Origin of the sequence: Paenibacillus phytorum, assembly GCF_013141715.1 — a bacterium.
GTDB lineage: Bacteria > Bacillota > Bacilli > Paenibacillales > NBRC-103111 > Paenibacillus_E > Paenibacillus_E phytorum.
Window position 1 is genome coordinate 57,672 of record NZ_WHOA01000037.1, and the last position, 51,650, is coordinate 109,321.

Here is a 51,650-nt window from a genome sequence, read left to right on the forward strand (position 1 = left end):
ACCTTGATCCCCACACAACTTCTAATGATTGGCAGAGTAATTGACAGATGCTATCAAGTTTGTTAGCATGTCTACACAATCAATCAAGCAGGACGGAGAAGTGAAATATTGAACGCAAAGATCAGATATGAGCAGGAACGCCGCAGCATCAAATCGATGCGCGAGGAAAGCATTATGGCGGCAGCCAAAAAGCTGTTTGTCCGCAAAGGCTTTGATAAAACAACGATGCAGGAGATTGCGGATGAAGTGCCGCTCGGCATCGCCACCGTTTTCCGGTACTACTCTAAAAAAGAGAAGCTGATCGTGGCGATTGCGAGCGCCATCATCGCTTCCCAATGGGAAGCCTTCCGCTCCGTGAGCGAAATGAGCGGTTCCTGCATGGACAAGCTCGGCTATCTATTTGATCTGTTCATATCCTTCCATAAGGAAGAGCATCGCGAGAACATACAGCTTATTGAAGCTTTTGAAAGCTGGGCTTCCCTGGCTTATGAGCAGGAAGATTTACTGGAGGAATACTATGCGGTATTCGAGAGTAATAAACAACTGTTTAGAGCGATTATTGAACAGGGCCGCACCGACGGCTCCATCCGCAACGATATTTCCGTCGACGATACCTTGATGACCCTGATCAACGTTTTCGGAAGCTTCGCCAAAAAAGTATCCACGTCCTACAATCTAGTTGTTTTCAAAGAAAATACTGGAACGACTGTCCAACTGCAAGTGTTGAAGAATGTTTTTTTGGACTATTTACAGCCGTCGAGCAACGCTTGATATAACGAGAAGTGGCGATAACCTTCGGGTCATCGCCACTTCTTATTAACTCACTTTTGAATAGTATATCTTGCAGATGTTTTTGCTTGACTACGGTGTGAAAATTTGCTTCTCGCCACTTTCCAACCAGTGAATCCATACGCTTTGTGTTGGAATGGTCGCATTCGTATAAGCAAAGGCCTGAGATGAATAATTCGCAACGATTTCCAGTTTATTCCCAAAAGTAGTTTTTTGCACGAGACGATCTGGAGAAAGCCAATCAAATTGCGTCATTTCTAATAGTGCAGCTTGCTTATGCAGCGGCGAAAAGAAATTGTAATATTTCTCGATGGTTTCTTTTTGCTGATCCCATGCTTTAAGATTCAAGTGATATAAAGGAGGTACCGTATACAACAATTCGGTTAGCGAACGTGATTTGATCTTGTCACTAACTTTTAAACTTCCCATTCCCCAATGGTGTGTAGTAATCACTGAATCGTGATAGACGAGCTCATACAATGGAAATTGGAACTGAGGATCGATATAAATTTTATCAAAGATTGGCTTTAGTGGTACAGGTTTGATAAAGACATCTGGGCCCTCAGGAGGCCAGTAAGAACCGAGATAATACTTGGAGGATTTATCTCCTAGGTCTTTATCCATCCAGGCGCCGAGCGCCGGAGTTGTCATGCCGTGAGCAAATGCCACTGATGAAGCCGTATACCATTCACCCTTTTCCGTGCCCACTACCATCTGCTGATTAGCAAACCAATTTAATCGTTTGATTTTGGCATTCATATCGTCTTGCTCAGTTGCAGGATGATCGGATGAATAATCCTCGTGCAATTGGCCGTCGCCATCCGCGTCAACGAACCATGAGTTCAATTTCGTATTATTCATAATGGTCGAATACCGTTTTTCTATATAAGTCATCGTGACAAGCGGACTTGCCGTATAGCCTTTCTTCTGGAAGCCGGGGACTTTCTTTCCATTGGCACTGACGATAGCCCCATGATCATACAACCACTGATCAAAAATGGCTGTCGTAAAAGAGGGATCTGCCGGGTTAACTGGATCCAGAACCGTGTTGTAGGAATCATAGGTGCCTGCTAAATATCCCATCGATTCCGCTTGTTTCACAAACTCAGGGTGTTTGTAGGCCATCTGCCAATCGGATAAGCCCAACCAAAGGCGGTCCAAACCAGCAGTTTGAAATTGTTTTAACATTTTTGTAGATATCCCATCCCCCCAGGAGTCCACTGGTGTAAATATTCCTGGAAACGCATCGAAAAGCAACAAGTTATTTCGCTGGTAGAGTTCCGTTTCATTTAAGGTGGAAACAGACTTGTTCAACAATATCTGCACGTTCGGATCCAGATGGATGTCCTTCCATGCTTCCTCCTGATAGAACTCTCTCTTGCTCAGTACATCATTCAAGCTTCGTGTGACGGACATATTTTGAACTTGATCGGCATAATTTTGTGAAGCAATGGCTGAGAGCGTAATCTGACCATCTTTATCAAGCAGCTGCCAAACTCGTTTTCCAGGAGAAAGGCTGCTCGATTTGGCTTGGTCGGCAATTATTTTGGCAAGTTTACCCCAATCCGTAATATCCTCGGGAGATAAGTTTCCGCTCCCCCACATATACACATGAGCAGCTCCGAGCAGCTTCTGGACAGCAGGATTTTGCTTGATTTTATCCTGCAGTGTTACGAATTGTTTCCTGTCCATGAGGGTTTGACGAAAGATTTTTGCAGGTTCACTCAAATTCTCCATTCCCAAGTAAATGGCTACTCCATATGGCTGGCGAACAGATTTGGCAGTGAAATCATGCTTCACACCTAGCCCTAATTGATCATGATCGTTCGTAAAATAAACCGAATCATTGAACGGGTTGTCAACTCGATAAGTCAGCGTATAGTCATCACCTTGCACTCCCCAAAAAGGCATGGAAAACGCTTCGTTTAGTGAAGATTCACCGCTATCCGTTAGGAATTGAATCCATTCCTTGTCCTTTGTTGGCACGTAACGACCTTCTGCGAGCGGAAGCAGCATGGCTTTGCTGTTCAACTCTTTTCCGAGAACTGGCCACGTGACGGATGTTTCTTTGTTTGACTCCACCTTAACTTTTACCGATTGATTAATAACTTGAATAAGTACCTTTAAACCCTCCGAAGGAACTTCCCAACTAGCGCTTCGACTGCCCAGCTTCAAGTTTTGAATCTTGATTGCTTGTTGAGCTTGAGAAATCGTTATCAAAGACTTACCAGACTTTCCTACCTTAAACTCCCAGGTACTTGGGACAATTCGAACAGTCATGTCATTCGTTAGTAAATCTATTTGCGATCCTGTTATCTGTTTTTCGTCCGGTAAAGGTTCTATTTGAGAGGCATCGGCGGTATCCAAACCCCCAATTTTAGTAGTATCCATCATTTTTGGGGCTAATTGTGGTGAAGAAGAGGGCTGAACGGATACCGGATCCAGTTTTATTCGATCTGCGGTGGTGTACACATAGAAACCTACAGCCACCGTAATAACAACGATTAAACTTAAAATACGAAACTTATTTCGCATAACTATATTCATCTCCTGACTATTTCAAAGATTGTCGCTTTAACGTCATTACTGTGAATTCTGGCCGGCAATTAAAACGTAAAGGAATTCGAGTCATTCCAATACCACGTGTTGTATAAACCTGTAATCGACTATTTGGAATTTGATACAAACCGTTTGTATATTTGCTCCCATGAGGAGGCGTGTATAGTGCCCCAATCAAAGGGATACAGATTTGTCCTCCATGACTGTGTCCTGACAATTGAAGATCTACTGGAAATCGGCCATATTGTTCGGCAAAGTCTGGTTCATGTGCGAGGAGAATGGTGCAAGAGTTCTCAGGTATGTGAAGTAACGCTGCATCGATATCTGGTGTTCCGACCCAAGGATCATCTACGCCGGCTACATAAAGTTTATCCTTACCCTTTCTAACTGCAGCATGCTTGTTATGCAGTACTTGGAATCCTGCTTGTGATAACCCACGAGTAACAGCTCGCCGATTTCCAAAAGCATCATGATTGCCCAAAACGGCATACTGTCCAAAGGGGGCTTGCAACTGGGATAGCGCAGCTACAGCTTCTGAAATGACCGTTACCGACCGATCCACGAGATCTCCAGTAAAGCAAATCAGATCTGGCTTTATTTGACGAACACGCTCCACCAATTCCGATAAATGTTCTGGTTTCGAGTTGAAGCCTAGGTGTAAGTCACTAAAATGAACAATTCGAAATTGGTGAAAGGCTGACGGGAGGTTCGAGAGCACAACATCTACATGTTTGATTTCAATCCAGTAGGGTTCGATCCAATGTGAATAAATGCCTGATAAACCAGCAGCTCCAAACAGTCCCAAAGCCCCCTGAACACTCTTCTTCAGAAAATCTCGTCGACTAATAGACATTGAAGTTAATTGCATACTACCTCCGATCTGTCATCTGTCCGAATCACAAGAGCAATCATAGTACCCGTATGTTACATCAATATGACAAAACGAAAAAAAGACATCGCAACATGATTTGTCGCAATGCCTTATTGAACTTGCTTACACACGGGTAACGAGAAATGAAACTCAATTTCTCCATTCTGAACATGGAGTCCAAACAGTGAATTATGTTTTTGCAAAATAGTTCGTGCAATCGACAAGCCTAAACCCGTTCCGCTAAGCAGCTTATTGCGGGAGCTCTCCATAACGTAAAATGGTTCCCAAACGTTATCCCAATGAGATGGCTCCCCATTTGCAACTCCATTGGCAATCGTGAAAAGCAGATCATTCCCCCTATTTCCGATCGTAATCTGGATCTGTCCATTGGAAGTATATTTCAAAGCATTGGAAATAAAATTGTTAAGCACCATCTCAATCTTCTGCTCGTCTGCCAATACCCATGAATCTTGAAGCAAGCTGTCATCCACAGAAATTTCAACATGCTGCTGCTGAATAGAAATACGATGCTTCTGCAATATTTTATGAAACAAAGGCCTGAAGTCAAAGGGTGTTATCTGATATTGTTCCGTTTGCAGCTTGGAAAGCTCAAGTAATTTGCTGATCAAACCCGAAATATCATCCGTTTGCTGCCCGATGACATCCAAATAAGTGCCATCGTCCATGCCATCTTTGATTCCCATTGTGTAGGCTTTAATTAAAGAGAGCGGAGTTTTCAACTCATGTGAGATATTGGCAATAAAGTCGCGTAAATTTTGATTTTTCTCTTCCATGGCTTGATGTGCTTGCTTTAATTTATCACTCATCTGATTCATACTCATCGCTAAAGACTCAATTTCATCACCGGTTTGAATATCAACTTTTGTGAACGATAACTTTGAAATCCCCTCTGCAGCTTCTTGTATTTTGGTCAGCGGTCTAACAATTTGTTTCGTAAATAGCCCTGACAATAGAATCAACAGCAGAAGCTCTCCGATATAGACGTATACGTTAAACTGATTAACGATGGCTAGTGTATCAGTTGGATGCGATATCGATTCACCTACAACGAAAATATAAGTATCTTTTTTCAAAAAAGTAACGAGGAAGCTCGATTTCAATTTTTCTTGATTATATATTTTTCTAACCATGTTATTTTCATTAAGTTTTGCAATACTTTCTTCCGTTATCCAGAATTTACTCAGCGTAATTCCTTTTTTGTTCAATTTATCACTAATGGTCGTATTTATGTTCTCATTTTTTTCAAATATCGATGTATATACAATGGTTACACCATGCTTATTTTCAATGACTTCGACATCGCGCAGTAACTGACTAGTTTCCATGATTCCAAGTTGTTCGGTTAGTAAAGCTAGCGCGTGCTTCTTTTGGTACAAGAGATATTTGGATAAGAAGAACGTATTCATCCCAAAAGAAAAGATAGAAACAATAACAAACACCAGTGAAATTCGCAAAATTAACTTTTTATTTAACTTATTCATTCGTTTCTTCCAAACTGTAACCCATTCCTCGATGAGTCTTGATCCGATGATCGCCGACTTTCTCCCTTAACCTCCGGATATGCGTATCCACCGTTCGTTCTTCCCCAATGTAATCAAAACCCCAAACACCGTCTAACAAAGCTTTTCTAGAGATGATAATCCCTCTGTTTTCAATCAAATATTTCATGATATGAAACTCTTTATGGGTAGCTTGCAAGTCCTTGTCATTTCTGAAAATCTTTTGACCTTCCATATCTATTTTTAAATCGCCAATGAAAATTTGCGTATCCATATGCAATAGTTTTTTGGCTCTCACAATCAATACCCGCGGGTCAAATGGCTTACTCACATACTCATCAGCGCCCGATTGCAAGGCAATCAGTTCATCTTCCGCCTCGTCTTTTGCTGTTAACAATAGTACTTTCGTTTTACTTTGTTTTTTAATTTCCTTGCAAACCTGTATACCGTTCACCTTAGGCATCATCCAATCGAGAATCGCTAAATCAATTTTATTCGTATAGAAAATCTCTAATGCCTCTTCACCATCCTGTGCTAGAAAGGTATTAAAGGATTCTTTTTCAAAATAAGCCTTTAAAATCTTGATCATGAAGGGTTCGTCATCGGCGATTAATATATTCATAAAAGACTCCTTATTAAAAACCTATTTTATCATAATTCTCCATATCTGTAGGCTTACATTAAGGTAAACGGACTTTCCAATAGTCCCATGCTTTTAAGTAATCCGATAAATCATGTGGATGATGTTTTAAGCAAATCCCGATGCGACAATAAAGTTGAATAATCACTTCTTCTATAAGCCTTGATCTTTCTATAGGGTCATGAATTAGTAAAGAGTATGCTTGAAATAAAGTTTCCAAGTTCAAATCGTCAGGTGAGGAGCAAAAAGCATACATAAAATCATATAGCACGGGTCCGACAATCGGTGAGGGATCAATGACTCCAGTTAATGCTTTTTTATCAAACACGAAATTATGGACACCACAATCGCCGTGAAGCAAATACCGTTCTTGCCCTTCTCCCTTCGATATGTTTTCAACAAATGATTTCACTTTATTATAATCCTCAATAGGTAATAGACTCCCAACATTAATTCGAGCATATTCCACACCCTGATCAATAAATTCACGCCAAGTTTGACATGGATCTTCCAACCAGAAGCCCCACTTGTCTGTTTTTTGATAAATTACATAATGATTCAAAAGTTCTTTGACTATAGCTGTTAGCCAATCTATTTTTGAACCACGATTATAATGGGTTGTACCCGTAATGTATGAATATACAATGAACGCTTTGTTAGGTTCAGTATAAAGAAGTTTAGGTAATAAAGTACTTTCTCTATACGTCAGTTGTAATTGTTCTACCAAGGAAATATTTTGAGGGCTATCCAGCTTCAGCACATATTTGGGTTCGTCGTTTACTGTCAGAGTGTACACGAGTCCTTCCGTGGTCCCATTCATCTTATTAGTAGCTATAGCAGTTGATTCTATTACACCTGTTTTGCTAAGATCTTTAATGATTTGTTTAACATCTAGTCTTAGTGCCATTTTTACTTCCCCCGAATCTTTCAATATATCTAAGTTTCCTGTCCGTTTAGCACAACAGGCCACCGAACGAATCACCGGTAGCCTGCTTGATCTAGTCCCTATTTTTATATTTCTCTATTAAATCTTTAATCAAAATCCCATCAATTCTTAACCCGTCAATATTACAATTCTTGAGTTCCACGTTCGTAAGTTTGCATGAGTCAAATATGGCGGTACTTAAATCACTGTTTTTAAACATTACGGGCTCGACATTTACCCAATTTCCCGTACCAGGCTCTTCAAGCAAATGACTTTTTTCCGCTTTAGGACGAACAATATTCTCAAATAAAGTTCCTCCCATCTGAATCATATTAATAGTTAAACCCGAGAAATAAATATGTTCCCATTTAGAATTCACAAAATTCGTATGCGCAAATGAAGTGTCTCTCATATCAATATCATTAAAAGATGCCTCTTTGAAACAGACCCTATTTATCTCTTCGTTTCTTAAATCCTGCAATTCCAATCCATTATTTGAATCCAATACTTTCTTTTCTGTAAGTGGCATTGCAAACGTCCTTTCATAATGGATTATTTATTTGATTAAACTAAAATATACTTTTCGTTAAACATTTAATATTTCCTTTTTATGTAAAAATATTTTCTCCATTTTAATTATGCTTCCCGTCTTTATAATACAAAAATGACACTCTACTTGTAGAGTGTCATTTAAGATGCAATTCATATTATTGAGCTTTTACGATCTCTCTACCCTTATATGAACCGCAGTTTTTGCAAACATGATGTGCCATTTTTAATTCTGCACATTGTTCACACTTCACCATTCCTGGCACAGCCAGTTTAAAGTGAGTACGGCGCTTATCGCGACGTGTTTTGGACGTTCTTCTTTGAGGAACAGCCATAGTCAAAACACCTCCTGTTATTTCATAAATCAACAAGAGATATCATAGCGTTCTCAATATACTTTGTCAATGTTATAGATTCTAAGTAACCGAATAATTGACCAGTTTCCTTCACTATAGTTCACTTTTCCCTCACACTCAGAATAACCCCAACAATTATAATCATTCCACCGATCAAATCAAATATATGCAAGACTTCATTTAGGAATACGGTTGAGAATAACACGCCAAAAAGAGGAACGAGGTTCATCAGAGCCATTGCAGTACCGGAACTGAGGTTGCGCAGCCCATAATTATAAAGCATAAAAGCTGCTACAGAGCAGAAAACCCCAAGATAAAGCAGCATCCAGAGAGACTCTACGCTAGGCACCTGCCAACTTGACCGCTCAATCAGTGCAAGCGGAATAAATGCAAGTGTCCCTGCAATCGTCTGGTAAAACGAAACGGTTACCATTGAATAGTTTTTGACAACTTTGCGTGTGGTAAAGTTATAAGCGGCAAACACAACGCCCGCCAGAATTAGAATTAGGTTACCCGTCATCTGTCCTGAACTCTCCCCCGAACTGCCGCCCGAAATCTGATACACTCCGACAATTGCCATCACAATCCCAAGCCCCTTCAGCCAGGAGATTTTTATGCGAAAAAGAATGAACTCAAGTAGCGCTGTTATGGCCGGGTAAGAAGCGACGATCAGCGCGGCGCTCGATGCCGTTGTCAGCTCAAGCCCGATATTCTCCAGCGCAAAATAAAGAGTCGTTCCCAGTATTCCGCTCAGCGCCATCAATCCCATATCCTTCGGTGCAGGCTTTATAAATTCTTTTCTAGACAGCATAATCGCTCCTAAAATGATCGAAGCAATTACAAAGCGTGCCGCCCCCAATGTGAGAGGTGGAAAGGAATTGTAGGCAATCTTAGTCCCAACAAACGAAGTGCTCCATAGCAAAATGGCAATAATGACGGCGATTAAGTAAAGGCTGCTTTTTTGGGCCTTTACTATTAATACCTTTTGGAATTCATTTGATGTATCCATGCTGTACCTCCAAGCAATTCTAAGGAAACGAATGTAGTAGCTACTTTTGTAGCAACTACATCAATGATACAGCATTGGCACTATTGTCTGTCAAGTGTAATAATGGAGTAGATCGGATAAGTGAAAGAACCGGACTTATGTACGATGCGGAGGCTAGGAGGTTAAAAAATGAAATTAGAAATCATTAAGATGTTGCAGGATTTGAATTTTACCGAATATGAAGCCAAAGCGTACCTGGCGCTTCTGGATAAATCACCTTTATCGGGGTATGCGATTTCTTTGAACTCGGGTGTACCGCGTTCTAAAATTTATGAAGTGCTAAGCGGAATGGTGGAGCGCGGCGAAGTTATGGTCAGTCACGAAGATCCTTCGTTGTACACGCCACTGTCGCCACAAGAGTTGATCCGGCTGAAAAAAAGCAAAATCGACTCCTCCTTCGAAGCTGCTGAAACTGCGCTTGCCCACTACTCTTATGTATCCTTAAATCGGGAAAACATTTGGAATATTACCGGGTTTGAAGCCATTTTGAGCCGGGCGGCGGAAGCGATTAATCGGGCGGCTGGGCGTGTTTTGCTAGAAATCTGGACAGAAGAAGCTAAGCTACTGGAACCGGAACTGCGGAGGGCTGCGGAACGAGGCGTCGAGATTCTGATCATCGTCTATGGAGAACTACAGTTCGATTTTGCGCAAGTGTACCCGCACGATTCGAGTGAAGAGATTACACGGGAATACGGCGGCCGTTGGATTGTGGCGAGCATAGACGACCGCGAAGTGGTAGCCGGTATAGTTTCTCTTGGAACGGACAGCCGCGCCGCTTGGACCATGCACCCCGGTCTCGTCATGCCGATCACCGAGGTCATCATCCATGACCTATACATCTATGAGATTATGCAAGCGCACCGTGAAACGCTAGAACAGACATTCGGACCCAATCTGATCGAACTGCGAAAAAGATATAACTTCGGGCCAACTGGCTACAGCATGGCGATGAGGCTAGGTTTTGGAAATTAACTTAAAAGCTAAGGAACTTTTGAAGAAACGCCGTATCTTACCTCAAAGGTTGATACGGCTAATAAACCATTGCCTGTAATTAAGAGGATCTTAAATAGTCTCTGGCGGAGGTTCATAATCTTAGATTCCCTCTACGATCCGTTTCGCGCGAACCGTTACTTGTTTTAAAAGTTCATCTTCATCAATCGTTATTAATTTACGGTTTTTCATGAGCACTTTACCATTAACTATCGTTGTATTAACGTCGGCTCCATTAACACTATACGCAAGCAGCGACTCAACATTATGAATAGGCTGTAAATGCGGTTTGTTCATATCTATGAGAATTATATCCGCTCTTTTCCCAACTTCTAATGTTCCTACTTCATGATCTATGTTTAACAACTTAGCACTTCCTTTGGTCGCCATACGTAAAACTTGACCGGCGGGAAGCACTGTCGGGTTGCCATAATCTAATTTCTGCAACCAAGTAGCCGCCTTTATCTCCTCAAACATATCAATAGTTGTGGCACTTCCTGCTCCGTCCGTCCCCAGACCGACAGTGATGCCCTGATTAATCATTTCAAAAACAGGTGTAATCCCACACCCTAACTTTGAGTTACTTACTGGGTTATGCGCTACTCCTCCACGCATCCCTTTCAAGAATCTAATATCCCGTCGGTTCAGATGCACACTATGGGCTAAGAGAACATGTAATCTTTCAAAGAGACCTTCATTATACAAATATTCCGTGGGCGTCTGATTGTATTTTTCTTGAATTTTAGTTACTTCTTCCTTTGTTTCGGCTAAATGGATATGTATGGGAAGGTTCAACTCTTCTGCAATACTTACGATCTCCCTTAATGCTTCTGGAGGGCACGTATACGGTGCGTGGGGGCCCAACATAGTTGAAATCCTACCTTCAGCTTTTCCATTCCAACGTTCAACCAGTTCCAATGCTTCTGTTAACCTTCTACCTCCATCGTCCTGAAGAAAAACCAACCCTCTCGTTAATGAAGCACGCATACCAACTTCTTGTACCGCTGAAGCAATTTCGTTCATATGGATATACATGTCGGCAAAAGCTGTTGTTCCTGATTTGATCATTTCTGCCATCGACAGCTTGGCACCCCAGTATATATCTTCAGGCGTCATTCTGGCCTCAGCCGGCAGCATTTTTTTCTCTAGCCAATCCATTAATTTTAGATCGTCCGAAAAACCTTTTAACAAACTCATCGGGGTATGTTGATGGGCATTAATCAAGCCAGGCATCGCAATCATTCCTTCTCCCTGAATAACCTCGTCTACCTGATCTGTCATTTGAGTCCCCAATTGTTTGATCTTGTCTCCTTCAATGAGTATATCGCCAGTAATGGGCTGATCATCATCGATCATCGTAAGTATGGTTACATTCTTAATTAATGTTTTCATAAAAAAACCTCCTAATATCTATTGATAATTAGGAGGTTAAACTATGACGTTAGGTTAATGTCAACGACTTTTAAAATACGTATAACTAACATAATGAACAAGTTCACATTCATCCCAGTTGATCCTAACATATTAGAAGGAAAAATATAGATGAACCGGAAACCTTGTTTTCACGGGACCTCCTGCTCCTTATGAAATGGGATTAAAAGATACGGTTCGGACCCCTTTTGGTCCTGCCTGTCATTTACTAAATAATTTGGCTAATGAGCTTTGTCAGATTGGTATAGCTGGTCGACACGCATCCCATCGGATCCGTCCGGCACATGTCCTGCTCCACCACATACCACTCCACACCGTAAGCTTCTCCCCATATCAAAATCGGGGCAAAATCAATTACTCCCGTGCCGACTTCCGCAAAGGTCATCTCTTCGTCGTCTGTCATATCCTTCAGATGGACTATCGGCATCCGACCTGCATAAGGCCGAATGAATTCAAACGGATCAAGCCCCGCCTTCTGGATCCAATACACGTCGATTTCCGCCAGGATGCGATTATCGAAAGCAGGGTTCAACATGTAGGCTAGTGCAGATTGGCCATTAATCATCGTTTCGAGTTCGAAGGCATGATTATGGTAGCTGATGCGAAATCCTTCGTCCTCCCACTGGGAGGCAACTTGATTCAGCTGTTGTTTGATCTCCGCATACCCTTCTTCATGTCGCAGAGACGGCTTAATAAAAGGACAAACGATATCTGACGTGCCGAACAAACGAGCATCCGACACCACCTGGTCCGTGCGATGCACGATATCGTCAAGACTGACGTGAAGCCCGGCAGCCTTCAATCCCGTTTCTTGCAGAACAGCCTTCAGCTCCATCGGATCGTAATCGTGAAATCCGGCGAACTGGACACCTGCCCATCCCTGCCTCTTTAATTCTCTCAGAACACCCGGGAAATCCGCTTGGCAAGCCTCTCTCAGCGTGTATAGTTGTACGGCAAGCTTATGATACACACCACATGTCTCCTTTTTTACAATCTAACTTCCGCACCCAATTCGGCGGACTTGTACAACGCAGATAATATTTTTATCATATCGACGCCATGCTGAGGAATTATAATCGGATCTTCCCGACCCTGCACGACTTGGACAAAATGCTTGATATGTTCGCCGTGCGCATCCACCGTGCGATTTCCCATTATCGGCTGGATATTGACGAGCTGGCCAGCCGTTTCCCCAAACAACTTGAGCTCCCCCTTTACTAAGCTTGCTCCGGCCTTCGTACCCCGCAGCTCGAGGAATGTCCCTTCTTCCTGCACGTTCGACGCCCAACTGAATTCAATCTGCAAGGTCGCGTTGTTGTCGAAGCGGATGAAACCAGTCGCCAAGTCTTCAACATTGAACGTGCCTTCCTCCTTCTTCTCCCCAAACTGACTATGCTCGGAATCGGACAGATCTGTTCCCGCAAACTTACAGTAAGTGGCTCCGGAGACGGCGACCGGCTTCGGGTTCCCCATCATCCACAGAGCAAGGTCGATATAATGAACGCCGAGGTCGATCAGCGGTCCGCCGCCGGACAGCTCCTTCGTCGTGAACCAGCCGCCCTTGCCGGGAATGCCTCGGCGGCGAAGCCACCCGCAACGGCCCGTATAAATTTCACCCATATGGCCTTCGTTGATGTATTGTTTCAAATACTGTGAAGCCAGTGTGAATCGATTATTCCGCATCGTCATTAGTACTTTGCCGTTAGCTGCAGCTGCCTCAGCCATTCCTTGCGCTTTCTCTGGAGTGACGGCATCCGGCTTTTCGCAGAACACGTGTATGCCCGCCTTCAGCGCTGCCACCGCAACCTCCGAATGGTAAAGATTCGGCGTACAAATATCGACAGCATCAATGTCCCCATGACGTAGCAGCTCCCGATAATCCGTATACACGAGTGCAATGCCGTGCTCGTCGGCAAGCTTTTGCGCCCGCTCCTGTACAACGTCGCACAAGGCGACGACCTCAATTTCTGGATGCTCCAACCAGGCAGGCAAGTGCGCTGACCTGAAAATGTTACCTGTTCCAACAACACCAAGCTTTAATTTACGCGACATTCCGAGTGCTCTCCTTTATTTTTCATGGTCTCGTTCCGATAATGTCTTAATCCACGCTCAACTTGGTTAGCTTGACATAGTCCAACAGTAACGTGTACCCCGAGCTGCTGGCATTCTTGCCGACAACCTGAAATTTAAATTGTTTATTACCCGCCGTACTGAAATAATAGTTGCCTAGATCCTTCTCCACATAAGCGGTGGAAGCCTGATACTCATCCTGTTGGCTGCCGAAATTCGCTGCGTCGATGCTGAGCTGATAGATACCTCGATCACTGAAAGGTTTCGATCTTACTTTGATATTGTACGTGCCTGACAGAGGGATATTGACCGTATAGGCAACGTAATCGCCCGCTCCATTCGCATTAAGTTTATCTCCTGCGCTTCCACTCAAATTAGCGTCGTTCACAATTGTAGTATGCGTGTCCCCGGTGGATACGGTTGTTGCTAAATCTTCAACTTCAGCTTTTGTTACCGTAGGGATAATTTGCGTTACATTGCCTTTCACATATTGGATCTCTTTGGTGATCGTTATTTTGACAACTCCGTCAATCGGGGCAACTGTTTTCGTATTGCCCATCATATCCGTTACCGCCAAAGAGCTGTTCGTCTTCAGGTAAGCATTTTGCGTAGAACTGTCCGTCGTCCACATTGTTCGGATTACATCTGCGCCCTTCGAAAATGTATAGCTCGCAATAGATGAACTGATATTGTCTACACTGCCAAAAGTCGTGTCCGACAACTGTCTCGTTAATGCGGCGTATGCAGAGAAAGCCTTTTTCGGCACGTACGCACCTTTCGGATCATTTGGATTTCTCACGAGACCGCGACTGTTATCCACGTTAGTTGGATCATATATTTTGTCTTGCAGATTGTAGAAGCTCATCAGGTTCAGACCATTCGCGTAGCCGAGAATCGTTTTCTGAGCATGGCGATATGCTTGGATTTCTTCAGAGAAATTTACTGTAGATATGCCGTTCTCCGTCATATCCATGGGGATGGTCACATTGTTGTTATAGAACTTAATACGATTATTGAAATCTGTTATATCGCCAGCCAGAATATTGGGGTCCGTATTATAGTTATGAAACGAGAACTGATCCATGTAACTCAGCCCACCTAAGCTGAAAAGCGTATTTGGGAATGATGTATTAGCCTTATATGTATTGGCAACTACACCGCCCATTATTGGTACATTCGGAGCCGCATTCTTGACGACAGGATAGGTAGCTTTCAACAGCTCGAAGTACGCTCCCGGCCGCTGCTCCGGCGTCAGCCCCGCTGTGTAAGTCGCAATGTCCGGCTCATTCCATACTTCCACCCATTTGATTTGACTCGGATAACCTTGAACAACAGCTTTCGCGTAATTGGCATAAGCCGTGAGTGCTTCCGTACTTGTTGGGTAATTGCCATTATCGTACAAGGGATTATTCAATGCAGCCGTAAAGATCATAGACAGATTATTTGCAGTAAGCGTACTCATAAAATTGTTGTGATACGATTTGAAGTTATAAGTTCCTTTGGTCGTATCTTCAATATCGGACCATCGGAACGAGTCTCTGATATATTTAACGCCTAGTTTCTTCGCGATGGGCAGCAAAACAGACGCATCTTGAGCTATTCCATCGGTCCGGGCCGCATGCGTCTGCACGGAGAAGTGGGAGCTCGTCACTTGGCTAAGATCGAAGTCCGATACGACGGCAAAAGAGGTTACCTTCTGAAGGGTTACGGCGCCGCTGCTGTCTTTCGCTTTGACGAGCAGCTCAAACCAGCCGTACTTGTTCGGACTAACTGTAATGACAGCCGCTCCAGAGCTGACGGGCATGGTTCCACTTTCCACTGTGTTACCCCAGTAATCCGTGTACGACCAATCGACTGAGACTCCGTCTGTTTGCACAATAAATGTCTTCGCATCGTTTTCATAGAAAGTATTTCCCGTCACGCTCTGCACGATCGTCAACGACGCCGCTAAAGCCGGACTGCTCCCCAACAAGCCTGATAAAATAATTGTTAAGCATAGGATAACGCTGCATAAAGATTTACTTCTTGTTAACATTAGATACACCCCTTCTCAACGATTAATGAACCCATTCGAACTTGACGGCGTCGGCGATGGTGAAGCCGTGGTCGGCTCCAGTGATTTTCACAAAGTTTCCTGTCCCTGGCGTTAGATGATACGTTCCGATTAAATTCCACATCCCGCCATCCACCTTCTGATTCACGGTCTGGCCAGTGTCCGTGCTGGCGCCGTATTGAATAATCAATGGAGCGGCGTCCGCCCTGTTCGGTCCGGAGGGCCACCACATATAAAGCTTGTAATCCCCTTCAAGCGGAATGTCAGGCGTCCACATGGCCCAGCTCGTCAGGCCTGCCTTAGAAGATTTGTAATGAGCATAGTCCGTTCCATAATATCCCTTCGGTTTGTCGCTCGTAGACCAACTTGAATGGAAGGAAGCATTGAAGGTAGCCCCGCTGTCGGTATTATCCACGATAATATCTTGATCCACGCTCAACTTGGTTAGCTTGACATAGTCATACAACAGATTGTATCCCGTGCTGGCGGCGTTCTTGCCGACTATTTGAAATTTGAATTCCTTATTGCCCGCCGTACCGAAATAGTAGTTGCCGAGGTCAGTCTCTACAGAAAGAGAGGAAGGCCGGTATTCATCCTGCCTACTCCCGACATTCGTCCCATCGATGACGAGCTGGTACGTGCCTCGATCGCTAAAACGTATGGATTTTACTTTGATGTCGTAAGCGCCCGGCTGTGGGATATATACCGCATAAGTAACGTAGTCATCCACTGCATTCGCATTCAGCTTATCCGCGCCGGTTCCGCTGTAGGTGCCCGCCGTTCCCGTAATCAGAGTATGGCTGTCTCCAGTGGAAACGGTCGTCGGCAAGCTTTCTACTTCAGCTATAGTCACCGTCCCTGTTGATACATTTGGAGCGATTCGGGTGATATTCCCTTTGATATATTGAATATTTTGGTTTAATGTCAATTGGACAATGCCGTTAACAGGCGTATGCATGCGCGAATTTCCCATGATATCGCTAACCATAAGCGGACTGTTGGTGTGAAGAGATACACCTTGCGTCGAACCGTCAGTCGTCCACATCGTCCTGATCGTATCGGCGCCCTTCGTAAAGGTGTAACTGGCGATCGAGGAGTTGCTGATAGTGTCTGCACTGCCAAAAGTCGTATTCGACAACTCTCGCGTTAATGCGGCATACGTGGAGAAAGCCTTCTTCGGCACATACGCGCCTTTTGGATCTTTCGGATTTCTCACTAGGCCGCGACTGTTATCTACGTTAGTTGGATCATATATTTTGTCTTGCAGATTATAGGAACTCATCAGGTTCAGACCGTTCGCGTAGCCGAGAATCGTTTTCTGAGCTTGACGGTATGCTTGGAATTCTTCGGAGAAATTTGCGGTAGATATGCCATTCTCCGTCATATCCATAGGAATGGTCACGTTGTTATTGTAAATCTTTAAACGATTATTGAAATCTGTTATGTCGCTCGCTAGAATATTGGGGTCCGTATTATAGTTGTGAAACGAGAACTGATCCATGTAACTCAGCCCGCCTAAGCTGAATAACGTATTCGGGAATGATGCATTAGCCTGGTATGTACTTGCAACTACGCCGCCTATAATCGGAAGATTCGGAGCCGCATCCTTGACGACGGGATAGGTAGCTTTCAACAGCTCGAAGTACGCTCCCGGCCGCTGTTCCGGCGTCAACCCCATTGTGAAGGTTTTAATGTCTGGCTCATTCCATACTTCCATCCATTTGATTTGACTCGGATACCTTTGAAATGCCGCTTTCGCGTAATTAGCGTAAGCTGTAAGTGCTTCCGTACTTGTTGGGAAATTGCCATTATCGTACAAGGGATTATTCAATGCTGCCGTAAAGATCATAGAAAGATTATTTGCGGTAAGCGTATTCATAAAATTGTTGTGAAACGATTTGAAGTTGTAGATTCCTTTGGTTGTGTCTTCAATATCGGACCATCGGAAAGAGTCTCTGACAGATTTAACCCCTAGTTTCTTCGCAATGGGCAGCAAAACGGATGCATCCTGAGCGATTCCATCCGTCCGGGCCGCATGCGTCTGCACGGAGAAATGGGAGCTCGTTACTTGATTAAGATCAAAGTTAGATACGACGGCAAAAGAGGTTTCGGTCTGAAGGATTACAGCGCCGCTGCTGTCTTTCGCTTTGACGAGCAGCTGAAACCAGCCGTACTTGTTCGGACTTACTGTAATGACAGCGGAGCCAGCACTAACCGGCACAGTGCCGCTTTCCACCGTGCTACCCCAATAATCCGTGTACGACCAATCAACTGAGGCTCCGTCTGTTTGCACATTAAATGTCTTCGCATCGTTCTCATAGAAAATGTTACCCATCACGCTCTGCACAATCGTCAACGACGCTGCTTTTACAGGACTGACTCCCACGAAGGAAGCTGCGATGACAGTCGTCGCAACAACTAGACAGCATACAAATTTTACACTTTTCAACATCATATACACCCCTTGTATTTGATATTTGCCCATTTGACCAAGCTTAGCCGAAAGCAAGCTGCGGACTAAGCTTGGGAGCCATGGATTGCGTGATTTACTTGATCAACTCCAGTTCCTTTGCTCGCTTCTGTGCTTCGTCTTGCAATAATTTGTATTTGAAAGTAGTATCCAGCGTATTGAGGAATTCTGGATATTCCGCGAGCGAACGCTTGCTGTAGAGGAATTTGATTAGCTCCTCGTTTGCGTAACGACCAGCATCGGCGGCGTTGTGGCCTGCAGGAGGCAAGACTGAACTTCCGAAGCTTTTGATTCGTGCGAGCGTCAACGAGAACTTGATCATCGGCTCTTCATTTGGAAACTTAGTCTTCAAGTACTCTTCGTTTGGACGACCTGTAAACTGATAATAGTGGAAATAGTTACCTTCCTTGGCCATCAGTTCTGTCAGCACAATTTTGCCATTCTCGACCTTGTAGTCTCTGTCTTGGATGCCGTACATAGCCAGCTGATTGCCTTCTTTGGTGGATACATAATTCAGCAGATCGAATAGTTTCTGCAATTTCTCTGGCTGCTTCTCGAGCGACTTCGGAATCGCCAACAGACGAGAGGGCTTTTCGGAATCGAAGGAGCTATCGAATTGACCTCCAGGTCCCTTCGGCGGAGCGATCTGAATCCACTCGGCTTTCGCATTGATTGTCTTGTATTGAGTAATGAATTCCTGCTTGCCCATGTCGGTCCAACTGGAATAAACAATACCCGCTTTACCTTGGAACGCTTGATCTCGGCCCATGGTTCCCTTATTGGTCATGATCTGCGGGTCGACGTAATTAGACGAAATCAGTTTCTGAATGTAGCTGAGCGCATCCTTCATTGACGCGTCGTGATAAGAGTCGACAACTTTACCATCTTTGGTGTAAAACGCTCCTGGCAAACCCACACCATATGCACCTAAGATGGGTGAGAAGGCGGAGAAATCCATTCCATTGCCAGTCATCGCAAACGTATCTTTTTTGCCATTGCCGTCCGGGTCGTTCTCAGTAAACGATTTGGACACGGCCATCAAATCGTCCAGTGTTTGTGGAACCTGCAGCTTCAGATTGTCCAGCCAATCCTTGCGAATCCAATAAGAACCAAATGGAACGTCGGCTATCCGGGTAATGGCGTAATTTTTACCGTTGATTACGCCCTTCTTCAGAAGAGAAGGACCCATGAAATCTTTAGCTTGCTTCAACTTATTGTCCAAATACGGAGTCAGGTCGAGCAGCAGCCCTTTCTGCGCAAAATCATTTAACGTCGTTAAATCTAGCAGCATCATATCTGGATAATCGCCTGCCGCAACCCGCACCTTGAGCTGGTTCAAGTATTCCGTTATGCCCTGCGTATACGACATATCCATATCGATGCCAAGCTTCTTATCGAGCTCCTTCTTGATAATGTCGTTCTCTGGACTAGGTACGCCAGAGCCTTCCTGCATAATTTTCAATTTCACTGGGGCCGTATTGACGGGCACTTTTTCTTTGCTTGCCACGCTGCCACCGGTTCCCGTGCTGCAACCAGTCGCAACTAGTGACATGGCAAGAACGGCTGCCGCTGCTGGCATGATCCATTTAATTCTCATAGATGATTCCCCTTTTCCTTTTCCTTTTACGTATGAATATATTGGACCGGCTTTACCCGGAATCAACCTTTCACAGACCCAAGCAGCATACCTCGGGTAAAATGCTTCTGCAGGAACGGATAAACGGCGATGATCGGAGCACTGGCAACAACGATGGCAGCCATCTGCATGGTAACCGTCGGTACAAGCTCATCCGGGTTATCAAGCGGCTTCTGCGACTGCATCAGAAGATCCCTTACCACCACCTGCAGGGGCCTGAGATTTCGATCTGAAATATACATAATGGCCGAGAAGAATTGGTTCCAATGACCAACCGCATAGAACAAGCCGACCGTCATGATAGAAGGAATCGCGAGCGGAATGACGATGCTGACCAGCAAGCGAAGTTCCTTTGCACCGTCCATTCGGGCCGCTTCAAACAACTCTTCTGGCAATTGTTCAAAGAAGCTCTTCATAATGAGTACGTTGAAGCTCCAAATGGCTGACGGCAGAATGAGCGCCCAGACAGAATTGAGCAAGCCCGTTGCCTTGACGACGAGATAGGTCGGAATCGTTCCGCCACTGAACAACATCGTGAAAACAATCATCAACAGAAACCAATTGCGATATGGCATCCCTTTGCGGCTGAGCGGATAAGCAAGCAGCAGGGTCAGGATCAAGTTAATCGCGGTACCAACGATCGTAACGAATACTGTGATTTGCAAGGAGCGGAGGATGCCGGCCGTCTCCCAAATTTTCAAGTAGGCAGTGAAGGTGAACTGCTTCGGGAAGAGAATATAGCCGCCATTCTTCAGCACTTCCGCATAAGGCGTTACGGAGACGGAGACGACATAGAGTAAGGGGACTACACACAAAAGGCCTACGATCGCAAGCAGCATGACGACAAAAGTGTTGAAAATACGATCATTGCGACTCGTTACCATATGCCCTGCCCCCATTTCTTCGCCAATGCGTTGGAGCCAAGCACGAGAATGAGACATATGGCCGATTTGAACAGGCCGACTGCAGAAGCAAGGCTGAAATTCAACTGCTCAAGCCCCGTCCGGAACACCCAAGTATCGAGAATATCGGCGACTGGGTAGACTTGAACGTTATAGAAAATGTAAATTTGCTCAAATCCCGCATCCAGAACGGAGCCCAGCTTCAGAATGAGCAGCAGAACAATCACGTTCCGGATGCCTGGCAATGTAATGTGCCAAATCATCCGCAGCCGGGATGCCCCGTCGACCCGAGCAGCTTCATAAAGAGTCGGATCGATGCCTGCCATAGCTGCTAGATAGATGATTGCGCTCCAGCCTGTATGCTGCCATATTTCCGAGCCTACCAGCACGCTGCGGAACCAATCCGTTGAAGTAAGGAACGGTATCGACCGACCGCCGGATTCAACGATCCAGCGATTGAGAATCCCTGAATTCTCTGACAACAGCATTAAGCAGATGCCATAAATAATAACCCACGATAAGAAGTGCGGCATGTAGCTGAGTGTCTGGATCGCCGATTTGAACCAACGTACCCGGCATTCATTGAGTAGAATCGCCAACGCAAGCGGTGGGAACATACCGAAAATGAGCTTGTAGACGCTGATCAGGAATGTGTTGACGAGCAGTTCACTGAAGTAAGGCGATTCGTAGAACACCTGAAAATGCTTGTACCAGGGATCCGCCCATGGACTATTCACGATCCCCTCCAGGATATTGTAATCCTTGAATGCGATAACAACGCCGTACATAGGTACATACCGATAAACGATATAGTAGATTATTGCGGGCAGCATCATGAGATAGAGCGTCTTGTAGGAACGTAGCACTCGAAAATGACGGGCTCTCTTGCCTGTCATTTTCGAAACTGCCGAAGGGATTGGATGGATAGGTAACTCGTTCATAGGTCGCCTCCTTTACGTAGAAAGTCTGTTTGTTTGGCCTGCTTTCACTGTATCACGCAAGACTTAAGCGACCTATGAACAAAACCCACTTCACTATGCACATTTCCCACTATATTAAAATTGCCCTGTTCTCCAAGGGGGAGACAAGGCATTTTGCGTTCTCACATCTCATCATTTCAATCGCCACGACGGTAATCGCTTGGTGTCTGATGGGTCCATTTTTTGAACGTACGGTAGAAATAGTTCGGATTCAAGAAGCCGACGAGTTCACCGATCTCATTCACAGGCACCTCCGTAAACCGCAGCGCCTCCTTCGCTTTCTCGACACGGATGCGCTGTACGTATTGGATCAGCGATTCTCCGGTCTTTTTATGGAATAAACCGCTCAAATATTTCTCGTCCAGCTGGACCATCTCGGCCATCGCCTTAACGCTGATGTTGCGATCGTAGTGATCTTGAATATACGCCATAATCCGATTCACCTCGGGATGATCCGTCTCACCTTTGCGGCTTAACGAAAGGGTGAGCAGCGAATCGACCGCCGCCGCCATTGTACGTAAACATTGCGCATGCGAGGAAGCTCGAGTCACTTGGCTTTTATGATAAGCAAGCGCCTCACCACGGCCATCCGCGATAATATCCAATGCGCGCAGCGCAAACGTCTTTACGCCGTACCACGAGATACGGTCTCTTTCCATATCTGTCCAAGCCTCCTGCAATAGCGGCATCATGCCGGAAGGACCACTCCGGCCAAGTTGACGCAGCCGTTCGGATTCGCCACGCCAGAAGGCGCTCGGCAATGCGTCCTCGGAACCCGATATGACGCGGAACCACCCCGGTTTGCCCGAATACCAACTGGCGTCAAGCCGCCGGAGTGCAAGTTGCCAATCGCGCGTAAACGAAGCATACGTCCCTTTCTCTAAGCACGACACAGCGAACGGTATCTGTCCGGGACGAGGTATGCCGCTTAGCCATCTTGGAGGTTTGGAACTCCAAAGAAATACCGACGTCATCCCGAGCGCAGCGTATTGGTGAGCAAGCGGCGGAGTGTGCCATTCCATAAGCTTCCAAGAATCGAGCAGCTTAGCATCGAACCCTTCGCCTCCATCCAGCGCCGTACAAATGATGACTTGCCCCCAAGCATCATCCCTCGGCTCCTGCATTGCCGAGGATTCTGATACAACTACACTGCTTTCTCGCAGGTTGCCGTTCATAATCGCTTCCCACTCTTTCGGGTAAGCCGTGTACAGCTCTGTGTGCGAGCGTTCCTGAGCCCGTTTCGTCAGTTGCCTGCTTACTTTGTCGAGGGTCGTTTGCAGCGACTCTGGACTCATCGATAATTTGAGTAAGTAGCCGGTCGCTCCGTACTCAAGCGCCTGCTGAGCATATTCAAATTCATTCATGGCGGTGAGCATAATGAATACTCCGTCGAAGTCCTTCTCCCTTGCTTGACGCAGCAGCTCTAGTCCGTTCAAGTTTGGCATCACGATATCGCTGATGACGAGGTCCGGACGGTGACACTCCATCTCCTTCAAGGCCCGCTCCCCATCCTCCGCTTCGGCGACGACTCGGAAACCAAACGCTTCCCAATCGATGATTCCGATGATCGAACGACGTACGATCGCTTCATCCTCAACGAGCAAGACTTTCCACATTTTTAGCCCTCCCTTGTCGATTCCAGGCTCCCGTAAGGACGGGAAACAAGCAGCGGCATTGTCATCCGCGCCAGCGTCCCGGACTGCAGCGGCAGTAGCTCCAAAGCCGCTTCCTGCCGAAACAAAAGCTTGAGCCGATCCTGCAAATTATGTATGCCGATCGGCTTGCGCTTGCGCGGTACAGTCTGGACCGCCCGCGCCATCTCCAAACCAACTCCGTTGTCCTCCACCTCAAGGACGAGTTGTCCGGACTTCACATACACCCGGATCACAATTCGACCATCTTCGATGGTCTTCGAGAAGCCGTGCTGGATCGCGTTCTCCACCAGCGGCTGCAGCGACAACTTGGGCACGAGAGCATACTGCAGCTCTGGTTCGTACCGGTCCGGCTCCAGTTCGTAATGGAAGGCAAACCGATCTTCGTGTCTTACCTGCTGGATATGTGCGTAAGCCTTCGCCATGTCGAGCTCGCTGTGCAAATGAATGAGTTCACTATCTGAATTCAGGCTAGCCTCGAGCAGCGTTCCGAGCGACATGCAGATCTCAGCTGTTTCCCGATCCCCCTTGGCCAATACGTTCCACTTAATCGTATTCAACGTATTGAGCAGAAAATGAGGATTCATCTGCTGCAAGAGCATCTGGAACCGGATCGCTTCTTTCTGCCGCTCCTCTAGTTTCAGCCGTTCGATCAGTACGTTAATATCCCCCGTCATCGTATTGAATGTCTGAGCGAACTCCAAGATCTCTCCTTCGTATTTACCCGTCGGAATCGAGACTCGAAATTGCTTGTCAATCATTTCGGACATTTTCATACGCAGCAGCTGCAGCGGGCGAGTCACCCGCGATAGAAGCGCGAATGTGATCAGGATAAATAATCCGGTAAACAAGAAGAAGGATGCGAAAAACTGCCGCTTCAATGCCTCGATGTCACCAAAGAGCAGCTCCAAAGGAAACTGGCCGACCAAATACAAGCCTACGGAAGGTATCGAGCTTGTATTTAATATATGGGTCCGATTACGATCGACATAGTAAGGCTCTTTGCCATCGTCTAAGGAGTGAACGATCCTCAGAATGTCGCTAGGCACGTACGTATCCGTACGGCTTTGGTAAACAATTGTTCCCAGACTGTCAACAATGAAATACTCTTGCTGAATCAGGAATTGACTAACGCTCGAGCGAAGCCATGACTGATAATCGAAATGTACCGCCACGATCCCTTCCGGCCGTCCCGTCTCGTCGGTCAGCGTCATGTAGTATGTCAACTTCGGTTGCTTACGTGGAGCCGACTGCGGTTGCACTCCACCTTTGTTCTCGGTCTCGGTTTCCCACACATAGGACGCCTCTCCATTCAAAAGAGACCGCACAATCACAGGATTCAGAGAGATATCGGTAGATGGGCTATTCGTATTGAAATACTTTCGCCCGGATAAATCGGACAACGTATAGTTTACAAAAGAGCTTGCCAATCCAAAGTCGTTCTTTAGTGATTGCAAGGTCAGCATGATCGGATCGATGGTTGGCGTTGCTGTCATCGGGTTGGATTGCATCAAGGGCGGATTGCGAAGCCATTCACGAATCGAGGGCTCCTTCTCCAACCGAAGCGAGCTGTAGAACATCAACGATCGAATGCGTTCGAAATTGTCCTTCACCTGATCGAGCTGGTATTGATTCTGCTCACTGATTCGCTTAACGTATACGCTTTCAATCGTCGAGTAGCTGCGAAGCTGCAGAAGAGAGAAGGGAATTAGGATGAGAATGAGAAACGACAAAAACATTTTATTCTTTATCGTCTTGGGCAACAGCTTCCGCCATGTGAATCGCATATCTATCCTCCTATCCCGCCAATCCTAACCTTCAAAGTGTTTCAGTGGCAATACAGTATTCCCAGCGTAAAAGGCCCCTTGTACAAAGGTATGCTCATAAGGCTTGGATGGATTGGCGAGGCGCCATAGCATCCGCTCGGCCGCACGGGCTCCAGCCTCGCGGACAACTAGAAACGGTCGGGTCAGGCCGGGCATAAGTTCGTTGAGATCATCCTCCAAACTGATCAGTGAGCAGTCACCGGGAATGCTTCGCTCTGCGAGACTGCAGGCATAATAGATCCAGGCCAAGTCGTATTGGACAGCGCTTAAGATTGCCGTAGGCTTCGTCCGCTTCAGCTTTTCCACCACTTCTGAAATCCATTGCTCTTTATCACTTATCGCGCCAATGACATGATCTTCCGAATTTACGGTTTGCCCTGCCTCCTCCATCGCTTCCTTGAAAGCCCGCCAACGGATGGAGAACCCACGGTGCCTTACCGTATCACCAATGTACAAAATGCGGGTATGCTTCATCGATGCCAAATAGCGAACGGATTGCCAGATAGCGGTTCCGACATCCCAGATTACGCTGTCTACCTTTTCGGCGGGCATTGGGAAATTAATCATGACACGGGGGATCTTCAAAGAAAGCAGCAGCCGCTCCAGCCCCGGCTTGATCGCTGGAGGAATGAAGACTCCATTCCAGTAAGCAACGTTCTGCTGTTCCAGCCACTCCTCGATGACGCCTGCTTCATCGCTCTCAGGAGCGATTAACGTTTGAACGGTATGTCCGAATTCCTGCAGCTTTTCCTGCAGTCCCTGCAGAATCAATTGATGCAACTTGGACATGTTGCCGTTTATGATAAATTTGAACACCCGCGGATTCGCCGAGAAGATCGGGATATGTTCGACAGCGAAGCCACGTTCCTGCTCCTTGGTGCGGTAACCTAATCTTCTCGCCGTTTCCAGTACAGCCCTTCTTGTTTCTTCGGACATACCCGGAAGTCCCCGCAGCGATTTAGATACAGTATGGATCGTTAAATTCAATTCCGAGGCAATGTCTTGGAGCGTTACTTTCTTCTTGATCGGCATTATGACTCCCCTCCAACAACAATCATTTCAACTAAAAATGTAACAAAAATGAAACTATAAATTAAAGCTTTTTTATAACTATACTGAAACCAAGGCAATTCTACAACTACAAAGAGGTGATCGATATGTTGGATTTTAGCAAAATCAACTACTACAAGCCTTTGGCATCATCGACCGATGCGGCCTACAAGACCGATCTATGTATCTACGGCGGTAGCTCAGCCGGAGTAGCAGCAGCCGTGCAAGCGAAACGCATGGGGTTAAAAGTTGTGCTCGCAGAATTCGGGCATAAGCTGGGAGGCTTGTCCTCCGGTGGACTTGGCCAAACCGATATCGGCAACAAAGCCGCGATCGGAGGCATCTCACGTGAATTTTACCAAGCAATGGGGCGCCACTACGGCAGTATTGAAGGTGACGGCACGCAGTGGAACTTCGAACCTCACGTAGCGGACCGTATTTTCCAGGAGTGGGTCGAACAAGATGGGATCACGGTGCTGTATGGCCAACGCTTGTCGACCGTTCAAAAGTCGCAAGGCAAGATCAAGAGTATCGTGATGGAGAGCGGCGTTCAGATTGAAGCCGACATGTTTATCGACGCCACTTACGAGGGGGATTTGTTGGCTGCAGCCGGAGTCTCGTATCATGTAGGCCGTGAAGCAAATTCGGTGTACAAGGAAACGTTGAACGGCGTTCATTTCGGCCATCCGAATCATAATTTCAAAGCATGGGTCGATCCTTTTATTATTCCGGGCAAGCCGGATAGCGGCTTGCTGCACGGCGTATCCGATGCGGCTCCAGGCTATCAGGGCCAAGGAGATCACTGTGTTCAAGCCTACAACTTCCGCATCTGCCTGACGAATGATCCTAGCAACCGCATGCCGTTTCCGGAACCTCCGAACTACGATCCCGAGATATTTACCCTGCTGGCTCGTTATATCGATGCAGGTGTATGGGACTCCCTTCAGCTTCACTCATCGATGCCTAAGAGCAAGACAGATCTCAACAACTTCGGCGGGGTGTCAACCGACTATATCGGAATGAATTATGAATGGGCTGAAGGCAGTTACTCCAGACGCGAGCAAATATTCCAAGATCATTTGACTTATAATCTGGGCATGCTGTATTTCCTTTGCAACGACAACCGTGTGCCCGAGGCCGTCCGCGAAGAAGCACGGAAATGGGGGTTGCCGGCTGACGAATATACAGATTTCGGAGGCTGGTCTCCACAACTTTACATTCGCGAAGCGCGAAGAATGATTTCGGACCTAGTGATGACCGAGGACGACTGTCGTGGCTACCGCAAAGTGTCCGATTCCGTTGGGCTCGCCGCTTATCAGATGGACTCTCACAACTGCCGGCGCATCGTCATTGATGGCCGTTGCATCAATGAAGGCAACGTTGAGGTTCGGCCTTCCGGCCCCTACCCCATTTCGTACCGATCCATCATTCCCAAGGGTGAAGAGTGCCTCAACTTGCTGGTGCCTATCTGCCTCTCCTCCTCCCATATTGCGTACGGCTCGATCCGGATGGAGCCGGTGTTCATGACCCTCGGACAATCGGCTGCTACCGCAGCGGCATTAGCCATCCAGCACGGCACATCGGTTCAGGATGTCGATTACGCCGAATTGCGCAAACGCCTGTTAGAGGACCGACAAGTATTGGAAAGCTAATTGCGGCTTGAACGAAAAGAAAGAAGCTATTCCAGAAGCAATATGATCTGCTTTTGGGATAGCCTTTTTATTTATCACTTTTTGGGACTGCCCCTAAAATATTATTCCACCGTCTCAATTCGACTTCTTGCCTTCACAGACTTCGCATATTCCGAAGGGCTCATCCCGCATACCCGTTTAAAAGCTTTGGAGAAATAATGAACGCTGCTGAAACCAAGTCGCCGGGATATTTCTGTAAAATTGTGCACATCCTCCCGAATGGAAACCTTCGCCTTTTCGATCTTCATCAGCATGAAATATTCCTTGATGCTCTTACCTGTGTGTTTAGCGAACAAGTCCTTAAGCTTCGTTTTGGCTACATGAAAATGATGGCTAATCTCTGTTAAGGATATTTGGAATTCGAGCCTCTCCTCCAGAAAACGGATAATAGCCGTCACCAGCTGTAATTCATCCTTCTCCTTGGGCAAGAACGATAACGTCTGATCATTCTCTTGATGCGTCTTCTTACGCAGCAGAATAATGAGGAACATCTCCAGATAGTTCTTCAACAACTGCTCGCTGCCGATCAGTGAATTCTCTTTGCGAATTAACGGATATTTAAAAGGAAAGATGAAGGTGTTGGCTCCCTCTTCAATAATCTGAGCAAGCAGGTTTCTCTCCTCATCTTGAAGCTGAAACACCCTGTTCTCAAATTGCCCCATCGCTTTCGAGTAGCAATCAAACGTGATGACGATCACATTCGGGGCTCTTCCATGCGTGGCCGTAAAGCTATGAAACTCATTAGGTTTATGAAAAATCAGGGAGCCTTGCTTGAGAATATGCCTGGTTGTATCGGCCAGCACTTCGACCTCACCTTTATCCACATAAACCATTTCCCAAAAGTCGTGACTTTCCCCCGAGAAAACATAATCTTTGCCAAACTCAAAATAATACATCGTAATGATACTGCGGATCTCTATCGTTAGATTCAAATAAACACGTTCCAGCTCTATTGTCATGTCGTCCCCTCTCTCTAAAAAAAACAAAAAATGCGGCTTTGATGACAAATCTATCTACAATTCTCCTCTTTATAATAGGAAATAGTTTAACAACTGCCAAGGAGGAAAATAAAATGAAGTTAGGTGTTATTGGTTATGGAAATCGCATTCAAGGTGTTATCCAGCAAATGATGAAAGAGGACGCTTCTTGCCAAATAGCAGCGATCGCGGATATTAGAAAACAAGAAATCCAGCAGCAACGGCTGCCACAATTAATGGACACAATTTTTAGGGATACACCCGAGGAGATGATTGCTTCAACGCAATTGGATGGCATCCTCATCGGCACGCGGTGCCTGCTGCACACCGAAATGGCCTTGAAGGTACTGCCGACCGGTATTCCTTTATTTCTTGAGAAACCGGTAGCCACAACGATGACAGACCTACTCCGTTTAAAAGCAAGAGGTGCACAAACTCAAACGCCTGTTGTCGTGTCTTTTCCGCTGCGGGTGACTTCCATTGTTCAGTTGGTCAAGGAAATTGTGGATTCAGGCAAAATCGGCACGGTTGAGCATGTGCAAGCCATCAATAATGTCCCTTACGGCGGCGTCTATTTCCATAACTGGTACCGTGATGAAGCGTTAACGGGTGGATTGTTTCTGCAAAAAGCGACACACGATTTTGATTACATCAACCATGTGCTGCAGATGCAGCCTGTAAGCGTGTGTGCAATGACATCCAAACAAATTTTCAAAGGAGACAAACCCGCTGGTCTGAAATGTGTGGATTGCAACGAGAACAGAACGTGCGAAGAAAGTACCGCTTTCGCTGCTCCTGACATCCGAGATCACTGGGCATACTGCAGCTTCGCCAAGGATACCGGCAATGAGGATTCCGGAAGTGCACTCTTTTATTATGAAAACGGTATGCACGTTTCGTATTCACAGAACTTTTTTGCACGTAAACAAGCAGCCTCGCGCGGTGCCCGCTTCCTCGGCTATAAAGGGACGGTGGAATTCGATTTTAATACAGGCATCGTCAAGGTATTCATGCATCATACGCCGAGAGTTGAGACATATCAGATCAGTGCGGAGGAGGATCATTTTGGCGGTGATCGCATGCTCGTTAGCAATTTCATCGAACTCATGCAAGGGCGTGGCACATCCGTCAGCACGCTCGATGATGGTTTAATCAGTGCACTCCAATGTCTCAAAGCGAGGGAATCTGCGGAAACCAGAACGTTTCAAACGATCGGTTGGGAGTAAGGCATAAAAAAACAAAGCAGCTGCATGGTAAACTTCACAGCTGCTTTGTTATTAATCCGGAGCTTAACTCGTGAATGCGATTTGGCTGCCGCCTTTTACTTCAACAATATGATTGTCAACTTGAAGCCATACGGATAATGCGGAGGGATTATACACGAATTGACATGAAGCTGAGAATTTGAGATTTTGAAATGCTTTTAGATAATCCACGATCTCCACATTGGTCGCATACCAGATATCCAACCTGTTCCCGATAAACTCGCAGAAGCTTTCTATCAATGGCCAATTATGATCATGATCGAACTCATAGCTGTGCCCCCATACATACATCATGTACAGATATTGCTTTTTATTTAAGTTTACAAAAGTTTCCGCCACATTCATTAAGTCCGTATTATGATGGCATGTAGGCTTCCATTCGAACAAATCGTCAGGCATCGCAAATTGCCCCGTACTCTGCGTAGTTCTTGCATACTCCACTCCCAGATAAGGCAGCATCTCTTTTATTTCCTTGTTGTAAGAACCATTAGGATATGACATGCCTCTTACTGGATAGCCAACCATACGCTCCAATCTCTTCCTGTCTTCGAAGATTTCTTCTATGATTTGCTCCCTCGGGCACCTTGCAATCGTAGGATGCGTCAACGTATGTGCGGACACCTCATGTCCACGATACAGCGCAACAACCTCCTCTTCCGCTATACGGCTATTCATGCCAAGCATCCCCGAGTTCAGATGGAACGTTCCTTTCATGCCATACTTATTGAAAATTTCCACTAACTTGATGTCGGCGGTTTGACCATCATCATAACTCATTGTCAGAACTTTATGCTTTCCCTGAGGAAAAGCCATCATGATTTTAGGCATATCTGCAGCCCCTTTCCCTTCATTAATTAATCTCTTCAATAGTTATTGATTTACTGGTCGCAACTGCAATACAACGAAACTCATATTGTCCTTCAAATATTTCCAACTTTGTAAGGTCATCTTGTTTATAATACCTGCAAGCGCAATAAAAATGATATAGAATTCCATTCCAATAGATGACATTAGACTTATGGGCATGGATTTCGTCAAGTTCCCCTTGTTCCCCATATGGAATTAAAGGATGTTCTCCATAGCTCCAAACCGTTAAATCGTCGGATACCGCCAGAGCACCCTGTGCATGATCACCATCGAAACCAAATGCGAAATTTACCCACTGATGACCATCATGTTTAATACACGGATCACTGAAAAATCGACTGAAAAAGGCCCCTTCCTTTACCTCAAGTACGGGGTTCTTCTCATAACGTTCCCAATGGATTAAATCGCTCGAGAAGGCGAGTCCCGTCTCTTCTTTCCATGGCCACTTCTCATCTCTCTTCGCATTGTAGAACATCCAATACCTCTCTTCATGCTCGATGACACAACTTTTATATAACCCTGCCTTTTCCCAATCCGCTCCATCTTTATGTGTAAAGACAGGCTGATCCAGCCTATGCCATTCCAGTAAGTTCTCATCCTCTGTCCATGCCAATCCCATCACGGCTCCACCTGCTTCATAGCCCTTATCCGGATAGGAGTGGTATATCATCCAATAGCGATTATCTAACTTTTTGAGTCGTGGCAGGTCGTACAAGTCATTTGATTCCAGCAGCATCCAAGATCCCGCAGCACCCACATGATCCCATCTTTCATCCGTTTTCAATCGCGGGAGGATAATCGCCTTATGCTCCCATTCCATTAAATTGGAGCTTGTTGCTAGTGCTGTCTGATAGCCAATTCCGTCATATCCGACGTACATCATATAGAAACAATCCTGATGGGCAAAAACAAAGGGACAATCGACGGCTTGCGAATCAAAATTGCCTTCCACTCCGGATCCTTGCAGCACCGGACGGCCGAGCTTATAGGGTGTATGCAGCTGAGTAAACTGTTCCATTTCAATTTTCGACATCATGAACCACCTGGCTTTCGTATTTTGTAAAAACACCTGCCCCCATTGAGGGAGCAAGTGTTCATGAAATCTTTGTTATCACTTCAAATCATTGACAAACTTCAACAAGTAATTTGCAGCTTCTTCGGAAATTTTCTTGCCTTTCTGCGCATGAACTTCGTTGATGAAGGCGTCAAACTGTCCATGCCGGAGCTTAGTTTCAATCGAGTTAACAATACCTTGGCTGCCATTGCCGGTGATCCAAGCTTCGATGAGCCGGATCATGCTATCCACTGTTACCTTGACGGTAATGGTGGTTGCCGCCGTTCCGGAATTGCCGGCAGCATCGGTAGCATATGCCGAAACAATATTGTCGCCCACGTTCAACAGATAGGCCGGGTTGCTCAGCAAAGGAGCCGTGCATGAGCTGTAGACGACGCCGGATACGGTATCCGTGGCAGAGCAGGTAACCGTTACCGTCTGATCGACGGTATACGTCCCCCCTCCGCTGATTTGAACAGTCGGCGGGGTCTGATCGATCGCGAAGGATATCGTTTGCGACTGTTCCTTATTTCCCATCTGATCGACCGATCGGAACGAAAGCGTGTGGACTCCATCTTCTTTAAAAACAAGCGCGGTCTGATATTTTGTCCAAGTGGTTCCTCCATCCAGACTGTATACAGTTTCCGTAACACTGGACTTGTCATCCGTAGCGATCAGATTTATTTTGACATCGGTGACGTACCAACCGTTCTGCTTCGTCCCTTCCAATTCGGCGACGGTAACCGGAGGTGTTTCATCCGTTATGATCCACTGCACGGTTCTGAATTTTTTGGGATCTTTGGTTTCCCCAATGCCTGAGCCCCACTCGATATACCCTTTGCGACCGGTACCGTCGTTATCATTGACAAGCAGCGAGAAGCTGATGGCGCCATTTGTTTCTGGTTTGATCGGCGCAAGCTCAGACCATGGAAGCGCGAGCTCATACACCGTAAGCTTCTGATCTTCATTTCTTGATACCTGCAAGGAACCGTTCGTTACAAGCTCCCTAACGCTGGTATTAGGTGATAACCAACGATAGATTTGCGGCCCCAGAGGCGTCTGGGAAAGGCCGAACTCATAGGAAGCCAGATTTTCACCAGGAGTACCCGCCATGGCAGCAAATTGGAGACTGTCATTTTTCCAAATCTCAGCTCCGCTTACAGTCGTGTAATGAACATTGTCTTTGATCGTCGCAGTCAGATAGAAATGATCCTGATCCCAGTTCACCCAGACGCTGCCGTCCAAATCCGAAGCACCCGTATAGTTTTGCATTTTTACCGTCCCTTGCGACAAAAGCGCAACCGGCGGCGACGCTACGATCGCAGGGTCAGCTGAGCCGTCAATCTGTACCGTTCCAGGAAGGATCGGATTGAAATCCAGCTTCCCTCCATAAACGAAAGATTGTTTTCCGTCAAATTGGACGGTCACTTGCGCTTGATTGCTGACACCGTAATTAAAACCGCTCAGCGGAATATCAAACGACTTAGTCGTGTCCGGAGGAATCACAGAGGTCAAATCTTGTATGCCTGACTGGGTACCGAACTGCCAATTCGCTTTCCTGACGGTTAGAGCCAGCTGCTTGGAATTGTTCTGGATTTGTATGTGCAATGCTTCTGCTTTCGTAGCCACGTCGGTAATAACTGGAATGATGCGTGCATGATAAGATGGAAGCGTCTGAACCTCATGTTTAAGCCTTCCAATCAAGTTTCCGTTCACAGTCAAATCACCTGTGACATAACGAATACCTTCCTGGTCCAATCCTGGTAGGGCGAACGGCTGAGACGTATTCTGACCGGCTCCCGCGTTCAAAGAATATGTCGATCCTTCCACCGTGAAGGAAGCAGCGAGAGGCGATGCAGATGAATTCTTTGCTTCCACCGTTAGCGCAACAGGCTCGCCAGTTACAGCCTCGTCACCAGTCACGGCGAACGTCGAATCAACCGTGATTCCGTTAATTTCGCTTTGGATGTAAATAGGCTCCGCAGTTAGTGTCATATACACCTTGCCATTAAGCGGCGTAAAGGTTTCCGTGTTCCCCATAATATCCGTGACCTTAATCGGCGAATCCGTTTGAATCGCTGCCTGTACGGGGGTATTGGCCCAGACAACTCTTAGCTTCTGGCCGTTTTTATCAAATCGATAACTGGTAATGCCCGTGCCAACAGCTTCCTGTTCAACGAATGTTGCGCCAAGCAATTCTCGTGTCATCGCCCCATAAGCCGCGTAAGCGGGTTTCGGTGTGAACTGGCCTTTGGGATCTTCCTGATGCCGGATGAGCCCGAAATTATCTTCGCCATAGTCGGCTTGCATGCCATCATTCATCAAATCATACCAGAATATTTTCTCGACACCGGCGCTCAGCGCTTGCACATAAGCACGCACCAAATAATCCGCTTGCGTTTTTTCGACTACGCCCGTGGCGCCAATATTGGTCTTCCAGCCGATTTCCGTAATCCATATCGGTTTGTCCTGACCTTGGTTATAAGTTCGGATCAAGCTTTTCGCAGCGAGGATATCTTGCAGCATGCCATCCGACGTTCGATTGTACGGATGGATGGAAACCACGTCCATGTATTGAAGTCCGCCAAGCTTAAACACTTCCTCCATCCATTTTATATCTACATTCGATGCCATTCCGACAACCGTGACATCCGGTCTGGCGGCTTTCACCGTCTCGTAGGTCTTCTTCAGCAGCTTAAAATAATAGTCCGGACGTGAGTCAGCGGGGCCGTTCCCTCGGTCACCGAACCCTCCGTTAAACTCATTATAGACTTCCACCCATTCCATCTGATTGCCGTATAAATCCAGCAAAGCCTTGCCATAATTGGCAAAACCCTGACGGCCTTCGTCCGAATAAGGCGTACTGTCCTGATCGTAAAACGGATTGGTAAAGTCGAAGGTGATGAACGGCTTCAATCCGTCCTGCTGCGTTTTCCGCATAAAGGCATCGCGGCCTGGCGGCTTCTGGTATTTCCCTTTTTCGTTTTCGACATCTACCCAAGTGATTTCGTCACGGAAATTTTTGGATCCGGCACGCTTTAACAGCGTACTTAACTCAGGCGTCCATCCGGTGCTTGTTCTTGCAAGGTGAGTGGACACTCCGAACGGAGAGTTGTTCGCCAGAGTAGGATCATCCTCTGCTAAGCGGGCAAACGAAATTTCTGCACGCTTGATCGTTTGACCATCTTTCTCAGCAGCAAGCGAAAGCTTATAATAACCAAGCTGCTGAATAGGAATCGTCAAATTCAATTGCCTATCCTGCACCCCCTCACTGCCTGCCAATACTTGATGATCCAGGTGGTCATATACGCTCCAGCTTACAGTATCACCCCTTGTTACAAGAGGAAAAGCTGCAGATTCGTTCGCCAGAAAGACATTCCCCATTCGGGACTGCTCGATGGATAAATCCGGGAAGGTGGATGTCGTCACGATATTGTCCAAGCGAATGTCTCCGCTCGTTTTGCCCCCGATCAAGCCAGACTTCTCAACGATAAACCCGATGCCTTGGGCGGGACCATGCCAAACCCCGTCGTTTGCCCCGTTATAATGAAGATAACTCGTTCCCTCGGTAAACTTGAATACCTCGATTTTCTGCCAATTGCCGTTCGGCGTTACAGCCACTTTCTGCTGATGCACCTGCCCGGTCGAATCCTTCAACACAACTAGGATGGCTGCAGCATCCGTTGTTTTCACCCAAAATCCAAGCTTCTTTATCTCTCGAGGAGAAAAATATCTTCCCAGTGAAACACTTTTTCCTGTACCACTAAAATCCCCGCTCAACTTACCCGAAAAGCTTCCCTCCTTAAACATGGACGAATCTCGGACATATTGTCCTTTAGCTCCTGCTCCCAAGGTTAGTTTCCAAATGTCAAAGGCGTTCTCGAAGTTGCCGATCGGTGAGTCCCATAGAGGCTCTTGCTGCGGAACCGTCGCGGATACATCATCAAACCACACGTTCCCGCTTGTTTTCCCACCGCTCAAACCAGATTTCTCTAACAAAAGTCCGATCCCTTGGGCTGCTCCATGCCACACCCCATCGTTGGCCCCGCCGAAATGAAGATAGCTTGTGCCCCCGTTAAATTTGGTGATCTCGATCTTCTGCCAATTCGCATTTGACGCTACTGCGAGCTTCTGCTGATGCACCTGCCCGGTCGAATCCGTCACCCGAAGTACGATCGCAGCGGCGTCAACTGTTTTGAACCAAAATTCAAGTTTCTGTATATCCATAGGAATAAAATTTTTACTCACCGAGACATATTTGCCGCCGGTGCTAAAATCCCCGCGCAGCTTACCCGAATAGGTCCCCGACCTAAATACGGACGTATCCCGTACATATTCCCCTTTCGCTCCGGGAAACTCGGTTCCCAAGTAAAAATTCCAAAGTTCTTCATCGCTTTCAAATTCGCCAATCGTTGCATTTTGTAACGTGTCTGCCGCATAAACGGTCGTGTTGTCTAATGATCGTAGTCCAAACAAAGGTGAGGTAAACAATAACGAAATCAGCATAAGGCTTAACATCCATTTTTTCATCACCAAGTAAACTCACTCCCTCTCATTTTTGAAAGCGTTTTCATTAATAAGCTAACACGGGCAGCCAAACTATGCTTGCTCATTTCCATCCCTTCGCGAATCCTCACCTCGCTACAACCGGTCGCCAATATCCATAATCCCAACATGCAGCCGATCATGCTCATCCGAAAATGTGAAGATGACCTTGCGGCTGTCCGGACTAAACGATGGATGCGGGTGCCCTGGATGCATCCCACGGCATGGCAGTTCACACAGCAGCTCGGATTGTTTCGTAGCCGTGTTAATCAGCACGATTTTGGAAATGCCCGGCTCCTGCGTATCCGCCGCTGCATACTTGCCGTCAGGACTGATGCCGACATGCCAGTACCTGTAGTCGCCGTTAATGAACTCGTAACCTTCGCCCCGGCGATCCACGAAATAGACGCCTGTCGGTTTATCCGGACTATGCGGATATTTTACGAAATATAGCCCACTGCCATCGAACGCCCATATTTCGTGCCCAACATATTCGACTGGCTGTCCGCTCTCCGCCCTCTTCTGCGCAAACAGGTTGCGCATGTCCCCGGTTCGCGCATTGACTGTCCAGAGCCGATCCGGAATTTGCTCTGTCGCGCCTTCGTGCGAAAAGAACAGTTGATTCGGATCGACCGGATTAATCATGGCATGATTCGCTACCGGAAAAGGTTCCTCGAATTGAGGACGGGCAGCTTCTCGTACCTCTCCGCTCTCTGTATGAACCGTGCCGATCACCCAATCGGCTTCCCGAGATGCAGCATCCTCGGAGCGAACAAGCTGCTCTTTCCAGTAGACACCAAGCACCTTGCCATCATTCGTCACCGATAATGGCCCAAAGAACGTACAGCGCTCTTCCAACATGCAAATCGTACGCCGTTCCCCGCTCCACGCATCAATTGCGTATAACTCATTCTTGCGGAGCAGATATAAAATATCATCGCATGAGACAACCCCGCTCCCCCAAGTCAGGCCTTCCTCCAGCCCTTGCACATCCCCCGTTTCCGTATCGAAACGCACGATGTTACCATTCCAAGTCTCCCGGTCCATATCCGTGTATACAATCACATGTCGGCTGTCCGACAGCCACGACATCGCCGTATAGTAGTGATGTCCCGTATCGCCTGCTTCGGACCCAATGGCCAGGATCGGCAGCCCCGTGATTGTATCTGTAAATGATGTATGTTTGAGCATCGTTCTTACCTCCCATTGCATTCTTATTCGGCTTCGCCGGCATCGTTGGCACCGACTTCTCCATTTTGCGACGCTTGCTCACGTTCTCGATATTCGCCTGGCGTAAACCCCGTGCTTTTCTTGAAAATTCGCACGAAGCTGTTGACGTTGGTGTAGCCCACCGCTCCGGAAACATCGCGGATCAGCATCTCGGTACCAGCGAGCAGTTCCTTCGCTTTCCTCATACGAATATCCATCAAATAATCAATGAAATTTCTTTCCGTGTGCTCCTTGAATATGCGGCTCACATGCGACACGCTCAGTTTGAACTCGCTTGCCAAATAATTTAATGATAAATCGCTGTGCATATAGTGCGCATCGATAAAAGCGGTGATCCGCTCAACAACGTCGTTTCGCTCTCGATTGCTGCGTCTCTCCTCGATTTGCCCTGCATATCGAGCAAGCTGCTCAATGACGTAATCCGACAACTCATGGATGCTTTCGTATTGGCTCAGCAGATCGAATAGCCGATGTGAAGGCGCCTCTTCGAGCAGCGCCGGATCGATCTCGCCTACAACTTTGGCTGCCTTCATCATGAAATGTACAACCAGTTGCCGAATCATATCAGGCGCAGCACCACTGCCAGCCATCTCACCGAACCACCGCTCCGTCTGCTTCGCCATTTTCTCACTATCTGTCAGGCGCAGCGAGTCAACAATCCCATCCGTCATGCCAAGCAACCGCATAAACTCTCCGCTTGCCGGCTCACGAATATCTTCGCTGGAAATGATCGCATTGCCTCCGAGAATCATCTTGTACGACAGCGCCGACATTGCGTCATGGTAAGATTGCTGGAGCATGCCCAAATCTTGCGTCAAGCGGCCCAACCCAATCGAAATCGTCTGTTTGAACTGTTCTTCCACGTAGCTCTTGATCAACTCAGCCACCGCCAGCGTCCGCAGTAAATTAGCTTCCCCGTCCGCTTCGTCAAAGCTGATTATAATAACCACCATGCCATCCCTTGCTTCAATGGCAACCCCTCGATACTCACTGTTGATCATCTCCTCCGCCACATTGCAGAGCGCATAACTATATAGTTGCAGATCCTGTGGAGTCGCAATCACCGATTTACGATCAAACTCGACAGTCATTACCATATACTGCTGCACATGCAGGGGATATCCGATCGCTTCAAGGCTGGGAAGCAGCTCCGATGGATTTTGGCGTGCGCCGATTAGAGCATCCATCACAAGCCGCCATTTAATAACCGGCTGTGTTTCCCGCATTTGTCTATGCATGCGATTGCTGTCGGCCAAGATGTACGACAAGGATAATTCAATTCCGCTGAACTCATCCTCTGCCGAATACTCATCTTGTCTTTCGAAGCGGCCATACGCCTGCAGCTGCTTCGTCACATTCGTCAGAACCCGATTCACCGGCCGAAACATCCAGCTGTTGAGCACCACCGACATGCCTCCGGCTAGAAGCAATAAGAGAATAGAAATGCCAAACAATGTATTTCGTACCTGTACCAGCGGCTTGCTAAGCTCAGCATCGGATACAACACTAATAATTTCCCAACCCGTATAGGGGCTTTTCATATAGAAGACAGTTCGGTTAATCCCATTAATTTTCGTACGGAACATGCCTTCTTCCCGCTTGTTCATTTCTTGTGACCAGAGGAGTTCGCCTGCCTTCGCGCCGATCAAAGATTTATCAGCATGACTGAGGATCGTTCCCTCCGCATCTGCCAGAAACAAGTAGCCGAATGAAGGATCTATTGCATTATTAATTAAATTGTAAATGGATCGCTCATCCACATTGAAAGCTACGGCACCTTTGCGGTATCCATCCCCATGTGTAAGCGGATAGGAGCGAATCAGCGTCATCACATTTTGCCGTATGTTACCTGCCTCATCAAGGGAAAGCTTACGCGTACCGACCCACTGATAAAAGCCTTTATAGCGTTCGAACGCATTAATCCACTGATAATCAGTGCCCGGCTCCGCCGTCTGAAATGGATTGGTCTGCGACCAACGCTTTTTGGCATAGGAATACAGATCAATTGAAAAGATGGTATCATTGCTCAGCAGCATATCCCCAATTCGCGTATTGATATTAATTGTGTCCTGCTGATCGGCAGCATCATCCTCCATGAACATCCTCATATCACGGCTGCGTAGAAATTGCATCGCTTCAGCGTCGACCGCTTTCAGCACCAGCAGCAGCTTGCTGTTTACCTCGTGGAGCAGCGACATGTTCGTTTGCTCGACTTCTGCCTCAAGATGATTGGTCGTGATGAAATAGGACAGGCCTGCTGTCGAAACAATACATAGGCTCAAAAAAAGCAAAATAATCGACATCGTACGCTTCGAACGGCTTCTCTTTGATCGCCAAAACATGCCTTTGCCCCCTCGAGTTCTTAATAGATCCACATCAAGTTATTTGAAATTCGCTTTATTTTTATCGTACCATTCTTGCGCAATTTGATCGGCCTTGTCGCCGCCAGCACTCTTGTACTCCTTACGAATCATATCAAGCGCCTGCTCTGGCGTGATATCGCCTTTGACGATCGCTCGCGTACGGATCTCGATCAGCTTAGGCTCGATGCTCGCAAACACATTGCTGATTTCCGGGGAATTCGGAGAGTATGGAATATCCCGGCGGAACGGCACGTTAAGCGATGTCTTCATCGCTTCAGCGTTCAACTTCGCCCAGCGCTGCGAAAGCGGATCCTGTGCGGCTTTAACCATCAAATCCTCGAGTTTGAACGTCTTCGCATCGTTTCTTAAGATCGCATATTCAGCTGCATACGCAACTTCCTTCTTAAATTTGTCCGCATCAAGCACCTGAGGAACGCCATTCACTAATTTGAAATGCGTGTTCTCAATACCATTTGCCAGTGTGTACCAGCCTTTATCCAACAACCAGTCGAGATATTGGATCGCTGCCTTAGGATTTTTCATATTTTTATTGAACGCGACATAAATATTGGCCGACGTTTCTTGGTAGGAGCCGAACTTCCCGTACTGCGTTGAGAAAGCTGCTAATGGCACCGGATTTGCATCTGGGAAATTCTTCATCAGATCTTTCATATAGGTATCAATGCCATTGCCAACGGTACCGATCAGGATGCCTGATTTGCCTTGCGCCCAGTCAGCCATCATCTTCTGGCTATTTTTATCCGTCATATATTCCTTATCAATGTACCCGTTCTCATACAGCTTGCGTTCGAAGTTAATGGCGCCGACATTGCGGTCAGCGACCCTCGCATTAACCATTTTACCGCCATCGAGGTACCATTGCGTGCTATGTGTCGCATAAAGGCCAGTGATCACGTTTGGCCAAACGAACATCGAAACGACAGGCGCGTTCGTATTCCCGGACAACCCTTTCTCTTTGAAGGCTTTGGTTACTGCGAAGAACTCTTCTTCCGTCGTCGGTGCCTTCATACCAACCTTATCCAGCCAATCCTGCCGGATCCACATGCCGCCATTAGCCAAGCCGTTCAATGGCCGCTTGGTCGTGATCCCGTATATTTTGCCGTCGAAGGTCATAAGCGGTTTCAATTCTGGATTGTCGTTGATATAATTCTTAATCACCGTGCTGTACTGACTGATGTAATCATCGATCGGCTGCACGACGCCCTGCGAGACTAGCGTGCCGATATAGTTGCGGTCATAATCCCAAATCAGATCCGGCGCTTCGCCAGAAGCAATCAGCGTATTCAGCTTATCCTGCGCCTGATTGCGGGGAACTGGCACATATTTAACTTGGACGCCTGATTGCTCCTGAATCCACTTGGTCCAGCGGTTCTGCTCATAGGAGCCTTCCTCGGCTGCCACCGCGCCTCGGTCATACATGGAAACGCTAACAGTCTTCGGCAGCTTATCGTACTTGTCTTCCACCTTGCCTGCTGCTGATGGAGCTGGACTACCGCTCGCACCTTCTTCAGATTTTGCGCAGCCAGCTAAAGCCGCACCCAACGTCATTGCCAAAATCGTTGAACCTAACACCCATCGTTTTGTTCTCTTCATACGATGACCTCCCATTTGAATAAATTATATCACAAGGCGCTTAGCGCCATTATGAACCGTTGACCAAACCTGCTTGCCCATCAAGCTAGCCTTTGACGGAACCCATCAAGACGCCTTTGACGAAATATTTTTGCAGAAACGGATAAATGATCAGAATCGGCAGCGAAGCCAGCATAGCGGCTCCCGCACGCACACCTTCCGGCGGCAGCGCATTGCTCCCGTCACTCGAGTCCCCAATCAATAGCGCTGGATCGAGGTTGTCGATCATCTGATAGAGCTTCACCATCAATGACATTTGGGTTGAACTTTTAATGAAAATGAGCACGTTGTAATACGCATTCCACCATCCAACCGCGTAGAAGAGCGTCAACGCTGCGATAACCGGAAGTGCCAGTGGAAGGACGATGCGCACAAGCACGACCCAGTCCTTCGCCCCATCGATAGCGGCCGACTCCTCAAGCTCGCTCGGCAGTCCTTCGAAGAACGTCTTGAGAACGAAGAAATTGTACGTGCTGAGAAGACCCGACAACCAAAGCGACCAATACGTATTCATCAGTCCCAAACTTTTGACGAGTAGAAACTGCGGTATTAGCCCTCCGGTGAACAGCATGGTAAAAATAATCATGCCGAGAACAGGACCCCGTCCCCGCAGATCCATTTTCGATAGCGGGTAAGCCGCCATGATCGTAACCAGCATGTTTAAAGAGGTGCCGACAACGGTCATCACGACCGTGTTTTTCATCGCGATGAACAGCTGCCCATCATCGATCAAATTGCGATAGGCATCCCATGTAAACTGCCGTGGCCATATCGAAACGCTGCCGGCACGTATGGCCTCGCCTGAGCTGAGTGAAACCGCCAATACATTCAAAAACGGGAACAGCGTCGAGAACGTGCATAACCCCAAGATGAAATAAAGTAGTAAGCGGGGCACACGCTCTTTCCAAATGGCCATCCGCAGCCCCTCCTTTCGGTGATTGAATTTGCCTCTAGCTGCATCCTTCGCTACCATAACGCCCGCTCTCCCATCGCCCGAATGATGCGATTCACCGAAAGTACGAGTATCAAGCCGACGATGGATTGCACCAATCCAATCGCAGTCGTGTAGCTGTATTGCAGATTGACGAGCCCGAGCCTGTAAATGTAAGTGCTCATCACGTCAGAAACGCTTGTTACCATAGGATTGGTAAGCACCCAGACGTGCTCGAAGCCTACGTCGAACATGCGGCCCATTTGCAGAACAAGCATGAGTGCTATCGTGCTTCGAATACCAGGAAGCGTCACATGCCAGATCTGCCGCAATTTGCCGCCGCCGTCTATACGGGCTGCTTCATACAGATGCGGGTCAATGCTTGACATGGCCGCCAAATAAAGAATCGTGCTGAAGCCGGCGTCCCGCCATATCCCCGAGAAGACATAGACGAAGGGCCACCAGAAGGTATTTCCCATGAAATAGATCGGATCAAGTCCGAATGCCTTGAGCACATAATTGATGAAACCGCTGCCTGGGGAAAGCAGACCGATGACGATCGTGCCGAGAATAATCCACGATAAAAAATGCGGCAAATAGAGAAGGTTTTGCACGACTCGCTTATACCATTCGACCCGTACTTCGTTCAGCATAATCGCGAGTGCAATCGGGACAGGGAAACCAAAAATCAGCCCGTATAGATTTAATAGAAGCGTGTTGCGAACGATCTTAAACAGATCGCTGCTGTGGAGCAATCGATTGAAATGCTCCAACCCTACCCATTTACTCCCCCAAATGCCGTCGCCGAGCCGAAAATCCTTGAAAGCAATGATTTCTCCATATAGTGGGAAATACTTAAATACAAGGAAGTAAGCAATGACTGGAAGAAGCAGCATATAGAGAAATGGTCTGCGCTTCAGATCCTTCCATAACGATCTTCGTGAAGCCATCTGTTTGGCGCTTCCGGGGCTTCTGGTATCCACAGCTGGTTGTGCAAGCATACTTCGTTCATCTTCCTTTCTGTTGTCAGCCTTGTTGTCACTGGGCTTGATCCCAACTTAACAAGCATCATCCTAATTGGAAATCTTCTCTTCTTGCTGCCTTCCCCATCCTTTGCTCCGAGGACTATACCTTTTTTGCGCGGATATTCTTTTCATGATAAAACCCGGGCGCTAGGCGCCCGGGTTGGAAGTAAGACTCTATTTCGCATCGTGAAATATAATACCCAAACTGTATCTTGTACCTGTTGTAACTGTGTTTACACCGTGTCGAAGAGTCGTTTTATAATAGCCGCGCGTTCCCAAAACCGGACGATAAGTGGTTGGAAAAATCAGACCCTCTCCTTGTTTCAACGTGATGACATGGCCTCTACTTTGCGCCCTCGGACGCTGCTCCACCAACAGTAACTCCCCGCCTGTGAAATCTTCTTCTCTTTGATTAAGAGCGAATACGACCTGAAAGGGAAAGAAAACTTTCCCATACAAATCCTGATGCAGACAATTGTATCCCCCTGCTTCATATTTCAGGATCAATGGGGTTGGTCGGTTCTGCCCCTCTTGATGACATTGATCGAGGAATTCCGTTAATGTCGCTGGATAAGAAGCATTGTGACCCAATTGTTCTAGCCAGCGATTAGCTGTTATGGCAAGTTCCGGATACAATCCTTCGCGCAGCTGTTGAAGCAAAAATGGCAAGGGAGCGTTGTAATATTTGTACTCCCCAATCCCGAAGCGGTACCGAGCCATGTCAATGGTCGTTCGAAAGCGGATCTCTTCCTCGTAAGTGCTTATGATTTCCTTACATTCCGTATTACTTAACAAGCCAGGTAATTTGGCATAACCGTGCTCGTCCAGCGACTGCTGAATGAAATTCCAATCCAAATCAGCTAATCCTTGTGACAGATTCTCAGGCATGCTGTAAGCCTCCCTCTTTGCGCGTATCGTCGCATTCAAGTTCTAATACCTTCTGCGAACAGTATAACCCCGAAAATGAGCTTTTGTACGCATTCTCGAATGAAACAGCAAGATAACGAAATGACTAAATGTCGTTTTATGTTACAACTACAATAGGGTGGTGAATGGTCATTTACATGGGTGCAAACAGCATTGAGAAAAACGAAAATCAATCTTCCTACACATTATTAGGGGCTGATCGACGTCCTTATCAAAGCGGAATTCCAGGAACTTTGGGAGGTTATCGACGCCAAAAAATTGAATATAGCTGCTTTCCTGGCTATAACTGAAATTATTTATAAATATTCCTTTACAGGAATATTCCTGTTATGGTATATTCAAAACACAAAGAACAAAAACAATTTGGAGGATGATTATTATGAATAACGCTCAGGACACCAACAACACGCACACTTCAATTGCAGGTCAGGAATTTCGTATCACGCGTATCTTTCAAGCGCCGCGGGAACTGGTTTTCGAGGCTTGGACAGATCCGGAGCATTTGCCAAAATGGTGGGGACCCAAGGGCTTTACGAATACGGTTCAAGAAATCGATGTTAGACCAGGCGGGGTATGGCGTTACGTTATGCACGGTCCGGACGGCGTCGATTATGATAATAAAATCACCTACCATAAAATCGTAAGCCCAGAGCAACTCGTATACTCACATGGCGACGGCGATGACGACGAACAATTTCATGTGACGGTCACGTTTGCCGAGCAAGCTAATTCGACGACAGAGCTCACCATGACGAGTCGATTCAAATCAGCTGCTTACCTTGAAAAAGTGGTCAAGGAATACGGGGCTATCGAAGGCGCTAAATCGACACTTGATCGTCTCGAGGAACAACTGGCCACTATGTAAGGACCAAAATCAAATCAAATAATAATTGAAGGGAGTAATAAATTCATGAAAAAAACGAAAGTTATGTACTGGATTTTCACAGCTTTATTGGTAATCTTGATGGGCATTGGTGCTATCCCGGATATCCTCTATGCATCAGATGCGGTTGTCTTATTTGCTCATTTAGGCTATCCCTCTTACCTCCTGCCCTTCCTGGGTATAGCCAAATTATTAGGTATTCTAGCGATACTGATTCCCGGCTTTCCGAGAATTAAGGAATGGGCTTATGCCGGGCTTACATTTGACCTTATAGGTGCGATGTATTCAAGTATCGCTGTGGGCGATCCTGTCGGCGGCTGGGCGTTTTTCATCATCGGATTTGTTGTCATCGGAGGGTCCTATATGTGCTATCATAGGAAACAAAGAGCTGCATCATTAAGTCAGCCACCACGCTTAGCGGCATAAAAAACTCCCTTGCCTGGTATATGTTGAAGGAAGGAGTGCATGAACATGGGCTTGATCACAACAACCTGGAGCGCACTAGCAGAGCCCAACCGATTGCACATCGTCGAACTCCTGCGGGGCGGTCCCCTCACCGTAGGGGAAATCGCCGAGCGCCTCAGCCTCCAGCAGCCACAAGTTTCCAAACATCTCCGCGTCCTAAGTGACGCGGGGTTTGTTGAAGTACAGCCCAGTGCCAATCGGCGCATTTATAAGCTTCGGGCTCAGCCCTTCATAGAAATGAACACCTGGCTGGAATCTTACCGCCGCATGTGGGAGGAGCGCTTCGATCGATTGGACGAATATTTGAACGAATTGCAGGGAAAGGGGAAGCAGTAGGAGTTCTCTCCCCGTTCCCGCATAAAAAGACAAAAACCGCGCAGCATCAAGGCTTTGCAGTTCTTGTCTTTTTTATTTTCTATCGATAATATCTTGTGTGTAGAAGTCTACTCCCTCAAATCGAGAAATTTTTCATCAATGGCATGATAAAAGAAATGACTCCCATCCCCAACTTAAAAAAGCTGCCTATGTTACCAAAGAAACCTCCACCCCCAGCAGTACCTGTTGCAGCACCACCTTTACCAAGACCACCAAGAAGGCCAAGCATGTTTCCTAATCCGCCTCCGCCAAGTAAGCCTCCCAAACCTCCTAAATTGGATATTTGTGCTTTAGCTTTGCCTTTATTTCGGGGGAGCTTCCGATTTCCCTTGAAGCCTTGAAGAATGACTTGGTTGCCTTGTAATTCGTTTAGCACTCCGTAATACAGAGAACCATCCTTGAGCACTACACATACCGGTGTTCCTAAGTTCTCTTTAACTTGCGAAGAGATAGAGGGCAATGATGCAGGAATGGCTTTTTGCCCGACTTTCACGCGTCTGTGCTTTTTTTCACGCTGATGTAAAGTTTTCATTCCCTGCTCACTCATCCTTTTATATGAAATAACTTCTTGTCATCTTATGTTGATTCTTCATGTTTGGACTATACTCTCTTGAACCCCTATCACTCCATTTGTCGTTTAAATCTGTAATTGGTCGGTCATCGTTTCTATGATTGACACCGCCGTATGTATAAAGAAAAGGCATGTGAGTTGCCCCACACGAAGCCTCCGCTCATGTTTACTCATTCCCTTCAGTGTGATTTTCCACTACGTTATATTTATACGTTCGGTACATAGTGCTTGCTTGGACGTATGCCACCGGGAGGCAACCGCCGAGCAAAAGCGCAAACGTATCGTAATCACTTAACAGAATAAATAACCGTAAGTTCCTCCTATTCTGTACTGAATTATGGGATTTCCAAAGATGTAACTATACGGAAAGCCCACATACATTGGTGCAACCATAGGATAGGGTGCATAAGAATAGCCGAGAATAGGACCAAATAATTGCGTTCCTGGATATGGATTTTGATAGTTTATTTTGAGTCCAGTTATTCCCGGTGGCCATACCGTTCCAATATTCCCAATTGCCTCAGGTCTCCCAAAATTATTTTCATTTTCAATGTTTTTAACTAGCATTCAGTAGTTCACCCAACTTATATTATAGTCTTATGTTAGCGTATGCATTGTAGGGTACTATTGCCATTTTCTTTTGCCGATGCCCACTGACTTCGAGGAACACATTGCCATTCGTAGGAAGACCAATTTGCGCAGTATTACATGATGGAACGCATTATTATGGGACTATTGAGCGAACCTACTCCGCTCATGTTTACTCCTCAAGGGTTTGCCCAAATCCCTCATCAAGTCCCAACATTATGTTCATACATTGAATCGCTGCTCCCGATGAACCCTTCCCGAGGTTGTCCAGTCTGCATGCGACAAGAACTTGATCGTCATTCCCTAGGACAAAAATCTCAGAATAATTGGTTCCGTTGCATAGTGTCGGATCAAGGGCATATTGGGAAATTCCCTTAGTATCATCAAGCGGGATGACTCTTACGAACGTTTCTCCTTGATAATAATCTGTGAGAGCAGCATGAATTTCCTGAAGGCTAGGTTGATTAATAAGCAGACGAGTAACTAAAGGAACCGTCACAACCATACCATTGTAAAAATTGCAAACAGTTGGAAGAAATACAGGCTGGAACTCAAGATCCGTAAATTTCTTCATTTCAGGCAAATGCTTATGATCCAGCTTTAAACTATAGTGCTGTGGGTACCTTAGGCTGTCGTTTACGTCACTAAAACCGCCTGTCTCGTATTGTTCAATGAATGCCTTGCCCCCACCACTATAACCCGTTAATGAGTGGCAACTAACCGGATAATCACGTGGAAGGATTCCCCTTTGGACAAGTGGATTAATCGCAAGCACGAACGCAGTTGCGTGGCAACCTGGCACTGACACACGCGCAGCATTGGCTATCTTGCCCCTTTGTAAAGCCGATAATTCTGGCAAGCCATAGGTCCACGCTTCATTGGTACGAAAAGCCGTACTGCTATCAATAACCCGGGTATTAGGATTAATAATGAGTTTTATGGCCTCTCGAGCAGCCTGGTCTGGCAGACACAAGAATACAATATCCGCTTCATTCATTAACTTTATTCGGATCTCGGGATCTTTCTTTTGCTCCTCTGAAATCCATAGAAGTTCCACGTCGTTTCGTTGGTTAAGTCTTTCATGTATATTTAGTCCCGTCGTCCCGTACTGGCCATCTACAAATACTTTCATAGCATATACCTCCGTACACATAATGTATAATTATACGTTATAATGTATTTATATACAATTCGTTATTTCCCAATAACAGAAAAGTTCTATACAAAGAAGCCACTCCATTGTTAGGAGTGGCTTTGTCTTTATATGCTGATATAAATTTTTGGTCAAACTTCATTTGATATTACGGTGTTATGATTCAATCGTTTCCCATAACGAATCCTGTGACACATTAATGTATTTCAGTTGCTTCATACCATAGAGGAAATCAGGCTTCCGATTGATCATACACATTCCTAAGTCCAAGATTCGCAGGTGCTTCAGCTTCTCTAGCTCGAGCGGTAGCTCATGGATTGAGGTGTATTGAATCGTAAGCTGCTCCAGTTGTTCTAGCTCTCCAATCTCCGGTGGGATGCGGTTTAGGCTGATCTCTTCCTTCGGCTTGGCCCGATACCCGGGAGTCGGCCGATCCGAGCTCGCACAATGGATGCAAAGCTCTTTCAGGTTCTTCAGCCTGGCTATGGATGCGGGAATACTCTCCAAATCAGCCGTCAGGATTTTCAAGCGTTCTAGCTTGCTTAACTCGAACAGACCTTCGGGTAGACGATAAATATCCTGTTCAAAAATTTCTAGACCACGTATCTCTGTAAGGTCCCGGATTCTCTCAGGCAGCTCTGTCAGCCCATGTCCACTTATATACAGCCAGTCGGTTTTATGCTTAATGGCATCATCTAGCAGACGATCCAGGTCCCGGTGAGCCTTTAATTCCAAAAAAAGCCCTGTAATTCGATCCATCAGTTCGATTGCTTCTTCCTCAGTTACTTCCATACCATACATATGTTCATGCACAACCGAGTAAAGGTAGTCTCCGCCACCTTCTTTCAAGAAACACAAATCTTCCGGCAGGCTAGGATAAATCCAATCCGACAGGCGGTTTGCCATTTGCTTCAGTAGGTTCCCGCTTTCTTCGCAGCATCTATAAAAATAGTAGGTTCCCGCGGTATAAAAGGCATGACTGCGATAGGTATTTCTTATTTGTGTAAATTCATCCATATTATCGCCTTGGATTATGATTGTCTTCACCAGGTAAGGTTCCAACGCTTCCAATACGCTTGTGTAATGGCCCCGTACCACATCAGCCGGAATTTTCTCCCCAAGCACAAAACATTCCGAGTTCCGTATCGCCAAATCTATTACCTGCTCGTAAGCTTCGCCTTTAGGGTCTGTATACATTCTCATCCCATAAGTCTCCATTCCCATTCGAAGTACATAATATTCCAACTGGCATAATACCACAAATTGGAACTATCCTGCCCGTTAGCTTAATGGAGCTATATGAACCGTTGGTATTGGGACAATGTTCTTGACCTCCACCATTTGTTGTTGTCATGTTTAATACGGTCATTAGGCGAACTTATAATTACAAAACAACGTCACCACGCATCGTGGTGACGTTGTTATAAAACTATTACGTTTCTATCCCTGATTGCCCTCGACGCCGATCAGTAGCACCGCGGCGGCGAGGCCCAAGCGGCGATCAAGCTTGTAGTTGTGGTCAGCGGAGAAATCGAGGTTTAGCTTTTGGACGAACGGGTTTAAATTTTGTTTGAACTCTGCGACCTTGGTCCCGTTCATCTCCACGTTGTAATGCTGAGGAATCAAATTCGTCAGGAATCTTCGCAAAAGAGCAAGCAGTGCGTTATCTTCCTTAATCAATCCGATCTCCGAGTCACTTGGGCTCAAAATCGCCCATTCATCCTTGAAGATCGACTTCATCCCTTTGCGTCGCAAAGAACCTACCTTGATCCCGGTTTCGACATCAACTACGTCGAAGATTGAGGAAAAATCAATGACGCTTCGCGCTTGAATGCTTATCAACTCATCTTGCATTGTTTCATCCCCGTATATTCGGATGTCTTCCTTCAGCTTGAAGGCTTTCATCTTCGAGAACAGAATTGCCTTTTCATCAATGTCGAAAATATCGATTTTAGCGCCAACTAGAGAAAGGATCTGTTTTCTAACCACGAATTTTTGATGATTGAATTTCGGATTCAAGTCTTCGCCCCCTACACTCTAGAATCAACTGAGTCTTTATTCATTGGATTCGACAGAATTAGGGAAGATTCCTTTTTGTATCCGAATTCAGTTCACTTCGAGATCTTGGATCGCGTAATAAGCTTGTAAATAGTTCTGCGTTAGTTTAGCCTCGGATAATTCTAGAGTGTGTGAAGATGCAATTTCTTCTGATGATTTGAAGACCGAGTCATTTCTGTGGATACCACCATAAATAATATCGAATCCGAGCTCTTTTATGCATTCGAACGCTTATCTGAAAGTGGTACTTTATCCATTCCGTTCGAATCGATCATGATATCCCTGCCATTTCGAAGATGAAGGATATGGAGATGCCCAAAGAGATCCTGCTTCTCTGGTGAAAGTTGAAACAGTTTGCGATACATCTCGGCTGAAAACAATGATTGATGTTAATTTCTTATGCCTTGTGATTTGCATTGTCTTTCTCTCCTTAAGCAGTAATAAAATTGAAGTAACCTACTGAAGTTCCTAATGTAAATAATAGACGATTCAAATAATGGAAGGGTTGCGTTAAACTGCCCGTCCCTCCCCATCAACATCGACGATTATCGAGACTTGAATCAAAGCTCAAACGAAACTACATAAAACAAAAAAAGCCTTATATATCAAGGCTTTAGTGTTGTAATACGGTAAGCGGGCGGCGGGAATCGAACCCGCGCGATCAGCTTGGAAGGCTGAAGTTCTACCATTAAACTACGCCCGCATTAATATA

42 protein-coding genes and 1 tRNA gene are annotated in these 51,650 nt (G+C 46.3%); 7 read left to right on the forward strand and 36 right to left on the reverse strand.

Annotated elements, in window-relative coordinates; translation table 11 throughout:
• Positions 1-108 precede the first annotated feature (108 nt).
• Positions 109-771, forward strand: a complete 663-nt coding sequence (locus tag GC098_RS06085; RefSeq protein ID WP_171641935.1) for a TetR/AcrR family transcriptional regulator — start codon at positions 109-111, stop codon at positions 769-771.
• A gap of 90 nt (positions 772-861) precedes the next feature.
• Here the strand turns inward: GC098_RS06085 and GC098_RS06090 are convergent, their stop codons facing one another.
• The 8 genes from GC098_RS06090 to GC098_RS06125 form a co-directional block, all read right to left on the reverse strand.
• Positions 862-3,324 (reverse strand): glycoside hydrolase, encoded by a 2,463-nt coding sequence (locus tag GC098_RS06090; RefSeq protein ID WP_171641937.1) that lies wholly within the window; start codon positions 3,322-3,324, stop codon positions 862-864.
• A 19-nt stretch (positions 3,325-3,343) separates the two neighbouring features.
• Positions 3,344-4,201 carry a metallophosphoesterase gene (locus GC098_RS06095; RefSeq protein ID WP_171641939.1) on the reverse strand — a complete coding sequence of 286 codons (858 nt, stop codon included), beginning with the start codon at positions 4,199-4,201 and terminating at the stop codon, positions 3,344-3,346.
• Positions 4,202-4,329: 128 nt separating this feature from the next.
• A complete protein-coding gene (locus GC098_RS06100; protein ID WP_171641941.1) occupies positions 4,330-5,721 on the reverse strand; it encodes a sensor histidine kinase in 1,392 nt (463 codons plus the stop codon).
• Positions 5,714-6,361: a response regulator transcription factor gene (locus GC098_RS06105; protein ID WP_171641942.1), complete on the reverse strand. Its 648-nt coding sequence runs from the start codon at positions 6,359-6,361 to the stop codon at positions 5,714-5,716. The genes GC098_RS06100 and GC098_RS06105 overlap by 8 nt, the downstream gene beginning before the upstream one ends.
• Before the next feature lie 58 nt (positions 6,362-6,419).
• A complete protein-coding gene (locus GC098_RS06110) occupies positions 6,420-7,361 on the reverse strand; it encodes a phosphotransferase (RefSeq protein WP_312879996.1) in 942 nt (313 codons plus the stop codon).
• 16 nt (positions 7,362-7,377) lie between these two features.
• Entirely contained in the window at positions 7,378-7,833 is a 456-nt protein-coding gene (locus GC098_RS06115; protein WP_171641944.1) for a pentapeptide repeat-containing protein, read from the reverse strand.
• Between the two features lie 178 nt (positions 7,834-8,011).
• Entirely contained in the window at positions 8,012-8,188 is a 177-nt protein-coding gene (gene rpmF, locus GC098_RS06120) for a 50S ribosomal protein L32 (RefSeq protein ID WP_029193705.1), read from the reverse strand.
• A 121-nt stretch (positions 8,189-8,309) separates the two neighbouring features.
• Positions 8,310-9,218 (reverse strand): DMT family transporter, encoded by a 909-nt coding sequence (locus GC098_RS06125; protein ID WP_171641946.1) that lies wholly within the window; start codon positions 9,216-9,218, stop codon positions 8,310-8,312.
• Between the two features lie 168 nt (positions 9,219-9,386).
• Between GC098_RS06125 and GC098_RS06130 the strand changes: the two genes are divergently transcribed.
• Positions 9,387-10,229, forward strand: a complete 843-nt coding sequence (locus GC098_RS06130) for a TrmB family transcriptional regulator (protein ID WP_171641949.1) — start codon at positions 9,387-9,389, stop codon at positions 10,227-10,229.
• Positions 10,230-10,349: 120 nt separating this feature from the next.
• Here the strand turns inward: GC098_RS06130 and GC098_RS06135 are convergent, their stop codons facing one another.
• The 11 genes from GC098_RS06135 to GC098_RS06185 all read right to left on the reverse strand — a co-directional run bounded on the left by GC098_RS06135 (position 10,350) and on the right by GC098_RS06185 (position 26,299).
• Entirely contained in the window at positions 10,350-11,639 is a 1,290-nt protein-coding gene (locus tag GC098_RS06135; RefSeq protein ID WP_171641951.1) for an amidohydrolase, read from the reverse strand.
• 247 nt (positions 11,640-11,886) lie between these two features.
• A complete protein-coding gene (locus GC098_RS06140) occupies positions 11,887-12,648 on the reverse strand; it encodes a sugar phosphate isomerase/epimerase family protein (protein WP_171641953.1) in 762 nt (253 codons plus the stop codon).
• Positions 12,649-12,665: 17 nt separating this feature from the next.
• Entirely contained in the window at positions 12,666-13,730 is a 1,065-nt protein-coding gene (locus GC098_RS06145; protein WP_171641955.1) for a Gfo/Idh/MocA family protein, read from the reverse strand.
• A gap of 46 nt (positions 13,731-13,776) precedes the next feature.
• Positions 13,777-15,783 (reverse strand): carbohydrate-binding protein, encoded by a 2,007-nt coding sequence (locus GC098_RS06150; protein ID WP_171641957.1) that lies wholly within the window; start codon positions 15,781-15,783, stop codon positions 13,777-13,779.
• A gap of 22 nt (positions 15,784-15,805) precedes the next feature.
• Positions 15,806-18,253, reverse strand: coding sequence for a golvesin C-terminal-like domain-containing protein (locus GC098_RS06155; protein ID WP_171641959.1), 2,448 nt, complete (start codon positions 18,251-18,253; stop codon positions 15,806-15,808).
• A 94-nt stretch (positions 18,254-18,347) separates the two neighbouring features.
• Positions 18,348-19,868, reverse strand: coding sequence for an extracellular solute-binding protein (locus GC098_RS06160; protein WP_171641961.1), 1,521 nt, complete (start codon positions 19,866-19,868; stop codon positions 18,348-18,350).
• Positions 19,869-19,930: 62 nt separating this feature from the next.
• Positions 19,931-20,791 (reverse strand): carbohydrate ABC transporter permease, encoded by an 861-nt coding sequence (locus GC098_RS06165; RefSeq protein WP_171641963.1) that lies wholly within the window; start codon positions 20,789-20,791, stop codon positions 19,931-19,933.
• Positions 20,785-21,705 carry an ABC transporter permease gene (locus tag GC098_RS06170; RefSeq protein WP_171642016.1) on the reverse strand — a complete coding sequence of 307 codons (921 nt, stop codon included), beginning with the start codon at positions 21,703-21,705 and terminating at the stop codon, positions 20,785-20,787. The genes GC098_RS06165 and GC098_RS06170 overlap by 7 nt, the downstream gene beginning before the upstream one ends.
• A 221-nt stretch (positions 21,706-21,926) precedes the next feature.
• A complete protein-coding gene (locus GC098_RS06175; RefSeq protein WP_171641965.1) occupies positions 21,927-23,405 on the reverse strand; it encodes a response regulator transcription factor in 1,479 nt (492 codons plus the stop codon).
• Between the two features lie 2 nt (positions 23,406-23,407).
• Complete coding sequence (locus tag GC098_RS06180; protein WP_171641967.1) at positions 23,408-25,228, reverse strand: cache domain-containing sensor histidine kinase; 1,821 nt, start codon at positions 25,226-25,228, stop codon at positions 23,408-23,410.
• A 24-nt stretch (positions 25,229-25,252) separates the two neighbouring features.
• On the reverse strand, positions 25,253-26,299 hold the full coding sequence (locus tag GC098_RS06185; protein ID WP_171641969.1) for a LacI family DNA-binding transcriptional regulator: 1,047 nt from the start codon (positions 26,297-26,299) through the stop codon (positions 25,253-25,255).
• Positions 26,300-26,424: 125 nt separating this feature from the next.
• On the opposite strand from GC098_RS06185, the gene GC098_RS06190 reads away from it, so the two are divergent.
• Positions 26,425-27,969 (forward strand): FAD-dependent oxidoreductase, encoded by a 1,545-nt coding sequence (locus GC098_RS06190; RefSeq protein ID WP_171641971.1) that lies wholly within the window; start codon positions 26,425-26,427, stop codon positions 27,967-27,969.
• Between the two features lie 101 nt (positions 27,970-28,070).
• Here GC098_RS06190 and GC098_RS06195 read toward each other — a convergent pair whose 3' ends face one another.
• Positions 28,071-28,967 carry an AraC family transcriptional regulator gene (locus tag GC098_RS06195; RefSeq protein WP_216625171.1) on the reverse strand — a complete coding sequence of 299 codons (897 nt, stop codon included), beginning with the start codon at positions 28,965-28,967 and terminating at the stop codon, positions 28,071-28,073.
• A gap of 113 nt (positions 28,968-29,080) precedes the next feature.
• Between GC098_RS06195 and GC098_RS06200 the strand changes: the two genes are divergently transcribed.
• A complete protein-coding gene (locus GC098_RS06200) occupies positions 29,081-30,211 on the forward strand; it encodes a Gfo/Idh/MocA family protein (protein WP_171641973.1) in 1,131 nt (376 codons plus the stop codon).
• Between the two features lie 63 nt (positions 30,212-30,274).
• Here the strand turns inward: GC098_RS06200 and GC098_RS06205 are convergent, their stop codons facing one another.
• The 9 genes from GC098_RS06205 to GC098_RS06245 all read right to left on the reverse strand — a co-directional run bounded on the left by GC098_RS06205 (position 30,275) and on the right by GC098_RS06245 (position 44,806).
• Positions 30,275-31,078 (reverse strand): polysaccharide deacetylase family protein, encoded by an 804-nt coding sequence (locus GC098_RS06205; protein WP_171641974.1) that lies wholly within the window; start codon positions 31,076-31,078, stop codon positions 30,275-30,277.
• Positions 31,079-31,100: 22 nt separating this feature from the next.
• The gene (locus GC098_RS06210) at positions 31,101-32,153 is read right to left on the reverse strand and encodes a glycoside hydrolase family protein (protein ID WP_246358451.1); all 1,053 of its coding nucleotides are present in this window, start codon (positions 32,151-32,153) and stop codon (positions 31,101-31,103) included.
• A 75-nt stretch (positions 32,154-32,228) separates the two neighbouring features.
• Positions 32,229-36,701, reverse strand: a complete 4,473-nt coding sequence (locus tag GC098_RS06215; protein WP_171641976.1) for an OmpL47-type beta-barrel domain-containing protein — start codon at positions 36,699-36,701, stop codon at positions 32,229-32,231.
• A gap of 111 nt (positions 36,702-36,812) precedes the next feature.
• On the reverse strand, positions 36,813-37,907 hold the full coding sequence (locus GC098_RS06220) for a TolB family protein (protein ID WP_171641979.1): 1,095 nt from the start codon (positions 37,905-37,907) through the stop codon (positions 36,813-36,815).
• 23 nt (positions 37,908-37,930) lie between these two features.
• Positions 37,931-40,288, reverse strand: coding sequence for a helix-turn-helix domain-containing protein (locus tag GC098_RS06225; protein ID WP_171641981.1), 2,358 nt, complete (start codon positions 40,286-40,288; stop codon positions 37,931-37,933).
• Positions 40,289-40,327: 39 nt separating this feature from the next.
• Positions 40,328-41,923: an extracellular solute-binding protein gene (locus GC098_RS06230; protein ID WP_171641983.1), complete on the reverse strand. Its 1,596-nt coding sequence runs from the start codon at positions 41,921-41,923 to the stop codon at positions 40,328-40,330.
• A gap of 85 nt (positions 41,924-42,008) precedes the next feature.
• Positions 42,009-42,878, reverse strand: coding sequence for a carbohydrate ABC transporter permease (locus GC098_RS06235; RefSeq protein WP_171641985.1), 870 nt, complete (start codon positions 42,876-42,878; stop codon positions 42,009-42,011).
• Between the two features lie 50 nt (positions 42,879-42,928).
• Positions 42,929-43,894, reverse strand: coding sequence for an ABC transporter permease (locus GC098_RS06240; RefSeq protein ID WP_171641987.1), 966 nt, complete (start codon positions 43,892-43,894; stop codon positions 42,929-42,931).
• Between the two features lie 198 nt (positions 43,895-44,092).
• Entirely contained in the window at positions 44,093-44,806 is a 714-nt protein-coding gene (locus tag GC098_RS06245) for a 2OG-Fe(II) oxygenase (protein WP_171641988.1), read from the reverse strand.
• A gap of 418 nt (positions 44,807-45,224) precedes the next feature.
• Between GC098_RS06245 and GC098_RS06250 the strand changes: the two genes are divergently transcribed.
• From GC098_RS06250 to GC098_RS06260, 3 genes are read left to right on the forward strand one after another with little or no spacing between them, the layout of a single operon-like run.
• Entirely contained in the window at positions 45,225-45,710 is a 486-nt protein-coding gene (locus tag GC098_RS06250; protein ID WP_171641990.1) for an SRPBCC family protein, read from the forward strand.
• A gap of 45 nt (positions 45,711-45,755) precedes the next feature.
• Positions 45,756-46,154, forward strand: coding sequence for a DoxX family protein (locus GC098_RS06255; protein ID WP_171641992.1), 399 nt, complete (start codon positions 45,756-45,758; stop codon positions 46,152-46,154).
• A gap of 45 nt (positions 46,155-46,199) precedes the next feature.
• Complete coding sequence (locus GC098_RS06260; RefSeq protein ID WP_307552497.1) at positions 46,200-46,529, forward strand: ArsR/SmtB family transcription factor; 330 nt, start codon at positions 46,200-46,202, stop codon at positions 46,527-46,529.
• A gap of 115 nt (positions 46,530-46,644) precedes the next feature.
• Here GC098_RS06260 and GC098_RS06265 read toward each other — a convergent pair whose 3' ends face one another.
• The 7 genes from GC098_RS06265 to GC098_RS06295 form a co-directional block, all read right to left on the reverse strand.
• Complete coding sequence (locus GC098_RS06265; RefSeq protein WP_171641997.1) at positions 46,645-47,100, reverse strand: hypothetical protein; 456 nt, start codon at positions 47,098-47,100, stop codon at positions 46,645-46,647.
• Positions 47,101-47,430: 330 nt separating this feature from the next.
• The gene (locus GC098_RS06270) at positions 47,431-47,706 is read right to left on the reverse strand and encodes a hypothetical protein (protein ID WP_171641999.1); all 276 of its coding nucleotides are present in this window, start codon (positions 47,704-47,706) and stop codon (positions 47,431-47,433) included.
• 193 nt (positions 47,707-47,899) lie between these two features.
• Positions 47,900-48,859, reverse strand: a complete 960-nt coding sequence (gene argC, locus GC098_RS06275; RefSeq protein ID WP_171642002.1) for an N-acetyl-gamma-glutamyl-phosphate reductase — start codon at positions 48,857-48,859, stop codon at positions 47,900-47,902.
• Between the two features lie 177 nt (positions 48,860-49,036).
• Entirely contained in the window at positions 49,037-50,083 is a 1,047-nt protein-coding gene (locus GC098_RS06280; protein WP_171642004.1) for a leucine-rich repeat domain-containing protein, read from the reverse strand.
• Between the two features lie 237 nt (positions 50,084-50,320).
• Positions 50,321-50,899, reverse strand: a complete 579-nt coding sequence (locus tag GC098_RS06285) for an LURP-one-related family protein (RefSeq protein ID WP_171642006.1) — start codon at positions 50,897-50,899, stop codon at positions 50,321-50,323.
• Between the two features lie 254 nt (positions 50,900-51,153).
• A complete protein-coding gene (locus GC098_RS06290) occupies positions 51,154-51,303 on the reverse strand; it encodes a hypothetical protein (protein ID WP_171642008.1) in 150 nt (49 codons plus the stop codon).
• A gap of 267 nt (positions 51,304-51,570) precedes the next feature.
• A tRNA-Gly gene (locus GC098_RS06295) sits at positions 51,571-51,641 on the reverse strand.
• Positions 51,642-51,650: the final 9 nt, after the last annotated feature.

What these genes read in the sequence shown, in the direction of transcription:
- GC098_RS06090 (WP_171641937.1), bottom strand. Translation starts at nt 3,324, where the DNA reads ATGCGAAATAAGTTTCGTATTTTAAGTTTAATCGTTGTTATTACGGTG.
- GC098_RS06095 (WP_171641939.1), bottom strand. Translation starts at nt 4,201, where the DNA reads ATGTCTATTAGTCGACGAGATTTTCTGAAGAAGAGTGTTCAGGGGGCT.
- GC098_RS06100 (WP_171641941.1), bottom strand. Translation starts at nt 5,721, where the DNA reads ATGAATAAGTTAAATAAAAAGTTAATTTTGCGAATTTCACTGGTGTTT.
- GC098_RS06105 (WP_171641942.1), bottom strand. Translation starts at nt 6,361, where the DNA reads ATGAATATATTAATCGCCGATGACGAACCCTTCATGATCAAGATTTTA.
- GC098_RS06115 (WP_171641944.1), bottom strand. Translation starts at nt 7,833, where the DNA reads ATGCCACTTACAGAAAAGAAAGTATTGGATTCAAATAATGGATTGGAA.
- rpmF (WP_029193705.1), bottom strand. Translation starts at nt 8,188, where the DNA reads ATGGCTGTTCCTCAAAGAAGAACGTCCAAAACACGTCGCGATAAGCGC.
- GC098_RS06125 (WP_171641946.1), bottom strand. Translation starts at nt 9,218, where the DNA reads ATGGATACATCAAATGAATTCCAAAAGGTATTAATAGTAAAGGCCCAA.
- GC098_RS06130 (WP_171641949.1), top strand. Translation starts at nt 9,387, where the DNA reads ATGAAATTAGAAATCATTAAGATGTTGCAGGATTTGAATTTTACCGAA.
- GC098_RS06135 (WP_171641951.1), bottom strand. Translation starts at nt 11,639, where the DNA reads ATGAAAACATTAATTAAGAATGTAACCATACTTACGATGATCGATGAT.
- GC098_RS06145 (WP_171641955.1), bottom strand. Translation starts at nt 13,730, where the DNA reads ATGTCGCGTAAATTAAAGCTTGGTGTTGTTGGAACAGGTAACATTTTC.
- GC098_RS06150 (WP_171641957.1), bottom strand. Translation starts at nt 15,783, where the DNA reads ATGTTAACAAGAAGTAAATCTTTATGCAGCGTTATCCTATGCTTAACA.
- GC098_RS06155 (WP_171641959.1), bottom strand. Translation starts at nt 18,253, where the DNA reads ATGTTGAAAAGTGTAAAATTTGTATGCTGTCTAGTTGTTGCGACGACT.
- GC098_RS06160 (WP_171641961.1), bottom strand. Translation starts at nt 19,868, where the DNA reads ATGAGAATTAAATGGATCATGCCAGCAGCGGCAGCCGTTCTTGCCATG.
- GC098_RS06165 (WP_171641963.1), bottom strand. Translation starts at nt 20,791, where the DNA reads ATGGTAACGAGTCGCAATGATCGTATTTTCAACACTTTTGTCGTCATG.
- GC098_RS06170 (WP_171642016.1), bottom strand. Translation starts at nt 21,705, where the DNA reads ATGACAGGCAAGAGAGCCCGTCATTTTCGAGTGCTACGTTCCTACAAG.
- GC098_RS06175 (WP_171641965.1), bottom strand. Translation starts at nt 23,405, where the DNA reads ATGTGGAAAGTCTTGCTCGTTGAGGATGAAGCGATCGTACGTCGTTCG.
- GC098_RS06180 (WP_171641967.1), bottom strand. Translation starts at nt 25,228, where the DNA reads ATGCGATTCACATGGCGGAAGCTGTTGCCCAAGACGATAAAGAATAAA.
- GC098_RS06185 (WP_171641969.1), bottom strand. Translation starts at nt 26,299, where the DNA reads ATGCCGATCAAGAAGAAAGTAACGCTCCAAGACATTGCCTCGGAATTG.
- GC098_RS06190 (WP_171641971.1), top strand. Translation starts at nt 26,425, where the DNA reads ATGTTGGATTTTAGCAAAATCAACTACTACAAGCCTTTGGCATCATCG.
- GC098_RS06195 (WP_216625171.1), bottom strand. Translation starts at nt 28,967, where the DNA reads ATGACAATAGAGCTGGAACGTGTTTATTTGAATCTAACGATAGAGATC.
- GC098_RS06200 (WP_171641973.1), top strand. Translation starts at nt 29,081, where the DNA reads ATGAAGTTAGGTGTTATTGGTTATGGAAATCGCATTCAAGGTGTTATC.
- GC098_RS06205 (WP_171641974.1), bottom strand. Translation starts at nt 31,078, where the DNA reads ATGCCTAAAATCATGATGGCTTTTCCTCAGGGAAAGCATAAAGTTCTG.
- GC098_RS06210 (WP_246358451.1), bottom strand. Translation starts at nt 32,153, where the DNA reads ATGATGTCGAAAATTGAAATGGAACAGTTTACTCAGCTGCATACACCC.
- GC098_RS06215 (WP_171641976.1), bottom strand. Translation starts at nt 36,701, where the DNA reads ATGAAAAAATGGATGTTAAGCCTTATGCTGATTTCGTTATTGTTTACC.
- GC098_RS06220 (WP_171641979.1), bottom strand. Translation starts at nt 37,907, where the DNA reads ATGCTCAAACATACATCATTTACAGATACAATCACGGGGCTGCCGATC.
- GC098_RS06225 (WP_171641981.1), bottom strand. Translation starts at nt 40,288, where the DNA reads ATGTTTTGGCGATCAAAGAGAAGCCGTTCGAAGCGTACGATGTCGATT.
- GC098_RS06230 (WP_171641983.1), bottom strand. Translation starts at nt 41,923, where the DNA reads ATGAAGAGAACAAAACGATGGGTGTTAGGTTCAACGATTTTGGCAATG.
- GC098_RS06235 (WP_171641985.1), bottom strand. Translation starts at nt 42,878, where the DNA reads ATGGCCATTTGGAAAGAGCGTGTGCCCCGCTTACTACTTTATTTCATC.
- GC098_RS06240 (WP_171641987.1), bottom strand. Translation starts at nt 43,894, where the DNA reads ATGCTTGCACAACCAGCTGTGGATACCAGAAGCCCCGGAAGCGCCAAA.
- GC098_RS06245 (WP_171641988.1), bottom strand. Translation starts at nt 44,806, where the DNA reads ATGCCTGAGAATCTGTCACAAGGATTAGCTGATTTGGATTGGAATTTC.
- GC098_RS06250 (WP_171641990.1), top strand. Translation starts at nt 45,225, where the DNA reads ATGAATAACGCTCAGGACACCAACAACACGCACACTTCAATTGCAGGT.
- GC098_RS06255 (WP_171641992.1), top strand. Translation starts at nt 45,756, where the DNA reads ATGAAAAAAACGAAAGTTATGTACTGGATTTTCACAGCTTTATTGGTA.
- GC098_RS06260 (WP_307552497.1), top strand. Translation starts at nt 46,200, where the DNA reads ATGGGCTTGATCACAACAACCTGGAGCGCACTAGCAGAGCCCAACCGA.
- GC098_RS06265 (WP_171641997.1), bottom strand. Translation starts at nt 47,100, where the DNA reads ATGAAAACTTTACATCAGCGTGAAAAAAAGCACAGACGCGTGAAAGTC.
- GC098_RS06270 (WP_171641999.1), bottom strand. Translation starts at nt 47,706, where the DNA reads ATGCTAGTTAAAAACATTGAAAATGAAAATAATTTTGGGAGACCTGAG.
- argC (WP_171642002.1), bottom strand. Translation starts at nt 48,859, where the DNA reads ATGAAAGTATTTGTAGATGGCCAGTACGGGACGACGGGACTAAATATA.
- GC098_RS06280 (WP_171642004.1), bottom strand. Translation starts at nt 50,083, where the DNA reads ATGAGAATGTATACAGACCCTAAAGGCGAAGCTTACGAGCAGGTAATA.
- GC098_RS06290 (WP_171642008.1), bottom strand. Translation starts at nt 51,303, where the DNA reads ATGTATCGCAAACTGTTTCAACTTTCACCAGAGAAGCAGGATCTCTTT.